Annotated in this window: 58 protein-coding genes, 2 pseudogenes and 1 riboswitch (2 of these 61 only partly in view); of the genes and pseudogenes, 22 read left to right on the top strand and 38 right to left on the bottom strand. The window is 71.2% G+C overall.

Annotated features, from left to right (window positions below):
* From DJ017_RS01655 to rplU, 6 genes and pseudogenes are all read right to left on the bottom strand, one after another.
* A protein-coding gene (locus DJ017_RS01655) for an aldehyde dehydrogenase family protein (protein ID WP_111527075.1) crosses the window boundary here: on the bottom strand, positions 1–602 show its start. It extends 967 nt beyond the left edge of the window; the window shows 602 of its 1569 coding nt (coding positions 1–602); the start codon lies at positions 600–602; the stop codon falls past the left edge of the window.
* A gap of 51 nt (positions 603–653) precedes the next feature.
* Positions 654–1793, bottom strand: coding sequence for a glutamate 5-kinase (gene proB, locus DJ017_RS01650; protein ID WP_111529921.1), 1140 nt, complete (start codon positions 1791–1793; stop codon positions 654–656).
* Positions 1781–2848: a GTPase ObgE gene (obgE, locus tag DJ017_RS01645; protein WP_111527074.1), complete on the bottom strand. Its 1068-nt coding sequence runs from the start codon at positions 2846–2848 to the stop codon at positions 1781–1783. Before obgE ends, proB begins: the two co-directional genes overlap by 13 nt.
* A gap of 70 nt (positions 2849–2918) precedes the next feature.
* Positions 2919–3464 (bottom strand): GNAT family N-acetyltransferase, encoded by a 546-nt coding sequence (locus DJ017_RS01640; protein ID WP_111527073.1) that lies wholly within the window; start codon positions 3462–3464, stop codon positions 2919–2921.
* 138 nt (positions 3465–3602) lie between these two features.
* Positions 3603–3875, bottom strand: coding sequence for a 50S ribosomal protein L27 (rpmA, locus tag DJ017_RS01635; RefSeq protein WP_111527072.1), 273 nt, complete (start codon positions 3873–3875; stop codon positions 3603–3605).
* A 209-nt stretch (positions 3876–4084) separates the two neighbouring features.
* Positions 4085–4558, bottom strand: a pseudogene (gene rplU / locus DJ017_RS01630) (50S ribosomal protein L21); the annotation flags it as partial.
* Positions 4559–4918: 360 nt separating this feature from the next.
* Here rplU and DJ017_RS01620 point away from each other — a divergent pair.
* From DJ017_RS01620 to DJ017_RS01610, 3 genes are all read left to right on the top strand, one after another.
* On the top strand, positions 4919–5284 hold the full coding sequence (locus DJ017_RS01620) for a hypothetical protein (RefSeq protein ID WP_111527069.1): 366 nt from the start codon (positions 4919–4921) through the stop codon (positions 5282–5284).
* Positions 5285–5412: 128 nt separating this feature from the next.
* The gene (locus DJ017_RS01615) at positions 5413–6738 is read left to right on the top strand and encodes a L,D-transpeptidase scaffold domain-containing protein (protein ID WP_111527068.1); all 1326 of its coding nucleotides are present in this window, start codon (positions 5413–5415) and stop codon (positions 6736–6738) included.
* 260 nt (positions 6739–6998) lie between these two features.
* Entirely contained in the window at positions 6999–8372 is a 1374-nt protein-coding gene (locus DJ017_RS01610) for a M28 family metallopeptidase (RefSeq protein WP_111527067.1), read from the top strand.
* A gap of 18 nt (positions 8373–8390) precedes the next feature.
* Here DJ017_RS01610 and DJ017_RS01605 read toward each other — a convergent pair whose 3' ends face one another.
* On the bottom strand, positions 8391–8636 hold the full coding sequence (locus tag DJ017_RS01605; protein WP_133255363.1) for a hypothetical protein: 246 nt from the start codon (positions 8634–8636) through the stop codon (positions 8391–8393).
* Positions 8637–8814: 178 nt separating this feature from the next.
* Between DJ017_RS01605 and DJ017_RS01600 the strand changes: the two genes are divergently transcribed.
* Positions 8815–8988, top strand: a complete 174-nt coding sequence (locus DJ017_RS01600; RefSeq protein ID WP_165830496.1) for a hypothetical protein — start codon at positions 8815–8817, stop codon at positions 8986–8988.
* Positions 8989–9003: 15 nt separating this feature from the next.
* Here the strand turns inward: DJ017_RS01600 and DJ017_RS20215 are convergent, their stop codons facing one another.
* From DJ017_RS20215 to DJ017_RS01590, 3 genes are all read right to left on the bottom strand, one after another.
* On the bottom strand, positions 9004–9174 hold the full coding sequence (locus tag DJ017_RS20215) for a hypothetical protein (RefSeq protein WP_165830495.1): 171 nt from the start codon (positions 9172–9174) through the stop codon (positions 9004–9006).
* 115 nt (positions 9175–9289) lie between these two features.
* A complete protein-coding gene (locus DJ017_RS01595; protein ID WP_111527064.1) occupies positions 9290–10231 on the bottom strand; it encodes a retroviral-like aspartic protease family protein in 942 nt (313 codons plus the stop codon).
* 2 nt (positions 10232–10233) lie between these two features.
* Positions 10234–10464, bottom strand: coding sequence for a hypothetical protein (locus tag DJ017_RS01590; protein ID WP_111527063.1), 231 nt, complete (start codon positions 10462–10464; stop codon positions 10234–10236).
* A gap of 114 nt (positions 10465–10578) precedes the next feature.
* Here DJ017_RS01590 and DJ017_RS01585 point away from each other — a divergent pair, with 114 nt between their 5' ends.
* Positions 10579–10980 (top strand): hypothetical protein, encoded by a 402-nt coding sequence (locus DJ017_RS01585; RefSeq protein WP_111527062.1) that lies wholly within the window; start codon positions 10579–10581, stop codon positions 10978–10980.
* 13 nt (positions 10981–10993) lie between these two features.
* Here DJ017_RS01585 and DJ017_RS01580 read toward each other — a convergent pair whose 3' ends face one another.
* Genes DJ017_RS01580 through dmeF form a run of 3 tightly spaced genes read right to left on the bottom strand, consistent with a single transcriptional unit; the run spans position 10994 to position 14092 of the window.
* On the bottom strand, positions 10994–11941 hold the full coding sequence (locus DJ017_RS01580; protein ID WP_111527061.1) for an exostosin domain-containing protein: 948 nt from the start codon (positions 11939–11941) through the stop codon (positions 10994–10996).
* Between the two features lie 4 nt (positions 11942–11945).
* Positions 11946–13118 carry a class A beta-lactamase gene (gene bla / locus DJ017_RS01575; RefSeq protein ID WP_165830494.1) on the bottom strand — a complete coding sequence of 391 codons (1173 nt, stop codon included), beginning with the start codon at positions 13116–13118 and terminating at the stop codon, positions 11946–11948.
* 20 nt (positions 13119–13138) lie between these two features.
* The gene (dmeF, locus tag DJ017_RS01570; RefSeq protein WP_111527059.1) at positions 13139–14092 is read right to left on the bottom strand and encodes a CDF family Co(II)/Ni(II) efflux transporter DmeF; all 954 of its coding nucleotides are present in this window, start codon (positions 14090–14092) and stop codon (positions 13139–13141) included.
* 100 nt (positions 14093–14192) lie between these two features.
* Here dmeF and DJ017_RS01565 point away from each other — a divergent pair, with 100 nt between their 5' ends.
* From DJ017_RS01565 to DJ017_RS01540, 6 genes are all read left to right on the top strand, one after another.
* Positions 14193–15296 (top strand): CobW family GTP-binding protein, encoded by a 1104-nt coding sequence (locus tag DJ017_RS01565; RefSeq protein WP_111527058.1) that lies wholly within the window; start codon positions 14193–14195, stop codon positions 15294–15296.
* Between the two features lie 80 nt (positions 15297–15376).
* Positions 15377–15763 (top strand): SET domain-containing protein, encoded by a 387-nt coding sequence (locus DJ017_RS20210; protein WP_165830493.1) that lies wholly within the window; start codon positions 15377–15379, stop codon positions 15761–15763.
* Between the two features lie 72 nt (positions 15764–15835).
* Positions 15836–16246 (top strand): hypothetical protein, encoded by a 411-nt coding sequence (locus DJ017_RS01555; protein ID WP_111527056.1) that lies wholly within the window; start codon positions 15836–15838, stop codon positions 16244–16246.
* Positions 16243–16824, top strand: coding sequence for a LemA family protein (locus tag DJ017_RS01550; protein ID WP_193539987.1), 582 nt, complete (start codon positions 16243–16245; stop codon positions 16822–16824). Before DJ017_RS01555 ends, DJ017_RS01550 begins: the two co-directional genes overlap by 4 nt.
* Before the next feature lie 14 nt (positions 16825–16838).
* Positions 16839–18383 (top strand): M48 family metalloprotease, encoded by a 1545-nt coding sequence (locus tag DJ017_RS01545; RefSeq protein WP_111527055.1) that lies wholly within the window; start codon positions 16839–16841, stop codon positions 18381–18383.
* A 57-nt stretch (positions 18384–18440) separates the two neighbouring features.
* Entirely contained in the window at positions 18441–18626 is a 186-nt protein-coding gene (locus tag DJ017_RS01540; protein ID WP_111527054.1) for a hypothetical protein, read from the top strand.
* Between the two features lie 98 nt (positions 18627–18724).
* Here the strand turns inward: DJ017_RS01540 and DJ017_RS01535 are convergent, their stop codons facing one another.
* On the bottom strand, positions 18725–19171 hold the full coding sequence (locus DJ017_RS01535) for a biopolymer transporter ExbD (RefSeq protein WP_111527053.1): 447 nt from the start codon (positions 19169–19171) through the stop codon (positions 18725–18727).
* Positions 19172–19416: 245 nt separating this feature from the next.
* On the opposite strand from DJ017_RS01535, the gene DJ017_RS01530 reads away from it, so the two are divergent.
* Complete coding sequence (locus tag DJ017_RS01530) at positions 19417–20388, top strand: WD40 repeat domain-containing protein (RefSeq protein WP_111527052.1); 972 nt, start codon at positions 19417–19419, stop codon at positions 20386–20388.
* Positions 20389–20398: 10 nt separating this feature from the next.
* On the opposite strand, the gene DJ017_RS01525 is transcribed toward DJ017_RS01530, so the two are convergent.
* The gene (locus tag DJ017_RS01525) at positions 20399–20812 is read right to left on the bottom strand and encodes a globin family protein (RefSeq protein WP_111527051.1); all 414 of its coding nucleotides are present in this window, start codon (positions 20810–20812) and stop codon (positions 20399–20401) included.
* A 226-nt stretch (positions 20813–21038) separates the two neighbouring features.
* On the opposite strand from DJ017_RS01525, the gene DJ017_RS01520 reads away from it, so the two are divergent.
* Entirely contained in the window at positions 21039–21533 is a 495-nt protein-coding gene (locus DJ017_RS01520; RefSeq protein WP_111527050.1) for a VOC family protein, read from the top strand.
* Between the two features lie 4 nt (positions 21534–21537).
* Here the strand turns inward: DJ017_RS01520 and DJ017_RS01515 are convergent, their stop codons facing one another.
* Positions 21538–22200, bottom strand: coding sequence for a nitroreductase (locus DJ017_RS01515; RefSeq protein ID WP_111527049.1), 663 nt, complete (start codon positions 22198–22200; stop codon positions 21538–21540).
* Positions 22201–22338: 138 nt separating this feature from the next.
* Here DJ017_RS01515 and mtgA point away from each other — a divergent pair, with 138 nt between their 5' ends.
* From mtgA to DJ017_RS01500, 3 genes are all read left to right on the top strand, one after another.
* On the top strand, positions 22339–22995 hold the full coding sequence (mtgA, locus tag DJ017_RS01510; protein WP_111529919.1) for a monofunctional biosynthetic peptidoglycan transglycosylase: 657 nt from the start codon (positions 22339–22341) through the stop codon (positions 22993–22995).
* Between the two features lie 316 nt (positions 22996–23311).
* Positions 23312–23578, top strand: coding sequence for a hypothetical protein (locus tag DJ017_RS19995; RefSeq protein ID WP_133255361.1), 267 nt, complete (start codon positions 23312–23314; stop codon positions 23576–23578).
* A 103-nt stretch (positions 23579–23681) separates the two neighbouring features.
* Positions 23682–24011, top strand: a complete 330-nt coding sequence (locus tag DJ017_RS01500) for a hypothetical protein (protein ID WP_111527047.1) — start codon at positions 23682–23684, stop codon at positions 24009–24011.
* Positions 24012–24014: 3 nt separating this feature from the next.
* Here DJ017_RS01500 and DJ017_RS01495 read toward each other — a convergent pair whose 3' ends face one another.
* From DJ017_RS01495 to DJ017_RS01455, 9 genes are all read right to left on the bottom strand, one after another.
* Complete coding sequence (locus DJ017_RS01495; protein WP_111527046.1) at positions 24015–24206, bottom strand: hypothetical protein; 192 nt, start codon at positions 24204–24206, stop codon at positions 24015–24017.
* A gap of 111 nt (positions 24207–24317) precedes the next feature.
* On the bottom strand, positions 24318–25328 hold the full coding sequence (locus tag DJ017_RS01490; RefSeq protein WP_111527045.1) for an aldo/keto reductase: 1011 nt from the start codon (positions 25326–25328) through the stop codon (positions 24318–24320).
* Between the two features lie 92 nt (positions 25329–25420).
* Positions 25421–26521, bottom strand: coding sequence for an NAD(P)-dependent alcohol dehydrogenase (locus DJ017_RS01485; protein WP_111527044.1), 1101 nt, complete (start codon positions 26519–26521; stop codon positions 25421–25423).
* 106 nt (positions 26522–26627) lie between these two features.
* The gene (locus DJ017_RS01480) at positions 26628–26942 is read right to left on the bottom strand and encodes an STAS domain-containing protein (RefSeq protein ID WP_111527043.1); all 315 of its coding nucleotides are present in this window, start codon (positions 26940–26942) and stop codon (positions 26628–26630) included.
* 31 nt (positions 26943–26973) lie between these two features.
* Positions 26974–29127: a hypothetical protein gene (locus tag DJ017_RS01475; RefSeq protein ID WP_133255360.1), complete on the bottom strand. Its 2154-nt coding sequence runs from the start codon at positions 29125–29127 to the stop codon at positions 26974–26976.
* A 55-nt stretch (positions 29128–29182) separates the two neighbouring features.
* Positions 29183–32062, bottom strand: a complete 2880-nt coding sequence (locus DJ017_RS01470; protein WP_111527041.1) for an NHLP bacteriocin export ABC transporter permease/ATPase subunit — start codon at positions 32060–32062, stop codon at positions 29183–29185.
* On the bottom strand, positions 32059–34206 hold the full coding sequence (locus tag DJ017_RS01465; protein WP_226999979.1) for a cysteine peptidase family C39 domain-containing protein: 2148 nt from the start codon (positions 34204–34206) through the stop codon (positions 32059–32061). Before DJ017_RS01465 ends, DJ017_RS01470 begins: the two co-directional genes overlap by 4 nt.
* A 4-nt stretch (positions 34207–34210) precedes the next feature.
* A complete protein-coding gene (locus DJ017_RS01460) occupies positions 34211–35545 on the bottom strand; it encodes an NHLP bacteriocin system secretion protein (RefSeq protein ID WP_165830492.1) in 1335 nt (444 codons plus the stop codon).
* A 42-nt stretch (positions 35546–35587) separates the two neighbouring features.
* On the bottom strand, positions 35588–36454 hold the full coding sequence (locus DJ017_RS01455; protein ID WP_111527038.1) for a winged helix-turn-helix domain-containing protein: 867 nt from the start codon (positions 36452–36454) through the stop codon (positions 35588–35590).
* A gap of 157 nt (positions 36455–36611) precedes the next feature.
* Here DJ017_RS01455 and DJ017_RS01450 point away from each other — a divergent pair, with 157 nt between their 5' ends.
* Positions 36612–37166 carry a GrpB family protein gene (locus DJ017_RS01450; RefSeq protein WP_111527037.1) on the top strand — a complete coding sequence of 185 codons (555 nt, stop codon included), beginning with the start codon at positions 36612–36614 and terminating at the stop codon, positions 37164–37166.
* A 22-nt stretch (positions 37167–37188) separates the two neighbouring features.
* On the opposite strand, the gene DJ017_RS01445 is transcribed toward DJ017_RS01450, so the two are convergent.
* Complete coding sequence (locus tag DJ017_RS01445; RefSeq protein ID WP_226999978.1) at positions 37189–37485, bottom strand: septal ring lytic transglycosylase RlpA family protein; 297 nt, start codon at positions 37483–37485, stop codon at positions 37189–37191.
* Between the two features lie 310 nt (positions 37486–37795).
* Here DJ017_RS01445 and ald point away from each other — a divergent pair, with 310 nt between their 5' ends.
* The 3 genes from ald (at position 37796) to DJ017_RS01430 (ending at position 42142) form a co-directional block, all read left to right on the top strand.
* Positions 37796–38908, top strand: a complete 1113-nt coding sequence (ald, locus tag DJ017_RS01440; RefSeq protein ID WP_111527035.1) for an alanine dehydrogenase — start codon at positions 37796–37798, stop codon at positions 38906–38908.
* Between the two features lie 149 nt (positions 38909–39057).
* Positions 39058–39942: a dienelactone hydrolase family protein gene (locus DJ017_RS01435; protein ID WP_111527034.1), complete on the top strand. Its 885-nt coding sequence runs from the start codon at positions 39058–39060 to the stop codon at positions 39940–39942.
* A 66-nt stretch (positions 39943–40008) separates the two neighbouring features.
* Positions 40009–40218, top strand: a riboswitch (cobalamin riboswitch).
* 94 nt (positions 40219–40312) lie between these two features.
* On the top strand, positions 40313–42142 hold the full coding sequence (locus DJ017_RS01430) for a TonB-dependent receptor plug domain-containing protein (protein WP_165830491.1): 1830 nt from the start codon (positions 40313–40315) through the stop codon (positions 42140–42142).
* On the opposite strand, the gene DJ017_RS01425 is transcribed toward DJ017_RS01430, so the two are convergent.
* Entirely contained in the window at positions 42139–43011 is an 873-nt protein-coding gene (locus DJ017_RS01425; protein ID WP_111527032.1) for a bifunctional regulator KidO, read from the bottom strand. The two genes, DJ017_RS01430 and DJ017_RS01425, sit on opposite strands and share 4 nt — an antisense overlap.
* Positions 43012–43148: 137 nt before the next feature.
* On the opposite strand from DJ017_RS01425, the pseudogene DJ017_RS20685 reads away from it, so the two are divergent.
* Positions 43149–44018: pseudogene (locus DJ017_RS20685) on the top strand (XdhC family protein); the annotation flags it as partial.
* A 23-nt stretch (positions 44019–44041) separates the two neighbouring features.
* Here the strand turns inward: DJ017_RS20685 and DJ017_RS01415 are convergent.
* The 6 genes from DJ017_RS01415 to moaA are packed head-to-tail and all read right to left on the bottom strand — an operon-like array spanning position 44042 to position 47976.
* A complete protein-coding gene (locus DJ017_RS01415) occupies positions 44042–45232 on the bottom strand; it encodes a molybdopterin molybdotransferase MoeA (RefSeq protein WP_133255359.1) in 1191 nt (396 codons plus the stop codon).
* Positions 45229–45696 (bottom strand): cyclic pyranopterin monophosphate synthase MoaC, encoded by a 468-nt coding sequence (moaC, locus tag DJ017_RS01410; protein WP_111527030.1) that lies wholly within the window; start codon positions 45694–45696, stop codon positions 45229–45231. Before moaC ends, DJ017_RS01415 begins: the two co-directional genes overlap by 4 nt.
* Positions 45693–46247, bottom strand: coding sequence for a molybdenum cofactor biosynthesis protein B (moaB, locus tag DJ017_RS01405; RefSeq protein WP_111527029.1), 555 nt, complete (start codon positions 46245–46247; stop codon positions 45693–45695). The genes moaC and moaB overlap by 4 nt, the downstream gene beginning before the upstream one ends.
* Positions 46244–46705, bottom strand: coding sequence for a molybdenum cofactor biosynthesis protein MoaE (locus DJ017_RS01400; RefSeq protein ID WP_111527028.1), 462 nt, complete (start codon positions 46703–46705; stop codon positions 46244–46246). Before DJ017_RS01400 ends, moaB begins: the two co-directional genes overlap by 4 nt.
* Positions 46702–46944 carry a MoaD/ThiS family protein gene (locus DJ017_RS01395; protein ID WP_111527027.1) on the bottom strand — a complete coding sequence of 81 codons (243 nt, stop codon included), beginning with the start codon at positions 46942–46944 and terminating at the stop codon, positions 46702–46704. Before DJ017_RS01395 ends, DJ017_RS01400 begins: the two co-directional genes overlap by 4 nt.
* Positions 46945–46947: 3 nt before the next feature.
* Positions 46948–47976 (bottom strand): GTP 3',8-cyclase MoaA, encoded by a 1029-nt coding sequence (moaA, locus tag DJ017_RS01390; protein WP_111527026.1) that lies wholly within the window; start codon positions 47974–47976, stop codon positions 46948–46950.
* 29 nt (positions 47977–48005) lie between these two features.
* Here moaA and DJ017_RS01385 point away from each other — a divergent pair, with 29 nt between their 5' ends.
* Positions 48006–48644, top strand: a complete 639-nt coding sequence (locus tag DJ017_RS01385) for a nucleotidyltransferase family protein (protein WP_226999977.1) — start codon at positions 48006–48008, stop codon at positions 48642–48644.
* Here the strand turns inward: DJ017_RS01385 and cyoD are convergent.
* From cyoD to DJ017_RS01360, 5 genes are all read right to left on the bottom strand, one after another.
* Entirely contained in the window at positions 48641–49054 is a 414-nt protein-coding gene (gene cyoD / locus DJ017_RS01380) for a cytochrome o ubiquinol oxidase subunit IV (RefSeq protein ID WP_111527025.1), read from the bottom strand. The two genes, DJ017_RS01385 and cyoD, sit on opposite strands and share 4 nt — an antisense overlap.
* Positions 49051–49743 (bottom strand): cytochrome c oxidase subunit 3, encoded by a 693-nt coding sequence (locus DJ017_RS01375; protein WP_111527024.1) that lies wholly within the window; start codon positions 49741–49743, stop codon positions 49051–49053. The genes cyoD and DJ017_RS01375 overlap by 4 nt, the downstream gene beginning before the upstream one ends.
* Entirely contained in the window at positions 49740–51767 is a 2028-nt protein-coding gene (locus DJ017_RS01370) for a cbb3-type cytochrome c oxidase subunit I (RefSeq protein WP_111527023.1), read from the bottom strand. Before DJ017_RS01370 ends, DJ017_RS01375 begins: the two co-directional genes overlap by 4 nt.
* Positions 51767–52684 carry a ubiquinol oxidase subunit II gene (gene cyoA / locus DJ017_RS01365; protein WP_226999976.1) on the bottom strand — a complete coding sequence of 306 codons (918 nt, stop codon included), beginning with the start codon at positions 52682–52684 and terminating at the stop codon, positions 51767–51769. Before cyoA ends, DJ017_RS01370 begins: the two co-directional genes overlap by 1 nt.
* Before the next feature lie 96 nt (positions 52685–52780).
* Positions 52781–53835, bottom strand: the 3' end of a protein-coding gene (locus DJ017_RS01360) for a xanthine dehydrogenase family protein molybdopterin-binding subunit (protein WP_111527022.1). 1147 nt of this gene lie beyond the right edge of the window; only the last 1055 of its 2202 coding nucleotides appear in the window; its start codon lies off the right edge, out of view; the stop codon is at positions 52781–52783.

Here is a 53835-nt window from a genome sequence, read left to right as displayed (position 1 = left end):
CGGATCACCCCGGTGGCGTCGGCGAAGACGTTGGGCCGGCCCTCGAAGACGAAGCCGACGACGCCCAGGGGCGCCACGACCTGCTCGACGCTCCAGCCGGGGTGCTCGATGCGCTCCAGCACCCGGCCGCGCGAGGCCGCTGCGTCGCGCCAGGCGCGCAGGCCGGCCACCATGTCGTCGCGCATGGCCTGGCTGACCTGCAGCCGGGTGGTCGAGCGGCCGCGGGCCCGGGCGCTCTCGACGTCGCGTGCGTTGGCCGCCTCGATATCCGACCACTTGGCGTTGTTGGCCAGGTTCGCGGCGAAAGCGTCGAAGAAGAAGCTGATCTGGTCGTCGCGGACGGCGGCCATCTGGGCGAAGGCCTCGCGCGCCCGGGTCACCGCCGCCGCGGCGATCACCTGCTCGGCGGCCGGCACGTACAGCAGGGCGCCGGTCTCGGAATCCACCACCAGCTGGTCGCCGGCCTTGAACGCCTGGGCGAGCTCGGGGGTCACATAGGCCACCCGGTCGCCGCCGTAGGGGATCGCCTGGCCGGGCGCGAGCGCTTCCAGCCGCCCCGTGGGCGGCGTCTCCGCCTTCAGCCGGGCCCCGCCGTCGTCCATCGCTCCCACCATATGCTCAACTTGAGCCTTAGCACCCGTAGTGCGCCGCAGTCACTCAGCCGCGTGCAGTTGTCCCAGGGCCAGATCGTCGGCGTGGATCATCGGCCCGGCCGTGTAGCCCAGCGCCGGCTCGATGGCGTCGGACTTCAGCCCGCAGATCCGCGCCGCGTCCTCGGCTTCGTAGCGGACGAGGCCGCGGGCGATCTCGCGCCCCTGCTCGTCGACCACCACCACGGCATCGCCCTTGTCGAAGCGGCCCTCGATGCGCTTCACCCCGGCCGCCAGGAGGCTCTTGCCCTTGCCCACCGCGGTTGCCGCGCCGGCGTCCACCACCAGGGTCCCGGCCGGGGCCAGCGATCCGGCGATCCACGCCTTGTAGGCCGCCGCCGGCGTCGTCGAGGGTTCGATCACCGTCGCCCGCTCGCCCGCCTCCAGCGCCGCCAACGGCGAGGGCCGGTGGCCGATGGTGATGACGGTGGCGCAGCCCGCCGCGCTGGCGATCCGCGCAGCCGCGAGCTTGGTGGCCATGCCGCCCGTGCCGACGCCCGCGCCGGCGTTGGCTCCGCCCGCCATGGCTTCGATCTCGGGAGTCAGCCGGGCGACCCGCGGGATGTGCTGCGCCTCGGGGTCGTTGCGCGGGTCGGCGGTGTAGAGCCCGTCCACGTCGGACAGCAGGACCAGCACGTCGGCGCCGATCATCTGGGCCACCCGCGCCGCCAGGCGGTCGTTGTCGCCGTAGCGGATCTCTTCGGTCACCACCGTGTCGTTCTCGTTGATCACCGGGATGACGCCGAGGTCGAGGAGGGTGTCCACCGTCGCCCGCGCGTTCAGCCAGCGCCGCCGGGTCTCGGTGTCGTCGCGGGTCAGCAGCACCTGGGCGCAGGCCGCGCCGTGCGGCTCGAAGGCCTCTTCCCAGGCGCGCATCAGGCCCGACTGCCCGGCCGCCGCGGCGGCCTGTTTCTCAGGCATGGTCAGGGTCCGCTTGGGCAGCGACAGTCGCCGGCGGCCCAGCGCCACCGCGCCGGAGGAGACCACCAGCACCTGCTGGCCCCGGGCGCGCAGCCGCGCCACGTCGGCGGCGAAGGCGTGCAGCCAGTGCGCGTCGGCCTGGCCGCCCTGGCCGACCAGCAGGGCCGAGCCGACCTTGACGACGATGCGCCTGGCCTTGGCGAGACCGCTCACGGCGTCCAGCCCCCGGGCGTCGTCTGGATCTCGTCCTCGTCCTCGTCGATGACCTCGCCGGCCTCGGCCGCGCGGCGGCGGCGCACCTCGGCGAAGGCGGCGCGCAGCAGCTCGGTCACGCCCTCGCCGGAGACGCCCGAGACCAGCCGGGGCTCGGTCTTGGCGACCTTCTTCAGGGCCTTGGCCTTCTCCTTGCGCGTCGCCGGATCGAGGGCGTCGATCTTGTTCAGCGCCAGGAGCTCCGGCTTGTCGGTGATGCCTTCGCCATAGGCCGCCAGCTCCTGGCGGACGGTCTTGTAGGCGCCGACGACGTCGTCCTGGGTGGCGTCGACCAGATGGATCAGCACGGCGGTGCGCTCCACGTGGCCGAGGAAGCGGGTGCCGAGGCCCGCGCCTTCGCTGGCTCCTTCGATCAGCCCGGGGATGTCGGCCAGCACGAAGCGCTCGCCGGAGGACAGGTCCACCACCCCGAGGTTCGGGGCCAGGGTCGTGAACGGATAGTCGGCGATCTTCGGCTTGGCGGCGCTGGCCGCCGCCAGGAAGGTCGACTTGCCCGCGTTGGGCAGGCCCACGAGGCCGACGTCGGCGATCAGCTTCAGGCGCAGCCAGATCCACTGCTCCTCGCCCTCCTGACCGGGCAGGGCGAAGCGCGGGGCCTGATTCACCGGCCCCTTGAAGTGGGTGTTGCCGAAGCCGCCGTTGCCGCCCTTCAGCAGGCGCAGCCGCTTGCCCGCCTCGTCCATGTCGGCGAGCAGGGTCTCCTTGTCCTCGCTGAGCACCTGGGTGCCCACCGGCACGCGCAGCACCACGTCCGCACCGCCCGCGCCGTGGCGGTTGCGGCCCATGCCGTGCTCGCCGGTGCCGGCCTTGAAGTGCTGCTGGTAACGGTAGTCGATCAGGGTGTTCAGCCCGTCGACCGCCTCGATCCAGACGTCGCCGCCCTTGCCGCCGTCGCCGCCGTCCGGGCCGCCGTACTCGATGTACTTCTCCCGCCGGAACGAGACGGCTCCCGCGCCGCCGTTGCCGGAGCGGATATAGATCTTCGCCTGGTCGAGGAACTTCATCGCTACGCCGTTATCACAATCTTCCTCTCCCCGCGCGCCGGGACAGGCGCTCGGGGAGAGGAATTGGGGCCTACGCCAGCCACACCATCATGCGGGTGGGGACCTCGCGGCCGCGGGCCGGCGCCGGCTTCATCTCCACGTCGCCCGTGTAGAGGAAGCCCGCCTTGCACAGCACCTGGCCGGAGGCCGGGTTGTCGGCGAAGTGGCCGGCGACCACCAGGCGGCGGCGCCAGTCGCGCTTGACCCACTTCAGCGCCCCGCGCACCGCCTCGGTGGCGTAGCCGCGGTTCCAATAGGGCCGGCCGATCCAGCAGTTGAGCTCCGCCCGGCCGAGCTTGCTGGGTTTGAAGCCGAGCATGCCCACCAGGCCGAAGTTGCGGTGCTCGATGGCGAACTCCGCCTCCTCGCCCCAGTCGAGGGCGAACGAGCGTTCGATCGCGGCCTCGGCGTCGGCGTCGGAGAAGGGGTGAGGCATGCTGGCGGTCTGGTTGGCCACGGAGGGATCGCCGGCGAGCCGGGCGATGGCGGTCTCGTCGCCCCGCACGGGGCCGCGCAGGATCAGCCGCTCCGTCGCGATAACGGGGGTGACTTGGGACATCACTTCGATGGCGCACATGTTCTCAACCCTCCCGGACCCCCTTGGCGGAGGCCCAAAAACAAAAGCGGGGAGCCCGGCGTTCCGGACTCCCCGCTTGAAGTCTTGTGTCCGGATCCGCCTGTTTGTCTGGGGCGGAACCGGAGATGGAGGTTCCGCTTAGCTAGCGTTCGTCTCCATGGCCGGGACCACCGTCACGTAGGTTCGGTCGTCATGCTTGGTCACGAACTTCACCGCGCCGTTGCAGAGCGCGAAGAGGGTGTGGTCCTTGCCCACGCCCACGTTGTCGCCCGCACGCCACTTGGTGCCGCGCTGACGCACGATGATGTTGCCGGCGAGCACCGCTTCGCCGCCGAACTTCTTCACGCCAAGTCGCTGACCAGCGGAATCGCGCCCGTTGCGCGAGGAGCCGCCCGATTTCTTGTGAGCCATGGTGCTCTCCTAATCCTGCAGAAGACGGGCCCTTACTCGGCCGCGCCTTCGTCCTTCTTCTTGGCGGCGGCCTTCTTCGGCGCAGCCTTGGTCTCGCCTTCGGCCTTCGGAGCCGCGGCCTTCTTGGCGGCGGGCTTCTTGGCCTCTTCGACCGGGGCGTTCACTTCCGCAGCGGCGGCGGCGACGGCGGTCTCCTCGGAAGCCAGGACTTCCTCGGCGGTCTTGGTCTTCTTCGGGGCGGCGGCCTTCTTCGGCGCGGCGGCCGGAGCGGCTTCCACGGTCGGGGCCACGAACTCGAGGCCGCGGGCGCGGGCGTCGAGCTCGGCCTTGGTGGTCAGCTTCACTTCGCCGTCCCACTTGGCTTCCTTGCCGGCGCCGGCGATCGCGGTCACGCGCAGAACGCTCTGCAGCTGGCGGTGGCCACGGGTGCGGCGATAGCCCTGGCGACGGATCTTCTTGAAGATCTTCACCTTCTCACCCTTGCGGGTCTCGATCAGGGTCGCGGAGACCTTGGCGCCCTCGACGAGCGGAGCGCCGACCGTCACGGCCTCGCCTTCGCCCAGCATGAGCACGTCGGCGAACGCCACGTTCGCGCCGGGCTCGCCGTCCAGCTTTTCGACCACGAGCAGGTCGCCGGGCTGAACCCGATATTGCTTCCCGCCGGTCCTGATCACCGCGTACATCTTCGCGCGCCTTCGAAACTAGAGCTCTCGAGAATTGGAGCTTTGGTGCAAAACGGAATGCGCCCGCAGGAAGGGCCCGCGGGCGAGAGCGGCGGACTTATACGGAAAGGCCGTCGCGAGTCAACGAAGCCGCGGCCGTTTTTCGACGCTGCGCGCGCCGGTGTGTCCGCCCAGTACCGCACCTAGTACCGCACCCAGTACCGCACCCAGTACCGCACCCGCACCACAGTCGTAACATACTCGGACCACACTGGGAGCCGACGCTCCTCGCGGGAGCCCAATTCACATATCGCAACAGCGGGAACATCGCCGTCCCGCTCCGGTTGGACCTGGGCCTACCGCAACACGGAGTATCTCCTGATGAAGATCGCCACCCTCGCGGGCGTGGCCGGCGCCCTGGCGCTGGGCGCCGTCGCCGTCGCCCAGACCACCTCCGGCTCGGGCTCCAGCTCCACGAGCACGGGCGCCACGGGCGCCGGGACGGACACCTCCTCGTCCTCGACCATGCCGCAGAACTCGACGACCGGCGCCACCTCGGCCGGCAGCTACGGCTCGAACACCGCCGGCACGGCGCCGGACAACACCGGCACGGCGGCGTCGACGTCGAGCAACATGTCGACCGGCTCCACGACCGGCGCGGCGACGGGCACGTCCTCCAACACCGGTTATACGGGCGGGACCTCCGACCAGGCGACCTCCACCGGTTCGGCCGGGGAGCGCGGCTGAGCCGGCCGGCCTCAACTTCCAGCGCCAAGGACCGCCTCAAAGCTCTGGGGCGGTCCTTTCGTGCTGCCATCGAACGGCCGGCGCCGGGCTGGACGATCGGCCTGATCGCGCTCGCCTTCGGCTGCGCCATGCCGCTGTCGGCGCGGGTCGCGCCCCTGCCGGGCGGCGCCGCGCAGGCCGAGCGGCTGGGACCGGTGGGCGGGGCCCTGCGCGCCCAGCTCGCCCAGGCCGAGCCTGAGCTCCAGGCCTTCTACCGCGCCCGCGGCTGGCGTCCGCTGTGGATCCGCGGCTGGGGCTTGCGCGACGACGCCCAGGCGGTGGTCCAGGCCGTCTCCGGCGCGGCGGCCGATGGGCTCGACCCTGACCGATATGGCGCCCCAGGTCTCGGCGAGGTGCTCGCCCAGGCCTCCAGCCAGCAGCCCTCGGACCTGGCGCGGGCGGAGATCGCCCTTTCCCGGGCCGCCGCCGGCTACCTTTCGGATCTCCATGCGCCGGCGCCGGGCGCGACGATGATCTACGCCGACCCGGCCCTGGCGCCGCCGACGCCGGATCGTCTCGGCGTGCTCAAGGCCCTCGCCACCTGGCCCCATCCGGCCGACGGGGTGGCGCGCCTGTCGCGGATGAACCCTATCTACCGCCAATTGCGCGACGCCCTGGCCGCCTGGAAGGCCAAGGAGGCCGGCGAGGAGGCCGCTGCTGCCGAGCGCCTGATCCGCACCAATCTCGAACGCGCCCGCCTGCTGCCGCCGGATCTTGGCCAGCGCTACATCCTCGTGGACGCCGCCGCCCAGACGCTCTGGCTCTACCAGGACGGCCAGGCGGTCGACTCCATGAAGGTGGTGGTCGGCAAGCCCTCCGAGCCGACGCCGATGATGGCCGGCCTCGTCCGCTACGCCGTCGCCCGGCCCTACTGGAACGTGCCGCCGGACCTGGTGGCCAACTCCATCGCGCCGAAGGTCCTGCGCCTCGGCCCCGCCTGGCTCGAAGCCCAGGACATGGAGATCCTCTCCGACTGGACGCCGAACGCCCGCCTTCTCACCCCGCAGGAGGTCGACTGGCGCGCCGTCGCCGGCGGCCGCACGGTGCTGCGCGTGCGCCAGCGGCCGGGACCGCACAACATGATGGGGCAGGTGAAGTTCATCTTCCCCAACAGCGTCGGGGTCTATCTCCACGACAGCCCGCTCCGGCAGTACTTCGCCCAGAGCCGCCGCACCGAGAGCGCCGGCTGCGTGCGCCTCTCCGACGCCCCGCGCCTGGCGCGCTGGCTGCTGTCCGAGCGGGCCGGCGAGCTTTCCCAGCCGGGCGCGCCGGAGACCCGCATCGACCTGGCGGCCCCCGTGCCGGTCTACATCGTCTATTTCACCGCCCTTCCCAACGGCGACGATCTCGACCGGCGGCCCGACATCTATCGCCGCGATCCGCCGCTGGAGGCGCGGCTCGCCCGCCGCGCCTAACCGCCTGCGTCGCTGGAAGGGAACCTTCACGTCCGGCTCGTCTTCTTGAGCGTCGGACCTGAGAGGAGAAGCCCTTGAGTTCGGACGACAGCTTCATGCCGGCGATGGCCATGTTCAGCGTCATGGCCCTGGCCAGCTTCGCCGCCGGCTGGTTCAGCCAGGCCCTTTTCGGGGCGTTCTAGGCACCGCGGGCGCTTGCGGCGATTGCCATTCAACACGCAGGGCGCGAAGGTCGCCGGCCGCTGTACCGGAGCTTCGCCGTGCGCCCCCTCCTGACCGTCTCCGTCGTCGTTCTCGCCGCCGCCCTCGCCTTGCCCGCCACCGCCCAGCCCATTGGCGGCGAGCAGCCGCTGCTGCGCGAGCTGGCGGCTCAGGTCTCGCCCGAGCGCGAGCGGGCGACGGACGCCCGGCTCGTCGGCTTCGGCACCCGCCACACCCTCTCCGACACCGCCTCGTCCACCCGCGGCATCGGTGCGGCCCGCCGCTGGGTCGCCGCCGAGTTCGCGGCCATCTCCAAGGACTGCGGCGGCTGCCTTGCGGTGGAGACGCCGTCGCAGGTCTTCACCGGGGCGCGCATCCCCAAACCCACCGAGGTCATGGACGTGCTCGCCATCCAGCGCGGGACCACCGATCCGGACCGGGTAATCGTCATCTCCGGCCACATCGACAGCAGGGTCAGCGACCCGCTCAACGCCACCTCCGACGCGCCGGGCGCCAATGACGACGGCTCGGGGACGACGGCGGTCATCGAGGCGGCCCGGGTGCTCTCGAAGCACAGGTTCCCCGCCACCCTGGTGTTCGCGGTCCTCTCCGGCGAGGAGCAGGGCCTGAACGGCGGCCATGTGCTCGCCGAGTACGCCGCCGCGCACGGCTGGCAGGTCGAGGCCGACCTAAACAACGACATCGTCGGCAACACCGAGGGCATGTCCGGCGTGCGCGACAACAGCCACGTCCGCGTCTTCTCCGAGGGCACGCGCACCACCGAGACGCAAGGCGAGGCCGACAAGCGCCGCTATAACGGCGGCGAGGTCGACAGCCCCTCGCGCAACCTCGCCCGCTTCATGGACCGGCTGGCCGACCAGTACCTGACCAACCTCGACGTGGTGATGGTCTATCGCACCGACCGCTACGGCCGCGGCGGGGATCAGGTGGAGATGCTGAAGGCCGGCTATCCCGCCGTGCGCGTCACCGAGGCGGTGGAGAACTACACCCGCCAGCACCAGGACCTGCGGGTCGAGAACGGCGTCCGCTACGGCGACGTCATCGAGGGCGTCGACTTCCCGTACCTGGCGCAGGTGACCCGGCTGAACGTCCTGACCATGGCGGCTCTGGCCATGGCGCCGGTCCCGCCGCGCGGCGTCGCCATCGAAGGCGCGGTGACGCCGGACACCACCCTGAAGTGGGCGCCATCGCCGGGCGCTGCGGCCTATCGCGTCTGGTGGCGGCCGACCACCGAGGCGCAGTGGCGCTACAGCCGGCTGGCCGGGCCGGCGACCAGCCTGACCCTGAAGGGCGTCAACATCGACGACTTCTTCTTCGGCGTCTCGGCGATCTCGGCCGAGGGTTTCGAGAGCCCGGTGGTCTTCCCCGGTCCGCCGGGAACCTTCGAGCGCGCCCCGCCGCAAAAGCCCTGATCGGCGGGACTCTCCGCCTCACACCCCGTCGAGCGGCGTCGCTTCGTCGTGGCTGTCGGCCCGTGCGAGGGCCTCCTCCCGGTCGGTGGCCAGCTCCTGCCAGGCCGCCGCCATCCGCAGCAACTGGTCGCGGTGCTCGCCACGCTGCATCTGGGCGGCCAGCGCGCGGCACTCTGCGGCGTGCTCGCGGTACTGCTCGGCCTTCTTCATGGCCTGGACCTTTCGACGTGCTGAAGAGGACGCCAGCGTGGCCCCCCTGGCCATCGAACGTCCGCCGGACGTCCATTCATCCGCTCCGACGAGGTCTTACGTAGAATCCCTAGGGTGTTGGCGGCTGGCCGGATTGGTAGATGCGCGCCGTCGTCGGCCAATTCCTCGTGGGCGCCCGGCGGCGGAAGTCACACGCCCTAGGTCCGAGTTACGTCGTCTTATGCCCACGCACATGACCTACGAGCTCTATCTCGAGGGCGACGAGGGGCCGCCCGTGTTCGAGGCGATCACCTGTCCCAACGAGATCGAGCTGCTGGCCAGCGTCCAGGACATGCTGGCGCGTCGCGGCTTGACGTCCATCGAGGTCCGCCGCTTCGGCGTCCACCTCTACACCGTCACGGCCTGACGGCCGGGGATCCGCTCAGGGATTTCCCTCGGAAGACGGATCGCGGTGACGGATCGGGTCGCCGCTCTCATGATCGGCGAGCAGCGCCTGCAGCATCTTGCGCTTCTCGGGATCGCGCTCGGCGGCGATCTGCTTCTTCAGCCGCTCGATGTTCTGTTTTCTGACAAACTCGTACATGGCGGCCACCCAACACGCCAAGAGAGCGCAGCGTCCATTCGCCTGGACACCGCAGCAATCCCACTCGCCGAACGCCAGACCGGTCGATCTGACCGCTCAATTCTCGCCCCAGCCGGCCGCAGCGTCAACTCGGCGGCGCGAGCCACAGGACGCCGGCTTCCAGGTCCATGGCCGCCCGATACTGTCTGAGGATGCCCACGCCCAATAGTCCCGCAGGCAGCGGCCCCTGCACCGCGGGGGTGAAGATCTGCACTTCCACGTCGGTCAGCCGCCGTCCCGCGAACACCACCTCGGCGGCGCGTACGACGCGGTCCTCCGACAGCCCGCCCAGGCTCACCGAGCGGCCCGTCGTCACCGGGCGGCCGTTCAGCAGGCCCAGCGCCTGGGCCGTCTTCTCCGCCAGGGCGACCGCGGCCGTCGCGCCGGTGTCGACCATCACCTCGATCGGACTGCGGCCCTCGACGGCGATCGGCACCATCAGGGCGCCGCCCTGGCTGCGGGCCCGCGCCACGCTCGCCCCGGCGGGGGGCTGGAAGGCGCCCGGCTTGACGAAGCGGATGCGGCGCCCGGGCCAGTCGATGTCGGCGGTCAGCGCCCGCAGCACGTCGCGCCCGATGAGCATGGCGAACGGCCGGCGGATCGCCCCGGACAGGGTGACGAGGTCGAGGGTCGCGGCCCGCACCCCCTGCACCTGCATGCCGCCCAGCGTCAGGTCCAGGGAGACGGTGTGGGTCAGGGCCGGTTCGCCGCTCACCCCGAACGCCACCAGCGGGATTGGCGCGGCCTTGAGGCGCAGGGCGTCCGCCAGCCGGTGGTCGATGGCCGAGAACTGGGCCCCCGAATCGACCACCACCCGGATCGGGATGTTGCGCACCCGTGCGGTCAGCTCGATCAGGCCGCCGCGCTCGGGGATCGCCAGCCAGTCGGTCGCCTCGCCCCTGGCGAAGGTCACGGTCGGGGTCGGATAGAGGTAGCGCTCCCGCAGCCACCAGGCCGCGCCGAGGCCCGCACCCAGCAGCGTCAGGCGCGTCAGCAGGGCCCGGCGGGTGAATCCCCCGAACGCCACGCTCAGTCCCTGAGGCTGCGCGCCAGGATCTCCAGGGTCAGGCGGGCGGCCGCCTTGGTCTCGTCGGGCTCGCCACGCTCGAACACCGACATTCCGGCGTCGAACAGCTGGTCCAGTTCCTGCGGGCTCAGCACCCCCTTGCGCTTCAGGGTGGACAGCGTGCCCACGACGATCGCGTGCAGGGCCGCCAGCATGCCCGCCCGCTCGGCTTCGGGGCTGATCTCGTTGTCCATGCGCTTGCCTTTCAGTTCGATTGTCAGGATCAGTTCACGTCGCGTGAGCCAAACCTAGCGGCGGGGCACGATCCCCGCATATTCGCGTTCTAGCCCGTCATGCAAAAGGCACGCATGTTGATCCGCACCGCCCTCGCCGCCGCCGTCAGCCTCGCAGCGCTCAACGCGCAGGCGTCCGAATTGAGCCGCGTCGCGGCCGCCTTCGGCAATACGGTGATGTCGATCTATCCCGACGGGCGGACCCAGAAGATCTGGCTGCACCCGGATGGCGTCTGGGAAGGCGTCGGCCGCAACGGCCAGGCTCTGGCCGGCAAGTGGACAATGAAGAACGAGAAGGTCTGCCTGCGCCAGACCAAGCCGCCGACCCTGCCGTTCTCCTATTGCACCGGCTTTCCGGACGATCCGCACATCGGCGTCACCTGGACCTCCAAGGATTTCTCCGGGACGCCCATCCGCCTGACGGTGCTGAAGGGCATGCCCCAGCCTCAGTCGCCGGCCCCGACGACGGCGCGCTGACCCTCCAGCCGCCTCAACTCAGCGCGGCGGCCTCCCTGAGGGTCGCCTCGAGGATCCGGTCGAGGTCGGCGAAGCTCGCGACATAGACCTCGGCGAGCCTTGCCTGCATGCGCGCGATGTCGGCGGGCGAGAACAGCCGCAGGATCTGCGGCAGGATGCCGATCGCCTCGGCGTGGACGCTGACCGAGAAGGCCGGCCAGTCGAGGGTCCGGTCGAAGGGCAGGACCCAGCCGTCCGACAGGATCACCGGGATCGAGCCCCGCGCCATCACCTCCAGCAGCCGATACGAGAAGAGCGAGTCGCCGCGCGGCACGAAGGAGAAGGTCGAGGCGTCGATCAGTCCCTCGTAGTCGGCGTCGGTGCGGCCGGCCTCGGCGTCGATCCGGCCGCTGTGACGACCCGGCTCGATCAGGCGCACCACCATGTCCCGCCCGTTGTGCAGTTCCGCCAGCCGCCGACGCAGGGGATGGCTGTCGACGCCCTGAAAGGAGGCGAGGATCGGCCGCGGGCCTTCCGCCGGGCGCGCCGCCACCATCGGCAGCGAGGGGAAGGAGATGGTCCGCGGGTTCAGGCTGCGCTCGAAGGCGGCGAGCGAGCCGTCGGCCAGCACGATGTTCGGGAAGTCGCGCAGGCCCGCCGCCAGCCGAAGGCTCGGGTGCTTGCTGAACACCAGGAGGCGCGCATCGGGATGGGCGAGCGCCCAGGCGCACAGCTTGCCCACGTAGCGGCCGAGCGCCGTCTCCGGCGTCAGCGCCTGCAGCTCCCCGCGCAGGAAACACGAGCCGCCGTCGCCGTAGCGCGGCCAGTTGGTCTCCAGCGCGGTGTCCTCGGCAGGTATCGCGATCGCCAGAGGGCCGTCGGCCTGCGCCCAGGGATGGCGCGCGGCGGCCGCCAGCAGCCGGTCGTAGAAGACGGTGCGCGGGACCTCGCCGTCCGCAAGGACCAGCTCCAGCCGCGCCATAAGACTAGCGCGCGGTCTCCGGAGCCGAGCCGAGGCTGGCCACCCGCCGGTCGGGAACGCTCAGGCCCTTGGGCGTCGTGCGCCAGTAATCGACCACGGCGCGGGCCACCGCCTGCATCAGCGCCTGCCGGGCCCCCACCGGGTGGCGCGTCTGGCGCAGCATGACCGCGACGGCGTAGGTGCGGCCGTCCGGCGCGGTGATCAGGCCGACGTCGTTGATCCCTACCGAGGCGCCGCGCCAGTCGGGGCCGGTGCCGGTCTTGTGGGCGATCGACCAGCCCGACGGCAGGCCGGCGCGCAGGCGCGAACTGCCCGTGCGGCATTGAGCCATCAGGTCCAGCATCGCCTCGGTCGACTGCGGCGACAGGAGCTCGCCCCGGTGCAGGGCCGCCAGGGCGTTGGTGATGGCGGCCGGCTTGGCGCCGTCGCCCGGGTTGGCCAGGTAAGCCTCCAGCGCCTGGTCGCGGACCGTCTCCGGCAGCTCCTCGCGGGCCGCCTTCCACACCCAGGTCAGGCCGTACTCGGGCTTCCAGGTCAGGCCCGCCGCGCGGGTCTGCAGGTCGCGCTCGGTCTCGCCGCGGCCGAGGCCCTCCAGGCCCTTCTCGGCCATCACCCGGCTGACCGCCTCGCCGCCGCCGACTTCGGCGATCAGCTTGTCGTTGGCGGCGTTGTCGCTCTCGGTGAGCTGGTACTTGAGGAGTTCGTAGACGCTGGTGGCGTAGCCGTTCGGCCCGCGGATCTTGGCGGTGATCGGCTGGTAGAAGACCGAGCGGTCTTCCTTGGTGAGGGTCACCGGCTGGTCGAGGCGCAGCTGCCCGCGGTCCACAGCGTGCATCACCGCCAGGGCGACCCACAGCTTGGAGACGCTCTGCTGGGGGAACACCTCATCCCCCGCCACCTGGGCGGTCCAGCGGGCGGAGACGTCGGTGATGGCGATGCCCACCGGCTCGCGGTAGCGCTCGGCGAGTTGCTCGATCTTCTCCTGCAGGGCCGGCGGCGCCGGCGGCGCGGGCAGGGAGACCTTGGTGATCTTCGGCGTGGAGGTCAGCTCGGCGTGCTCGGGGCCGGCCTGCCGGTCGTGCGCCGCCCAGCCGCCCACGCCGATGACCCCCGCCAGGGCGGCCAGCCCGGCGATGGCGGCAGCCTTCGGCGCGCGGGAGCGGCGGGGCCGTCTCATGCGGTATCGAACGCGTGAAATCATGAGACGTGGCCGTGGCCTGTTTCGTCGGTGCCGCGCAATTCAATTGTCACGTGACTGAGCGATGCCAGACCCTTCAACCGCGCGCGCAGCCGCTCGGTGGTGCGGTCTTTCGGCGCGGCGACGGCGGCGATCATCGCGAAGTGGCCAGGCCCGAGCCGCCACAGGTGCAGGTCGATGACCCGCTCGCCCTCGGCCTCCAGCCGCCCGCGGATCTCCGCCGCCAGCTCCGGCGAGGGATTGGTGTCCAGGAGGGCGCCGGCGCCGCGGCGGATCAGGGTGACGGCGAACTGGCCGACCAGGACCGCGCCGGCCAAGCCCGCCGCCGGGTCGGCCCAGGCCCAGCCCAGGCTGCGACCGGCCAGCAGGCCGCCGATCGCCAGCACCGAGACCGCGGCGTCGGCCGACAGGTGCAGGTGCGCCGCCGAGATGTTGAGGTCGCCCTCGCGGTCGTGGCCGTGCGCCCCCTCGACCGGCCGCAGCAGGACGACGCAGACCAGGGTGACGAGAAGGCCCGCCGCCGCCAGCGGCAGGGCGGAATCGTAGTCCACGGCCTCCGGCGTAATCAGCCGGCCGACGCTCTCGACCGCCATCAGCACGGCGACGATGGCCAGGACCACGGCGTTGGCGAAACCGGCCAGATAGCCCAGCTTGCCGGTGCCGAAGGCGAAGCGCGGCTCGCCGGCCCAGCGGCGGGCCAACGCATAGGCCGCCGCCGCGGTGAGCAGGGCCGCCACGTGGGCCGCCATGTGCAGGCCGCTGGCGGTCAGGGCCATGGAATGGAACAACACCCCGCCGGCCACCTGGGCCACGAGGGTCACCGCGCAGATCGCCGTGACGATCCAGGTGCGCCGCTCGTTGCGGGCGTGGTCCGCGCCCAGATAGACGCGGTCCTTCCGGAACCCGTCGAGGGGCTCGGGCGCGAGGCGCGGCGGGCGTTCGGCCGAGATCATCGAAATGTTATTGTATAACACTCGGCCTGGGGTCAAGGCGGGCCTGACTTCCTGCGCCCGCCTGTTCCATCCGGCGCGTCCAGGTCTTACATGACGGGCCATGAGCGACACCGCCACCTCCGCCCCGTCCGCCTCGACCGCCGCCGCGGCCGGCAAGACCCCCGTCACCGTGCTCACCGGCTATCTCGGCGCCGGCAAGACGACCCTCCTGAACCGCATCCTCACCGAGGACCACGGCAAGAAGTACGCCGTGATCATCAATGAGTTCGGCGAGATCGGCATCGACAACGACCTGGTGGTCGGGGCCGACGAAGAGGTCTTCGAGATGTCGAACGGCTGCGTCTGCTGCACCGTCCGCGGCGACCTGATCCGGGTGCTCTCGGGCCTGATGAAGCGGAAGGGCAAGTTCGACGCCATCATCGTCGAGACCACCGGCCTCGCCGATCCCGCTCCCGTCGCCCAGACCTTCTTCGTCGACGACGACGTGAAGGCCAAGACCCAGCTCGACAGCGTCACCACCGTGGTCGACGCCAAGCACCTGCCGTTGCGGCTCAAGGATTCCCACGAGGCGGCCGAGCAGATCGCCTTCGCCGACCAGATCATCCTCAACAAGACCGACCTCGTCTCCGAGGCCGAGCTGGCCGAGGTGGAGAGCGCGATCCGCACGCTCAATCCGCTGGCTCCGATCCACCGCACCACCCGCAGCCAGGTGCCGCTCGCCGCCATTCTCGGCCGCCGCTCCTTCGATCTCGCGCGCATCACCGACCTGCAGCCCGAGTTCCTGAACCCCGCCCACGGCGAGCCGGGCCACGTCCACGACGAGCACTGCGACCACGATCATGATCACCACGACCACGGGCACGACCATCACCACGGCCATGGCCACATCCACGACCACGTGGCCGAGAGCGGCATCCGCGGGATCTCGCTCAGCTCCGACAAGCCGTTGGACGCCAACCGCCTGACCACCTGGCTCAACAACCTGCTGCAGAGCCAGGGGCCGGACATCCTCCGCGCCAAGGGCATCCTCGACATCAAGGGCGATGACCGCCGCCTCGTCTTCCAGGCGGTCCACATGATCCTCGAGGGCGATTTCCAGGGCGAGTGGAAGCCCGATGAGAGGCGCTACTCGCGCATGGTCTTCATCGGCCGCAACCTCGACGAGGCGGCGCTGAAGAAGGGCTTCGAGGCCTGCGTGGCCTAGGACCGGGAACTCCCGCGCCGCTCGCGCGTCACCGCGTCAGTCGGGGGCGATCCCCGCCCGGCCGAAGATCGAGCGGCGCCATGATGATGGTGGAGACCGAGCTGCGTCCGAGCCCGATCCATGGGCTCGGCGTCTTCCTGTTGAGGCCTGTGCGCCGGGGCGATCTCGTCTGGCGCTTCGACGCTCGCATCGACCGCGTCTACACCCCCGAAGAGGTCGCCACCCTGCCCGGGCACGTCCAGGCCTGGCTCGAGACCTACTGCACCTGGCACGAGGGGGCCGGGGTCTATGTGCTCTGCGGCGACAACGGTCGCTACTTCAATCACGCCGAGGACCCGAGCACCGTCTCGGACGGCATCTCCTTCGGCGAGGACCGCGCCGCCCGCGACCTCGCCGTCGGCGACGAGCTGACCAGCGATTACCGCACCATCTGCGACCGCGTGCGCCGCAACGGCAACGGCTTCTGATCCCGCCGCCGGCGTCTAAGCCATTGATCTGGCGCAAGGCGCGCCTGTTCGCCACGGGCTATCCAGGCGAGCATGTTCCCGGTCCTCCTCGCCGCGACCTTCCTCGCCTCGCTGCTGGTCTGCGCCATGACCGTGGTGCTGTTCCTGCCGCCGATCCGGCGCATCCTCGAGGGCCGGCTCTCGCCGCAGGCGACCATGCTCTGGACCCGCTCGCTGCTGTTCGCCGTCTGCGTGGTCGGGGTGGCCGTCGGCGCTCGCATCTGGGACCTGCAGCGCTATCTCTCTGCGCCCGAGATCACCACCGACCAGCTCTCGCTGGAGGTCTACAAGACCGTCATCGCCACGGGCGAAGCCAATGTCGCGGTCATTCTGCTCGTTTCGCTCGGCGTCGCCGTCGTCGCCTTGATGAAGCGCCGGGACTCGCCCGAGGGCTGCGAGCAAGAGCCGGCCAAGGATGTCGGCGGCAAGGAAGCCCGGGCATGAGCGGGCCGCTGCTCCTGGGCGTCATCCTCGGCGTCATAGTCCTCGCCACCCTCTGGGCCGTGTTCGCCTACAACGGCCTGATCCGGGCCTCGCTCCAGGCCGACGAGGCCTGGTCCACCGTCGCCATCCAGCTCAAGCGCCGCGCCGCCCTCGTACCCAACCTGGTCGAGACGGTCGCCGGCTACGCCGCGCACGAGCGCGACACCCTGGCCGAGGTCGCCCGCGCCCGCGCCGGCCTGCAGGACGCCGCCGAGCCCGCCGCCGTCGCCGCCGCCAACACCGAGCTGGTGCGCGCCCTCGGCCGGCTGATGGCCGTCGCCGAGGCCTATCCGGACCTCAAGGCCTCGGGCCAGTTCCAGAGCCTGCAGGGCGGCCTTGCCGACCTCGAGGCCAAGATCGCCTTCGCCCGCCAGTTCTACAATCGCGCCGTCCTCGACCTGAACAGCCGCGTCGCCACCCTGCCGTCGTCGATCGTCGCCACGGCCCTGCGCATGAAGGAGCGGCCGTTCTTCGAGCTGGACGAGGGCGGCGAGACGCCCAGGGTCGCCTTCCCGCGGCCGCCCGCGCGGGCGGCCTGAGCGGTTCGATCGCGGTGGGCCCGCGGCTCGTCTCCGCTCCCATCTCTCCCCACGGCCGCATCGCCGCCAACCGGCGCGAGACCACCTGGCTGCTGGCCGCCTTCGCGGTCCTGCTCGTCCCGATCCTCGCCTTCCTCACCTCCTACCTCGGCTTCTGGCTGGCGCTGTACGTGGCGCCGGTCGGCTGGATCAGCGCCCAGGTGCTGGCGGTGGTCATCCTGGCGGGTCTGCTGATCGGCCGGGTGGTCCACGTCCGCCGCGCCCTGCCTCAGGTCCTCGGGGCGGTCCCGCTCGACGGGGCCGACGCCGCGCCGGTGCGGCTGCGCCTGGCCAACCTTGCGCTCGGGGTGGGCCTGCCGGCGCCCGACCTGATGATCCTCGACGACCCGTCGGCCAACGCCTTCGCCTGCGGTCCGGATGCGGAGCGCGCGGTCCTGGTGGTGACCCGCGGGCTCCTGGAACGGCTGGACGCGCGCGAGCTCGACGGGGTCTTCGCCCATGAGCTCGCCCACATCCGCAACGGTGACGTGCGGCTCAACTCAACCCTGGCGGCGATCCTCTCCACGGCTCGCCTGCCGCCGCCGATCTATTGGGTGCTGATGGTGGCCCTGGTCCTCGGCCTCACGAGCGGCCTTCCGTTGGCGATCGAGGCCTATGGCGACCTGATCGCCGCCGCCCGCAGCAGCCTCGGCCTCGCCGCCCTCCTGGGCATTGGCCTCGTCATGCTCGGCTTTCCCCTGGCTATGCTGTGGCCGGCCCTCGGCGCATTCCTGCAGGCTGGCGTCGCGCGCCGGCGGGAGTTCCTGGCAGACGCCGAGGCGGCCACCCTGACCCGCGACCCGCAGGGGCTGGCCCTCGCCCTCCTGCGCATCGGCTCAGGCCTGCCCGCGCCGACCGCGCCGGCCCTGAAGCGCCGGGGCGGCGCCATCGCCCACCTGTGCATCGCGCCCGTGCGCACCGGCCTGCTTGGCGCGCTCCTGCGCACCCACCCCGATCCGGCCCGCCGCATCGCCGCGCTCCAGGCCATGGCCCCGCCGGAGGAAACCGCGCCGCCGCAGCCCGCCCCCTACGCCGAGATGGCCCGCGAGGCGGTCGCCGCCCGGGCCGGCGAGGGCCGTGCCGCCCCGCGTGCCGGCCGGCCGCTGCTCGTCGGCCTGCTGGTCGGGGTCGTGGTCCAGACCGTGCTGTTCGATCTCGGGCTCCTGCGCCTGGCGCTGGAGCCGGCGGCCGCTTCCGCCGGCGCCGCAGCGCTTCTGTTCAGCGTCCCGTTCGGCTTCGCCGGGGCGGCTGCGGCCCTCGCGGCCCAGCGCTCGGCCGGGCGTCCCTACTGGTGGCCGGCGGCCCTGATGTTCTTCTTCGGGCGCTGGGCGCCCTTGACCCTCGTCCTCGGCGCCCCCGACCTCCAGGCGCGCAGCCTTGGGGCGCTCGTCACCGTCTATCTGGCCGCGCTCACCGAACCGGTGCTGGGCGCGATCCTCGGCGCGGCGGCGCGAGGGGGGGTCCTGCAGGTCCTGGCCGTCCTGTTCCGCGCTGCAGCGCGTCCGCCCAGGGAACTTTGATCACATTTGATCGTTGTTATCAGGACCGCTCCATACCGGGGCTTCGAAGGTGGCGGCATGGGTGACGAGGAAGAGCTGCGCCGGCGCGCCGAGACGTTGCTGCGGCAGGCCGCCTCGACCGCCAACATGAACGAACGCGGCCGGCTGATCGACGAGGCCATCCGCCTGCGCGGTGCGGCGGACGACTCCGCCATGCCCAACCTCGAGGACGGCCTCGATCTCGACATCGAAGGCCACGCCTGACCCTCGCCCTCGGGCGCCCCTCGAGGATCCCGAGCCGCCAAACGAAAAGAGCCCGCCGAGGGGCGGGCTCTTCCGAAGTCTCTTGGCGAAGAGAGGTCCTAGGACAGCTCTTCGTTGATCAGGGCCACCTGGTAGAAGCCGTTGCCCTGCAGGGTGTTCATCACCGCCATGAAGTCGCCGTAGCGGACCGACTTGTCGGCGCGGATGTAGACCCGCTGCTGCGGCGGCGGCGTGGCCGGATCGTCCTGCGCCAGGCGGGCAGACAGATCCGTGATCAGGCCGTCCAGGCTGGTCCCGCGGTCGCCGATGTAGATCGCGCCGCCGGCCTGGATGTTGATCAGGGTGGGCTCCTTCACCTTGGTGCCCGGGGGCGGCGGAATCGCCGGCGGCAGGTCGAGCTTGATCGACACCGTCGCGGCGGGGATCGCCACCATGAAGATGATGAGGAGCACCAGCATCACGTCCACGAACGGCGTGACGTTGATGTCGCTGTTCTGGCCGAGGTTGAAGCGTCCGCCGCCCCCGCCGCCCAGCTTTGCACCCATATTGCAGTTCCTTCCCTTGGGCAGCGTTCTCCGCGCCCTCGCTTGCAGTCGGCAGACCATTGGCAAGCCGTTTTGGGAATGTAAAGCCCGAAGCATGCGGAATCCCGGCCCTTGCCCTCGCCGCCCTGCGCAAGGCCCGGATTCACACCCCCGTCCGAGAACTGCGTGATCCCATCCTCGGTCGCCGCCCTGCGCGCCCATCGCGGGGATGACGCCGCCCGGCCTTGGGCTTAGAGGACGGCCCCATGACCTACGCCTTCGACGCCTACGTCACCGCCGCCCTGTTCGATTCGTCCCGCCGCGCGATCTTCGCGCTCGGCGACGGCACGGTCCGCTTCGAGAGCGGCGAGTCGGTGGAGGCCCACGACGGCGCGGTGCTCTGCGCCTGCGTCCACCCCTCGGGGGAGGGGATCCTGACCGGCGGCGACGACGGGCGCCTCGTCTGGTCGCGCGCCTCGGGGGCGCAGGAGATCGCCAAGGTCCCCGGCCGCTGGATCGAGTCGGTGGCCGCCAGCCCCGAGTCGAAGCTGATCGCCTTCGCCGCCGGCCGCGACCTGCACGTCCGCGACGCCGCGGATCCGGCCTTCTCGCGCACCTTCACCCACGAGAAGTCGGTGGCCGACGTCACCTTCGACCCCAAGGGCCGGCGGATCGCCGCGGCCACCTATGGCGGGGTCGCCCTCTGGTATGCGCGGATCGAGTCGCAGAAGCCGCTCTATCTGAAGTGGGCCGGCTCGCACGTGGTCTCGGCCTTCTCGCCGGACGGCAAGTTCCTGGTCTCGGCCATGCAGGACAATCAGCTCCACGGCTGGCGCGTGGCCGACGAGAAGAACATGCGGATGGGCGGCTACCCGGCCAAGGTGAAGAGCCTCACCTTCCTGGCCAAGGGCCAGCTGATGGCCACCTCGGGCTCCAATGGCGTGGTCGTCTGGCCGTTCGCCGGCTCCACCGGCCCGATGGGCAAGCAGGCCGCCGAGGTGGGCTACGACGAGGCCGCCATGGTCGTGCGGGTGGCCGCCACGCCGGCGCTCTCGTGGGTCGCCGCCGGCCTCGACGACGGCCGGGTCTGGGCCTGCGACGTCACCGGCCAGCGGGTCGCGCCGCTGAAATCGGAGAAGGGCGCCGCCATCTCCAGCGTCGCCATGACCCCCGACGCCGCCCGCGTCGCCTGGGGCGACGAGGACGGGAACGCCGGGGTGGCCGAGGTCAATCCCTAGGCCGCTTTCTTCAGGCCGCCTCTCTGGCCGCCGAGATCATCGCCCCGGCGAGGGTGGTGTAGGCCTTGGTCCAGGCGGCTTCGACCTCGGGGGTGAAGTCATCCCCCAGGCCCTGACCGAGCGTCCAAAGAAGGCAGTCGCCGACCACCTCGTAGTGGCCTTCCTGGGCGCCGTAGCTGACGTGCCGGCGAGCCATGGTCTCCACGGCCGGCAGGATTTCGCCGAGGTTGTCGAGGCTGCCGACCACCATGGCCAGGGCGGCCATCAGCTTCTTGCCCTGCTCGCTGACGTCGGCCTTGAACATCGGTCGCACCGCGGGCGCCACTTCGAACAGCCGGCCATAGAAGAGGTCGGCGGCCTGCGCCTTGATGGGCACGACCTTGGCGAAGGAATCGCGGACGAGCTGGATCTGTTCAGGGGTCATGTAAGGGTCCGTGTCGGTGAAGTGGCGGGCCCTCTACAGTGAAGCTTGTGACAGTGTCACGCTCAAAGAACGACGATGTCCGAAGTTTAATCCCCGGGCGTAAGAATTGGTCTCCGCTCGCCCCGGTTGTTCTGCAGATACGCAGAGCCGGTCCGCGGCAACGGCGTTTGCCCGCCGCGCCCCACAGAGGCTAGGTCGCCTGCAGGTTCCCCCTTGCGAGGCTCCGATGACCAACCGCCTGCACCATATGGCCTTCCGCTGCCGCGACACCGAGGCGACGCGCGCCTTCTACGAGGAGGTGATCGGCCTGCCGCTCGCCGCCGCCCTGCCGATCGGCGCGACCGCCACCGGCCGCGAGGTCCGCGTCCTGCACAGCTTCTTCGCCCTGCGCGACGGCTCCTACGTGGCCTTCTTCGAGGCGCCGGACGCCCCGTTCGACTTCGTCGACCGTCACGACTTCGACCTGCACCTGGCGCTCGAGGCGGAGCCGGAAGACGTCGAGCGCGCCACGGCCGAGGCGCGGCGGCGGGGGCTGGAGGTGCGCGGCCCCTCCGACCACGGCATGATCGCCTCCACCTACTTCCGCGACCCCGACGGCTATGTGGTCGAACTGGCCGTGAAGACGGCCGCCCACGCCGAGTTCGACCGCGACGAGCCGGCCCGCGCCCGCGAGGTTCTCGCCGCCTGGGTGGAGCGCAGGAAGGCGCCCGCGCCGGTCTGAAGCCTCAGTCGAAACCGACCAGCTCGCCCCAGGTCTCGAAGGGGTCGCGGGCGGCCACCAGGCCGTTGATCGGGGCTTGCGGGTCGCGATAGCCGAGGGCCATGCCGGCGAACAGCATGTGGTCCTCCGGGACCTTGAGGAACTTGGTCACCGTCTGCGGATAGCGGGCCCAGTATTCCTGGGCGCAGGTGTCGAGGCCGCGCTCTGCGGCGAGCAGCATGACGTTTTCCATGTACATGCCGAGGTCCGCCCACTGCGGCGGGCCGAGCTTGCGGTCGAGGCAGAAGAACAGGCCCACCGGCGCCCCGAACAGCTCGCCGTTGCGCGCCAGCTGGCGCAGCCGCGCCGGCTTGTCCTCGCGGGGGATGCCGATCGTCGCGTAGAGGTCCTCGCCGTTCTGGAAGCGCCGCGTGCGGAACGGGTCCCAGAGGTTGGGCGGATAGACGTCGTACTCGGGCGTCTCGCCGAAGGGATTGGCCGCCACCAGCGCCTTGAACTCGGCCAGGGGCGCGCCCGACAGCGCATAGACCCGCCAGGGCTGCAGGTTGCCGCCGGACGGCGCCTTGGCGGCGCGCACCAGGATGTCCTTCACCACCTCGCCGGCCACCGGCCTGTCGAGGAAGGCGCGGATCGACACCCGGCGCTCGATCGCCTCGCTGACGTTCATTCCCTGCTCCCCCGCTTGACGATATGGAACCACCCGCCGTCACCTAGTGGCCTGTCCCGGGGGAAAGCAAACGTGAGTCGGAAGAAGTCCCAGCCGGGCGGCGTGCGCGGCCTGTTCGGGCGCCTCGTGCGCTGGACCATGCTGGGCCTGCTGATCTTCCTGCTGGTGGGTCCGGTCGCGGTGGTCGCGCTCTACCGCATCGTGCCGCCGCCGATCACCTGGCTGATGGTCCAGCGGCTGGTGGAGGGCAGGGGCTTCGACCGGCGTTGGGTCGCGCTGTCCGACATCTCGCCCCAGCTCGTGCGGGCGGTGATCGCCTCGGAGGACTCAGGCTTCTGCCAGCACCATGGCTTCGACATCGACGCCATCGAGAAGGCGCTGCACCACAACGCCGTCTCCGAGCGCATCCGCGGCGGCTCGACGATCAGCCAGCAGACCGCCAAGAACATCTTCCTGTGGCCGCACCGGGACTGGGTGCGCAAGGGACTCGAGGCCTGGTTCACGGTCCTCATCGAGGGGATCTGGGGCAAGCCCAGGATCATGGAGGTCTATCTGAACTCCATCGAATGGGGCCCCGGCGTCTATGGGGCCGAGGCCGCCGCCCAGCACAACTTCCACCTCTCCGCCGGCCGGCTCAGCCCGGCCCAGGCGGCGCGCCTGGCGGCGATCATCCCCAAGCCCCTGAGCTGGAAGGCCGCGCGGCCAGGGCCTTACATCCAGCGCCGGTCGGGGACCATCGTGGCGCGCGCCGGCGTGGTCCGCCGGGACGACCTCGACGCCTGCGTCTATCCGTAAGGTCTAGCGTCGGCGGCCCATCAGCTCGAAGATCTTCGGCAGGGCAAGGGCGGCGAAGGCGCAGATCAGCGCGATCACGAACAGGAAGTTCATCGGGCCATGGACGGTCATGGGTCCAGGAGCGGTCCAAATGAGGCTCCGGTTCCAGGCTTGACCGGATCACGGCTCCGTCAGCGGCGGCAAAGCGCGACTTTCCTGTGGGTTCCGATCACATTTTCGGAACCGACCCCGAGGCCTTGCTGTTCCCCCCTTCGGACCCGCCCTCCGGGAGGAGGCGCGCGGCCGTTATCGATCACAAAAGGAAGGCGAAGCTCAGATGAAAAGCGGAGCTTGGGGGCTGGCCCTCGCCGCCAGCGCGGCTGCGGCGATGGCGCTGGCGGGCTGCAGCAAGAAGGCCGACAACACCGCCGACACGGCGACGGCCACCGACACCAACACGACCACCTCCACCACGACGACGACGACCGCGCCCGACACCAACGCCATGGCCGGCAACACCACCGAGTCCGGCGGCAACATGATGGCGGGCAACAGCACCACCACTACGACCAACAGCACGAGCACCAACTCGACGCCGAAATAACTGAAGGGTCCTGGAGGACCTTTGCGGAGCCGGCCTTACGCAGGGGCCGGCTCCTCCTTTTTTTGGACTCGGCTAGAACAAAGAGTGAACTTATGATCCGGCCATGCCCACCCGCAAGACCCGCCACCCTTACGAGCCGGTCCCGGACGACGGCCGGCTGACGCTCGGCGACCATCGCCGCTACCCGGGCTCGGTGGTGCTGCTCACCTGCGCCATGTGCGGCTGGGCGAAGCCCTATTCGCCCGAGCGCCTGCTCGATCGCCTGCGCGAGCTGAAGGCCGGCGGCCATCCGACGCCCGTGGGCGCGCTGGCCCGGCGCGTCGCCTGGCCGTGCCCGATGTGCCAGCGGGTGCGCTGGCGCATGGAGCTCGCCCGTCCGCGCGGCCTCGACCCGCGCGAGGCCCGCCGCCTCGCCGGCCTCTACCGCAACTGAGGGTCAGTCCTCGTAGGAGAGCACGATGCTCCAGCGCCCGGCCTCACGCGGCGGCGGCGTGTTGCCGTTCGCCGCCTCGCGGACGCCCAGGGCGTGCATCTGGACGTTCTTCAGCTGCGGATGCTCCGCCAGCCAGGCGTCGGCCTTGTCGTCGACGTCCTCGAGCGACTGGCCGTGGAATGTCTTCGTCCCCATCCCTCACCTCTCTTCGATGAGCTTTGAGGCGAAGGCTAAACCAGGCGTGGTGAAGGAATCGTACCGTAGCTTCAAGTTGAGAACGGGTCGCGGAAGGACCCCGCCAGGCCGTCAGGCCGCGACCGTCTCGTTCGGCAGCAACTCCGTGTCGATCGAGGCCTGCAGCGCCGGGCTGTAGCGGTTGCCCGCCACCGTCTGCGCGTTCACCAGCGCCTCGGCCTTCGCGAGAACCTCCGGCGACAGCCGGACCGCCTCGGCCGCCGCGTCCTCCCGCATGTGCTCGGGATTGGCGGTACCCGGGATCGGCACGATGATCGGGTCCTTGGCCAGCAGCCAGGCGAGGCAGAGCTGGGCCGGGGTGCAGCCGGCCTCGGCCGCCAGGGATTTGAAGCCGTCGAAGAGCTTGAGGTTGTGCTGGAAGGCCTCGCCCTGGAACCTCGGCATCGCCCGCCGCAGATCGCCCTCGACCAGGCTGGCGACGTCCGTCACCCCGCCGGCCAGGAAGCCCCGCGCCACCGGCGAGAAGGCGACGAACGCCACGCCGAGCTCGCGACAGGCGTCCAGCACCGCCACCTCGGGATTGCGCGTCCACAGCGAATACTCGGTCTGCAGGGCCGCGATCGGGTGCACGGCGTGGGCGCGTCGCAGGGTCTCGGCCGAGACTTCCGACAGCCCGATCGCCCGGATCTTGCCCTCGCGGACCAGCTCGGCCAGCGCCCCGACGCTCTCCTCGATCGGCACCTTCCGGTCCAGCCGGTGCAGGTAATAGAGGTCGATGACGTCGGTCTTCAGCCGCTTCAGGCTGCCCTCGCAGGTGCCCTTGATGGTCTCCGGCCGCCCATCGATGCCGCGCTCGGTGGCCGCCGCATTGGTCAGGCCGCACTTCGAGGCGAGGGTGAACTTCGCCCGGTCCGGCCCCAGCACCTCGCCCACCAGGCTCTCGTTGTGGCCCAGGCCATAGACGGCGGCGGTGTCGAAGAAGGTGTAGCCCGCCTCCAGCGCCCCGCGCAGCACCTGCTCGGCCGTCTCCCGCGAGGGCGGCGTCCCATAGGCGTGGGAAAGGCTCATGCACCCCAGGCCGATGGCCGAGACGTCGAACGGACCGACTTTGCGGGTGTGCATGGGCAGCTCCTTGATCTCACCGAGCCGCCGACAAACCCCCGCGCGCCAGACCCGTCAACCCCGGCGCCCTCTCCCGCGCGCGGGAGAGCAGTTCAGAGCGTCAGCACCACCTTCACGCAGTCGCCGTGATGCTGGGCGGCGATGGCCTGGTTGATCTCGGCGAAGGGATAGGTCTTCACGAGCTTCTCCAGCGGCAGCCGGCCGGCCCGCCAGTGCTCGATGAGGACGGGAAGGAATTCGTCCGGGTCGCTGTCGCCCTCGATGATGCCGCGCACGGTCTGGCCGAAGGTCAGCACGGTTCCGAGGTCGCCGGGCAGGGGCGTTCCGGCCGGCGGGATGCCGACGATCCCCAGAACGCCCTTGGGCGCCAGCGCCCCCATGACGCCGGAGAGCACCTCGGGCCGCCCGGTGGTGTCGAAGGCGTAGTCCACGCCCGTGGCCACGATCGCCCGCACCGCCGCCGCCAGGTCGCTGGCCTGCGCGGGGTCGAGCACGTGGGTCGCCCCCAGCGCGCTCGCCAGGGCCCGACGCTCCGCATGCGGCTCCAGCACGATGATCGTCGAACAGCCCTGGATCTTCGCCCCCATCACGGCCGAGAGGCCGACCGCCCCGCCGCCGGTGATCAGGATGCCCGAGCCCGCCTTGGCCCCCAGCGCCAGCATCACCCCGCCGGCCCCTGTCTGCACCCCGCAGCCCAGCGGCGCGGCCAGCTCGAAGGGGATGTCGTCGGGCAGCCGGATGAGGTTCGTCTCGTAGGCCAGGGCATAGGTCGCGAAGGAGCTCTGGCCGAAGAAATTGGACGAGACGTCCACCTGGCCTTCGTGCAGAGCCTTCGACCCGTCCGGCCGCATGCCGATGTAGTTGAGCGCCGGCATCATGTAGCAGTAGGCCGGATCCCCGCTCTGGCAGCGCGCGCACTGCCCGCAGGAGCGGAAGGTGATCGCCACCCGATCGCCGACCTTCACCTTGGTCACCGCCGCGCCCACCGCATCGACCACGCCCGCGCCCTCGTGCCCCAGCACCGCCGGCATGGCGAAGGGCATGCCGCCCTCCCGCGCCACCAGGTCGGTGTGGCAGACGCCGACGGCGGCGATCCGCACCCGCACCTCGTCGGCGCGGGGCTCGTCCAGCTCCACGCTGGCCAGCTCGAACGCGGCGCCCGGCGCCCGCGTGACGGCGGCTGTGACCTGCATGGCGTCTTCCTCCCTATGCTCCGTCCCACGGAGCCGCCCCGCCCCAGCGCCCGTCAAGCCGGACGTAGCGGAAGCCACCGGGGCCGGATGGAGCGGCCCGGCGCAGTCACACGGCCGGCAGCACGCCCTCCAGCCGCTCGCCCAGGCCGCTCAAGGCGAGGGCCTGGATGAGCGGCTGCGGCGGCGCGGCGATGCTCAAGGCGGCGCCGCAGGCCCGGGCGCGGGCCGCCAGCATGATCAGCACGCGAAGGCCCGCGCCGCCGACATAGCCGACCTCGGCCATGTCGAGGATCAGCGCCGGACGCCCGTCGCCGGCGAGCGGAACGAGCCGCGCCGCGCAGAGCTCGGCGGCCCGGCTGTCCAGCCGTCCCTTCAGGGCGACGATCGGAACGCCGTCGCGCAGGGTCTGGTCGATCTGCATCCCGCTTCAGCCTCGCTCAGGAAGGGCCGCCTCAGAACAGGCCCTTGAAGAAGCTCGATACGCTGTCCCAGGCCGACTTGGCGTAGTCGATGCCGCTGTCGGCGACGCCCTTCAGAACCTTGCCGGCGTACTCCGCATGCCCGGACAGGCCCTTGAGGGCGTCGATCGCCTGGTTGGCGTAGGCCGAGCCGGACTTGGCCACGCTGCCCAGGGTGTCGATGGCCTTGCTGGCGCACTGCGCCCCGGATTCGCCGAGGCTCTTCAGGCCGTCGACCGCCAGGCTCGCCTGGCGGACACCCGACTTGGCCACGTCGCCCAGTGCGTTGACCGCAAGCTCGGCCTGCTTGCCGCTGGCCTTGCCGAGGTCGACCAGGCCGTTGACCGCGGCGGTGGCCTGCTGGGCGCCCGACTTGGCCACGTCGGCGATGCCGTTCACCGCCTGGACGGCGGTGGCCGCGCCGGACCTGGAGACGTCCATCAGGGTGAAGACCGCATCCTGGGCGAACTTGGCGCCGGACTTGGCGATGTCGGTCAGCCCCTCGACGGCGATGGCCGCCTGACGCGTGCCGCTGCGGGCCAGGCCGTTCAGCTCGCCCATGGCGTGCTGGGCGAAGGGCCCCGCCGCGCGCGACAGGTCGACGAGGGCGTAGGCGGCGTACCGCGCCTGGCCGGCGCTGGACTCGGCGATGTCGCCCAGCGCGCCCACGGCCTTCACGGCCGACGCCCCCGGCGAGCGCGAGACGTCGATCAACGCGTTCACCGCCCCTTCCGCGTACTTGGCTCCCGACCGCGCGGCGGTTCCCAGGGCGTCGACGGCGGTGTCGGCGGCGGCCCCGGCCGTCTTGGCCACCCCGCGCAGCTCGTCGACGGCGCGGACCCCGGCGCCGGCGACGTCGTTCTTGGCGAAATCGGCGATCGCGTTGGCCGCCGCCACCGAGCCGTTCTTGGCCATGTTGCCGAACTCGGTCATTGCCTTGCCCGCCTCGCGCACCGCCACCTCGGCGTAGGGCGTCGCGCCCAGGCCGTTCAGCAGGCCCATGGTGATGTCCTTGGTATAGTCGAAGGCCTTGGCGGCGCCCTGCACATAGGCGCGGTTCAGGCCGTCCTTCATGTCGTTGAAGGCGTCGGTCACTAGGGCCTGGGCGGCGCGCTGCATGGCGCCCGTGTCGCCGGAGACGAGGGCCTTGCCGAGCTGGGCGGCGTTCAGGCCGATGTCGACGATACCCTTGATCCCCAGGCCGAAGGTCATGCCCTCGACGAACGACTTGCTGTGAAGGTCGACGACCGCCCGTTCGACATTCTCCAGGGTCGTCACCAGGGCCTTCGCGGTCTGCTTCACCTGTGGCGGGAAGTCACCGAGCCCGATGGCCTTGGCCACCGCCTGGGAGGTCATGCCCTCGAGCAGGAACTTCACCGCGGTCGCCTGCTTCGGCAGTCCTTTGCTGACGGCGATCTCCGAGACCACCTTCGACCAGGCGTCGGTGTTCTTCGGATCGTCCAGAGCGGCCATGACCGCCTTGCCCACCGGGTGCTTCTTGGCGAGCTCAAGGCCGGTCTCGAAGGCGATCTTGCCCTTTTCGGTGATCTCGCGCTCGGCGGCGGGGCCCGCCTTGGCGATGGCGTCCGCCATGGCGTCGCTGGCCCGGCTGAGGCTGGTCTTCAGCGCGCCGCCATAGGAGATCTCGTTGGCGAGGCCCTTGCAGACGTCGCCCACGTGGGCCCGCAGGTCGTTCTTCATGGCCTCGAGCGCCGCGCTGCCGGCGCGGGCCGCCGAGCCCGTCTCGAACACCGCCTTGTAGGCCGCCGACCAGGCCAGGGTGTCGGCCACCGCCTGCGACACGCCCAGCGAGCTGGCGATGGTCTTGGCCGAGCCGCGGATCACGTCCTCCATGGCGTTGGCGGCCGCGGCCCCGCTCTTGCCGGAAGTCGCCCGGACGATGTCCTCGCTGATCGAGGCGGTCGCGTTGGCGTACTTCAGGCCCTCGCTGACCGCCGTCCTGGTCTCCTCGACCGCCTGGACGACCTTCGTGGGGGTCTGCTCGATCGCGGTCGTCAGGGTGTCCAACAGCCCGCCGAACAGGCTCGGCGGCTTGGTGTCGGCGCCGCCGACCACTTGATCGAGCGCGTCCAGATCGAGGGCTTCGCCCGGCGCGTCGCCGTGGCCGCCCTTGGTGTTCTTCGCCATGTCCATGTCCCTTTCTGGAGACGGTCGGATTGCCCCCCGGCCGCCATTGGGTCGTTCAAGCAGCAGCCGACTGACGGGCGGCCATCCGTGAAAAGAGTCCGCCGGCCGCCATCAGCTCGGCGTAGGTTCCGGTCTCGGCGACCTGGCCCTGGTCGAGGACCACGATGCGGTCGGCGTCGATGATCGTGCTCAGGCGGTGGGCGATGACGATCCGCGTGCAGGCGAGGCCCGCGAGGTTCTGCATCACCTCGCCCTGGGTGACGTTGTCGAGGGCGCTGGTGGCCTCATCCAGGATCAGCACCGCCGGCTTGCGGACCAGGGCGCGCGCCAGCGCCAGCCGCTGCCGCTGGCCGCCTGAGATGGTCTGCGAGCCTTCGGCGATCAGGGTGTGCATGCCCATCGGCAGGGCGCGGATGTCCTCGTCGACCCCGGCCAGGCGCGCGGCCTCCCAGGCCTCCTCGAGGCCGATGTCGCTGGCGCCGCGCAGGTTGTCGAAGATGCTGGCGCCCATCAGCTGGGTGCGCTGGAGCACGACGCCAACCTGCTGACGCAGGGCGTCGACGTCGAGGCTGGCGAGATCGCTCTGGTCGTAGAGCACCGCGCCCGCCGCCGGCGGCTCCAGGCCGAGCAGCAGCTTGACAAGGGTGGACTTGCCGCAGCCGCTCGGCCCGACGATGGCGACGAACTCGCCGGGGGCCGATTCGAAGCTGACGCCGCCGAGCACGAGCGGGCCGTCGAGCGTGTAGCGGAAGGCGACGTTCGAGACCTCGACTGCGCCGCTCAGCCGTCCGGGCGGCGACTTCTTGCGGTCCGGCGGCGGAACCGCGTCCAGCAACGGCTGGACGTAAGGGACCGAGGCGAGCTGGAAGGCGAGCTGCAGGGCCACGCGCCCCAGGCTCGCGAGCGAGGCGAGCGCCACGCCGAAGGCGGTGACGAAGCCGATGAAGGCCCCGGCGCTGACCGGGGAGGTCTTCAGCTGGGCGACGACGGCGAAGATCGCAGCCAGGGCCGCCAGGTTGAAGGCCGCCAGGAACACCGAATAGCCGACGCCGACCTTGCGGACGTTGATCAGCTTGAGGCGCGAGCGGGTGAAGCGGTCGCCCCATTTGACGAAGGCGCGCTCCTCGGCGGCGGCGAGTCGCAGCTTGCGCACCCCGTTGGTGAGGGCATGGACGAAGGTCGAGACCGAGCCTTCCGCCTGCTCGCCCTGGGTGAAAGCGCGCTTCTGCGCCACCGCGGCGATGAAGGTCCCCCCGGCGAGCAGCGCCAGGAGGCCGATGGCCACGGCCGCGGCGGGCAGCGACAGCCAGACCATGGTGGCCACGTTGGCGATCAGGAAGCCGAGGGTCGTCGCCGACTGCTGTCCCATCTGATGGAAGGCGCCGACGATGTTCTCGGCCGCGGCGATGCGCAGGGTCAGGTCCGGGGCCGAGTAGCGCGTCAGGAACGACATCGGCTGGCGCAGCACCCGGTCCCACAGGGCGGCCTTGAGGCGCGTGGAGGCGCGCGCCCGCAGCCGCGCCATGGCGATGCCGCCGCTGAAGACGAAGACCGCGCTGATGAGCGCGAGGGCGGCGAGGGCCGCGCCGGCCTGCAGCAGGAGCCCAGTCTGCTGCTGGGGGATCAGGGTCTCGAAGATGGTCTTCGAGACCATCGCCGGGACCGAGCCGAGGGTCGCGCCGATGAGCGCCGCGACGGCGAGCACGGCGAGGTCGGCCTTGCCGTCGCGCAGGCCGAACATCAGCAGGTCGCGCAGCTTCAGCGCCCGCTCGGGCAAGGGCTCGTGGAGCACGAAGGCGTCGGGCGAAAGGACGCCGGCGCTGCGCTCGTCCACCGGCCGCGAGCCGCCCGTGACCGGGTCGTGGATGCGATAGCCCCGGCGGGCGCGCAGCAGGGCCACGGGCCGGTGCTCCGCCCCCTCGAATGCGACCATGTCGTCGACGCCGCCACGCCACCAGCCTTGCGTCAGCCGGACGGGGCGCGAGCGCAGTCCCGAGGCGCGCAGGAGCTCCTGCAGGGAGGGTTCGCTCTCCGCGTCGGCCTGGCGCACCGCGGCCGGCCCCTGCGCCCGCACGCCGAGCCGCGTGGCGACCAGGCGCAGGGCGCCGAACAGCGCCTGGTTGGCGGCGGGGTCGACGCCGTAGGGCGCCTTGGCGCCGACCATGCGGCCGAGGTCCGCGACCACCCGACGGGTGTCGGACCGGATCCGCGCGGCGCGCCGCTCGCGGCGCAGGGCCTCGTCGACGCGGGCCAGGCCGAGCGCCGCCGTCACAACCTCCACCGCCGCGCCATGGAAGCCGTCCAGCGACTCGGCGAGTTCGCCATGGGCGAGGAGCTGGGGCGTGCTCTCTAGGAGCAGGGTGAGCGGCTCGAAGGTCCGCACCCAGGCGCCGGAGGCGAGCGGGAAGCACCCGAGCCCTCCCACGCCCACCGGGGCAAGGTCGAACAGGGCGCCGCAGCCCGCGGTCGCACGGCACCAGGCGACCTCATGGGTCCCGTCGAGCACCCGGCCGGCGTCGATGCCCAGGGCGGCGCTGAGCGCCAGGTCGCGTTCGGGACGGTTCGGAAGATAACGGTTGCAGGCGGCGAACCAGCCGCCGAGCCAGGCGTCCACGCATGCGGCCCCGCCTTGCTCCTCGGCGAGCTCAGCCCAGTCGAGCCGCGCGAGACGGCTGTCCGGCTCGACCGCCGCCTCGATCCGCAGGCGGCCGTCGTAGGGCAGTCCGAAGATCAGCCCGGGCGCCTCGACGGTGAACAGGAAGCGCCGGTTGGACGCCGGCGCGCCATCCCGGAGCGGGATCGCAAAGATCTGCGCCCGGCCAGCCTCCAGCCGCCAGACGGCGGCCTGCTGGCCCGTCAGGTCGACGACGAACGCCACCGGGTCCTCGCCCGGGTTCCCGGCCTCGGGCGTCAGCGGATGGGCCTGGATGTTCATGCGGTGCGCGCCAGGCTGGCGTAGAGCCCGTCCCTGGCCAGCAGTTCGGCATGACGCCCCTGCTCCACGACACGTCCCGCCTCGAGCGCGATGATGCGGTCGGCCGCCTTGATGGCGCTCAGGCGATGGGCGATCAGGACGCAGCCGCAGCCGAGCGTCCTGAGGTTGGTCATCACCCGGTGCTCGATTTCCGGGTCGAGGGCCGCCGTCGCCTCGTCGAGCACCAGCATGGCGGGCTGCTGGGCGATCGCCCGGGCGATGTCGATGAGCGCCCTCTGGCCGCCGCTCAGGTTCGCGCCGTCCTCGCTGAGCTTGGCGTCGTAGCCGCCCGGGCGCGAGACGATGAAGTCGTGGACGCAGGCCAGCTTGCAGGCGGTGACGATCGCCTCCTCGCTGAGCGTCGGGTCCCACATGGCGACGTTGTCGCGGACGCTGCCCTCGAAGATCACCACGTCCTGGTCGACCACGGCGACCGCGGCGCGCAGCACCGAGCGCGGCGTCGCGGCCACCGGCGTCCCGTCGAACAGGACCTCGCCGGACCAGGGCGTCTCGAGGCCCGAGAGCAGTTTGCCGACCGTCGACTTGCCGCTGCCGGAGCGGCCGACGACCGCCACCCACTCGCCGGGCTGTATGTCGATGCTCAGGGCGTCGAGCAGCGGCGCCTCGAGGCGGCTGTAGCCGAAGGTCACGTCCCGGAACGCCGCCGCCCCGAGCGGCTGGGCCGCCCAGCTCCGGCCGGCGGCGGCCGGCTCGGCGAACTCGGGCGCCTCGGGCTGGGCCATCAGGTCGTCGATCTGGGTGAGGTGGGCGCGGCCGTTCTGGATCTGCTGGCCCATGCCGACCAGCTGCGCCACCGGGCCGAGGAAGCCGGCCATCAGGCCCTGGAAGGCGACCAGCACGCCGACGGTCAGGTCGCCGGAGACGATCCGCAGACCCCCGACGGTCAGCAGGGCGGCGACGGCGAGGCCGTTCACCGCCCCCGGCGCGGCCTGCAGCGCCACGCGGGTCGGCTGCAGCGCCGCGTTGAGGTTCTCCTGCCGGGCCTTCAGGCCGACGATGCGCTGGAACAGCATGTCCTCGGCGCCGGCGGCCTTGTACTCGCTGATCATCCGCAGGCCTGAGGCGGCCGCGCCGGTGATCTTCGTCTGCTGGATCATCACCGCCTGGTTGCGCTCGGCGAGCGTCCGGGCGGTGAGGACGAGGAGGCCGATGTCGAGGAGGGCGAACAGCGCCACCAGCAGGCCCATGTAGCGGTCGAAGCCCAGCATCACGAGGGCGAAGATCAGGGCTGCCGGCAGGCTGAGCAGCGCCGTGCCCATCGCCCCGGTGGCGAGCTGGGCGAGGGCCTCGGTCTGGGTGCTGCGGACGGCCAGCTCGCTCGGGCTGCGCTGGCTGAAGAAGCCGATCGGCAGGCGCACCAGGCGGTCGAGAAAGGCGCTGGTCCAGGAGACCGAGGCCCGGGTCTCCAGGCGCAGCAGATAGGTCTGCTGGATGAAGGTCAGGGCCGTCTGAAGGATCGCCGCAGCGACGATCGCCGCCAGCAGCGGCGGCAGCCAGTCGGCGAAGCTGCGGATCAGGAAGTAGTCGACGAACAGCCGGCTGAAGTTCGGGCTGAGCACGCCCGGAACCACCATGATCAGGCTGATGGCGGCGACGAGCAGGACCGCGTTGCGGGACTCTTCGTAGCGGCTCCTGAGGCCCGCCAGGATCGAGGGCCGCCGCCCGCCGGTGCGGAACTCCGGGCCCTTCTCGAAGGTGATCGCCACGCCGGCGTAGTTGCAGTCGAACTCTTCCCGCGTGAGGCGCCGGCGCCCGACCGCCGGATCGTTGACCGCCACGCGCCGCGGGCCGACGTGCTCGACCACGACGAAGTGGTTGAAGGCCCAGAAGGCGACGAACGGCGTCCGCAGCCGGCCGACATCCTCAAGCCCGACCTTGCGGCCCTCGGCGAGGAGTCCGTAGACGCGGGCGGCCCTGACCACATTGCTGGCGCGGCTGCCGTCGCGCGAGACGCCGCAGTCGACCCGCAGCTGTTCGAGCGGGATCCAGCGTCCGAAGTAGCCGAGGATCGCCCCGAGGCAGGCGGCGCCGCACTCCGAACGCTCCATCTGCTGGAGAACGGGGGTCCGAGGCCTGGCGAGCACGGCGCTACTTCGCGAAGAACCGCGCGAGCGGCGGGATCACGAGCCCGAGCAGCCGCTGGTGACGGGTGATGAACTGCGCCTCCACAGGGGCGCCGCTGTCGATGTGGCTCTTGGGCCCGTTGGACGAGGTCCAGCGGTAGCCGCTGTAGGTCGGGGCGCGCTCGAGGTGGACGGCCACCTTGAACATCGGGCCCTGCTGCGACAGCTGGCGGACCACCTGGTCGTTCTTCAGCACGCCCATCATGCCGCCGGTGCTCGCCGGCACGTCCGCCACGTCGATGACCTTGCCGACGATGAAGCCGTATTCGTTGGCCTTCACGCCGGCCGGCGCCAGGTCCACGCGCATGCCCCGCCGGATGTCCTTGCCCTGGTCGGCGGGGACGAAGGCGATGGCCCGCAGCTCGCCCTCGTGGTGTTCGTCGAGCCAGACGCTGCGCGCCATGGAGATCAGAGAGGCGCCGGCCTCGACGAATTCCCCCGCGCCCTGCGTCACCTCGGTGACCCTGCCCGAATAGGGGCTGCGCAGCTCGCGGTCCTTCGCGGCCTTGCGCTCCAGCTCGGTCAGTTCGGCCTGCAGTCGAGCGATGTCCGAGCGGGTCGTGGCGACATCGCGCTGCCGCTGCACCGTCTGGACCTTGCCTTCGGCGCCCGCGCCGACGACGTCGCTGCGCAGGGCTGCCAGCTGTTCGCGCACCGCCGACAGCTCCGCCTCGTTGCGCAGCACGAACTCCTTCGAGACATAGCCGGTCGCGGCCAGCCCCCTCAGGCTGCGCTCGCGATCGCTGAGCGCATGCTCTCGCTCCTCCAGCAGCCGCAGCCGCTCGCGGTCGGCCGCGATGCGCGAGGCGACGGCCGCGCCCTGGGCCTTGCCGAGTTCGCCGTTGAAGCCGGTGAGGGCGCGCTCGTGGGCGCGGGCCTCCTCGAGCTGGGCGCGGCGGATCTCCAGCTGGGAGGCGAGTTCGGGCTCGTCGAGGATGGCCAGCAGATCGCCCTGGCGCACGATGTCGCCCGGCTTGACGTCCATCTCCAGGATCCGGCCACGGGTGGCGCTCGCCACCTCGACGAGGCCCTTCTCGTTGAGCAGGACGCCCTTTGCCTTGACCTTGAGCGGCACGTCGGTGAGCGCGCTCCAGACCAGGGCGCCGAAGACGAGCGCGGCCAGCGCCACTACCTGGATCCATGCCGAGGAGCCGGCCACCGCCATGGGCTCGTCCACGGGCTCGGGCCCGAGCACCCGCGCCACGGCGTTTTCCGTGAACATGGCCGTCCAGCTTCCCCGTGCGCCGCCCCCCAGGGCCGTGCGGATTGGCGCCACGGCGAAGCCTTCGATCAACTGCACATAAAAAACGGGCCCGCCTGCAACCCGTCGGAGGAAGACGGGCTAGTCGGTCGCCAGGGCGCTGAGCACCGCCGCCCGCGCGAGGGCGAACATCGCCGCGTAGTGCCGCTCGACGTCCTCGGACAGCGCACGCGAGGCCGTCAGACGGCGGCCGTCCAACTGCACCAGCCCTTCCTGCTCGAGCTCGCTGACCAGCCGGCAGACGTGGACGCGCGAGCTGAAGCTCGCCCGCGCCAGGCCGGAGCGGGAGATGTCGCAGGACTGCAGGAGCTGGTCGCGGTCGGGGGCCTGGAGGCAGATGAGGTGCTCGAGCATCCGCGTGCCGCCGTCGCGCGACTGGAAGAGGTGGACCGGGCGGTCCGTCGGGAAGAGCTCCCGCTGCATCTCCATCTGGAAGCCGACGGCGGTCGAGACGCGGCCGAAGAAGCGGAGCTCGTCGAGCCGGCCGAGCGCGGGCTCGACCTCGGGCGCCAGCATCGCCACCGATGTCAGCGTCGCCCGCATGCCGGCCCGCATCACGTCCCGGAAGCCGGGCAGGAGCTGAATCCGGGTGCGGTGGGAGAGCGGTTCGCCGGGCGCGTCCGTGGCCATGAGGCCGTTGGCGATGGCCCGCTCCACATAGAGCCGCACGCGCGCGCGACTGCAGACCTGGTTGTGCAGGGCGGAGTCCACCAGGAGGCCGAAGGTCATGCCCTCGCCCTGCGAGAAGCCATCCAGCACGATCGCTGCGCCGGACAGGGCCGTGCGGCCAAGGTCGCGGGTCATCCAGCGCCCGATCAGCGGCAGGGCGGCCAGCTTGCGGCCGTTGGCGAGCGCCAGGGCTTCGACGGCGTCCCGGAAGTCTGGATGGGCGCAAAGCGCCGCCACGTCCTCCGGGAGCACCACCTGGGGCGGAACCAGACTGAACATCCGCGCAGGCTCAACGAGCGTCACCCTAATGTCCAGCCGGCCCGACGTAGGGTAACCTTGGCCGTCGTCTGCAAGGTCCGGACATGAGCGACGCCGTCTCCGCCGCCTCCGTACCTCGACCGACAGGGCGCAGCCGTGCCGTGGTGAGGCTCCGCCCGTGAGCGGAGACCGCGCTCAGCTGGGCGGCGTCCGCATCGCCGCGCCGGACGCCCGCTGGGCCGGGCTGTTCGATGCCGAGCGCCGCCGCCTCACCGTGCTCGGCGTCTTCCTCGAGCTCGAGCACTTCGGCAGCACGGCTGTCCCGGGGCTCGCCGCCAAGCCGGTGATCGACATCCTGGCCTGCGCGCCGCGCCTCGCCGACCTCGACGCGGTCGAGCCGGCCCTGGCGGCGCTCGGCTACCGACGCCTGGACGTCGGTTTCCAGAGGCGCCGCTTCTATAGAAATGACGACGTCGGCGGCGGCGCGGCGGCGAACCTCCACGTCGTGACCGCCGACCGCTGGGCGGACAAGTCCGAGCGGCTGTTCCGCGACTGGCTCATCGCCCACCCTGGCGCGGCCCGCGAATATGCCGATCTCAAGGACTCCCTCGCGCGCCGCCATGCCGAGGACATGGAGGCCTACACCGCCGCCAAGAGCGCGTTCATCCAGGGCATCGTCAACCAGGCCCGCGCCGCCCAAGGCTGGCCGCCGCAGACCGACTGGAGCGAGTAGGCGACCTCTCCGGCCAGGCCTGTCAGCGATGCCCGCGCGGCGGCTCCGCCAGAGGCTTCACCTTCACCGGCGCCACTCCGTCGTCCTTCATCCCGAGCTTGTCGGCCGCCTTGGGCGAGACATCGACGATCCGTCCCTTCACGTGCGGCCCGCGATCGGTCACCGTCACCTTCACCGACTTGCCGGTCTCCAGGTTGGTCACCTTGGCCTTGGCTCCCAGCGGCAGGGTCTTGCTGGCCGCCGTCAGCCCGCCGGGCTTCGCCTTCCTGCCGTTGGCCATCTTCGAGCCCAGCCGCGCGGGCCGGTAATAGGACGCCATCCCCCGCTGCGGCCTGACCGACACGTGCGCGCGTTGATGCGCCGCCGCTGCCGCGTCCCCGGCCGAGCCCCACAGCAGCCCAGCCGCCACACAGCCGGCGAGCGCTCCGCGCCCGCGCCAACCCACGAGAGACATCGCGCGCCTCGCCGTAGCTCCAACCCGGCCCCCTAACGCCGAAATTCGAGCTGTGATCCAAATGGAGCGAAGCCACCTGCACCGGGACCAGGGTCCCACATCCCCCTTGACCCGCGCGACGTTCTGCCCTCAAACCTCCCGCGCCTAGCAATAACATTGCCCACGGGAGGGCCTCATGCGCGTCGGCGTGCCTCGCGAGATCAAGCCGGACGAATATCGTGTCGGGCTCACCCCCACCGCGGTCCGGGAATATGTCACCCACGGCCACGAGGTGGTGGTGGAGATGGGCGCGGGGGCCGGGGCCGGTTATCCGGACGAGGCCTATGTCCGGGCCGGGGCCAAGATCCTGCCGACCGCCGAGGACGTCTTCGCCGGCGCCGAGCTGATCGTGAAGGTCAAGGAGCCCCAGGCCGTCGAGTGGGCGCGCCTGACCAAGAAGCACATCCTCTTCACCTACCTGCACCTGGCGCCCGACCCCGCCCAGACCGAGGGGCTCCTGAAGTCCGGCTGCGCGGCCATCGCCTATGAGACGGTGACCGACGACAATGGCGGCCTGCCGCTCTTGGCGCCGATGTCCGAGGTGGCCGGCCGGATCGCGGTGTTCTCCGCCGGCGAGACCCTGCTCAAGCACAACGGCGGCATGGGTCTCTTGATCTCCGGCGTGCCGGGCGTGCCGCCGGCCCGCGTGGCGGTGCTGGGCGGCGGGGTCGTGGGCGCCAACGCGGCGCGCATGGCCGCCGGGCTCGGCGCGGAGGTGGTGATCCTCGAGCGCTCGATCCCGCGCATGCGGTACCTCGACGACATCTTCGCCGGCCGCTGCATCACCCGCTATTCGACCCTCGACGCGGTGGAGGAGGAGATCCTCAAGGCCGACGTGGTGATCGGGGCCGTGCTCACCGCCGGGGCTGCGGCGCCCAAGCTGGTCCGCAAGGAGCACCTCAAGCAGATGAAGCCCGGCTCGGTGCTGGTCGACGTCTCGATCGACCAGGGCGGCTGCTTCGAGACCAGCCGGCCCACCACCCACAAGGACCCGACCTACACCGTCGACGGCGTCGTCCACTACTGCGTGGCCAACATGCCGGGCGCGGCGCCCCGCACCTCCTCGGAGGCCCTGGTCCACGCCACCCTGCCGTTCGGCCTGCTGCTCGCCGACAAGGGCCTCGAGGCCCTGAAGAAGAACCGCCACCTCGCCAAGGGTCTCAACGTCCTGGGCGGCGAGCTGACCCACCCGGCCGTCGCCGACGCCCTCGGCAAGCCCTTCGCCGACCCCTACAAGGTCTGGGCGTAGGGCGCCGCCCGGAACCCACGAAAGGGCGGCTTCGGCCGCCCTTTTTTGTTGGTTCGTGGACCGCGCGCAGCGCGCCGGCCCCGCCGCACTGAAATACCGCTGCAATCTCCGCCCGGCCCTCTTCCCCTCCACGAAAAGGGAGGCCCGCCATGTGCGATGACGAGATCCACCAGAGCCAGCAACTGGACCAGAATCTGACTCACGACCCGCGGCTCTCCCGGCGCGGCTTCGGCCTCGCCGCCGCCGCCCTCGCCGGCTACGCCACCACCGCCGAGGCCCAGGCCGCCGCCGTCGTCGTGGAGACCGACGTGTCGGTGAAGACCCCCGACGGGGTGGCCGATGCGGTGCTCTTCACCCCGCCCGGCAAGGGCCCTTATCCCGGCGTTCTGATCTGGACCGACATCGGCGGCCTTCGCCCGGTGTTCCGCGACATGGGCCGCAGGCTTGCGGCGGCCGGCTATGTGGTCCTCGTGCCCAACCCCTTCTACCGCTCGCAGAAGGCGCCGGTGATCGAGGGGCCGCTGAACTTCGGCGACCCCGCCGTGCGCCAGCGGCTGTTCGCCATGCGCGGCGCCATGACCAACGAGGGCATCGACAAGGACGCCACCGCCTATGTCGGCTTCCTCGACGCCCAGGCCAAGGTGAACCGCAAGGCGAAGATCGGCGTCCAGGGCTACTGCATGGGCGGGCCGCTGACCCTGCGCACCGGCGCGGCCAGCGCGCGGATCGGCGCCGGCGCCACCTTCCACGGCGGAACGCTCGTGACGAAGACCGCCGACAGTCCGCACCTGCTCGCCCCGAAGCTGCACGGCGAGTACCTGGTCTGCGAGGCGGACAACGACGACAAGTCCGACCCGGCCGCCAAGGACACCGTCCGCGCCGCCTTCGCCGCGGCCAAGGTGCCGCTGAAGCTCGAGGTCTACGAGGGCGCCATGCACGGCTGGTGCGTCCCGGGCGCGGCCGTCTACAACGCGGCCGCCGCCGAGAAGGCCTGGTCCGAACTCCTCGCCCTCTACAAGCGCGCGCTCGGCTGAGCATCCTCCCCTCTGTGGGGGCATCTTTCCCAGCGTGAGCTTGCGGGCCAGGCCGCATGGGGGCATGAACCGCCCCGCGAAGGCGGTCTTCCCCTCACCGGGAGGCCAAGAGGGAACGGGGTGTGACGCCCCGGCTGTGCCCGCAACTGTAAGCGGCGAGACCTTCGTCCGTCCGTCCCCCTCGCGGGGGCGGCGCCACTGGCCTCGGGCCGGGAAGGCGAGGGCGAGGGCCGGTGACCCGTGAGCCAGGAGACCTGCCGTCTTCCGTCGCTCGTCCGTGCGCCCGGGACCAGGCGATCGGCGCGGCAGGAGGCGGATGGTCCGCCCGTCCACCGTCGCAGCGACTCCGAACCCGGAGGCTGTACGACCCATGCGTTGCTCTATCCGATCGCTGCTCTTCTCCACCGCCGCCCTCGCCGGGGCGCTTCCCGCCGCCGCCTTTGCCGACGAGCCGTCGCCGCTCGGCGAGGTGGTGGTCACCGCCACCCGCCTGCCCAGCCGCCTCGACCTCGTCACCGGCGCCCACGTGGTCGATCGGGCCGAGCTGGAGGCGCGTCAGACGCCGTTCCTGGAGGACGTGCTGTCGACCGTTCCCGGGGTCGGCGTAACCCGCAACGGCGCCTTTGGCGGCGCGGCGGCGATCCGCATCCGCGGCGCCTCGCCCGACAAGACCCTGGTGCTGATCGACGGCGTGCCGGTGAACGACGCCGCCGACCCGAACGGGACCTTCGATCCCTCCTCGCTGCAGACCGCGGACGTCGAGCGCATCGAGGTGCTGAACGGGCCGCAGGGCTCGCTTTGGGGTTCGGACGCCATCGGCGGGGTGGTCTCGATCACCACCCGCGAGCTGACCGGCCTCACCGCCTCGGCCGAGGGCGGCAGCTTCGGCACGGCCCGCGGCTTCGTCGGGACCGGCGTCGCCGAGGACCGCTACGCAGTCTCCGCCTCCCTCGCCGGCCTGCGCACCGACGGGATCTCGCGCGCCGATACGGGCAGCGAGAAGGACCCCTACCGCACCGCCACGGCCAACCTCGCCGGGCGGGTGCGCCTGACCGACTGGCTGCAGCTCGACGCGCGGCTGCGCACCACCTACGCCAACATCGCCATCGACGGCTATCCGCCGCCCGACTACGCCCTGGCCGACACGCCGGACCGCAACAAGGCGCGGAGCTGGCAGGGCGATGTCCGCGCCGTCGTCGACGCCTTCGGCCTTCGCCAGACCGCCAGCTACGGCGACTACCACCTGTGGCGGCGCAACATCTCCGACTTCCCGGAGGTCTACACCGCGACGCGCCGGGTGTTCCGCTGGACCGCCGAGAAGGGCGGGCCGGCCGATGCCTGGGCGGCCGTCGTCGGCGCCGAGCGCATCGAGAGCAAGGCCGACCTTTCCGGCCGCACCTCCACGAACCTCTCGGTGACCTCGGTCTTCGCCGTCGCCCGAGCCCGGCCCTGGACCCCGCTGAACCTCACCGCCAGCCTGCGTTTCGACGACCCGGACCGCTTCCGTTCGCGCTCCACCGGCCGTCTCTCCGCCGCGGTGGACGTCGGGGCGGGCTTCACCCTCACCGCCTCGGCCGGCCAGGGCTTCAAGATCCCGTCCATCTCCGAGGTGGTCTGCGACTACTGCTTCGCCCCGCCGGTCCCGCTGCGGCCCGAGCGCGCCGAGGGCTACGACATGCGCCTGGGCTGGCTCTCACCGGACAAGCGCATCGAGGCGGCGGTCACCGGCTACCGGCTCGCGGTGCGCGACCAGATCGCCTACCAGGACCTGCGCTACGTCAACATCGCCCGCACCCGCTCCACGGGCCTGGAGGCCGAGGCCGACGCGCAGCTGACGGACGCCCTGCGCCTGAAGCTCGCCTACGCCCACACCAAGGCGATCGACGCCACGACGGGCGCGGAATTGTTGCGCATCCCGCACAACTCCGGCTCGGCGGCCCTGTTCTACAATTCTGGCAAGTGGGGCGGCGCCCTTACGGTGCGTGGCGAGTCGAGCCAGCTCGATCTCGCCCGCGACGGCTTCTCCCGCGAGCGGCGCAAGGGCTTTCTCGTCGCCGACCTCGCCGGCTCCTATCGGCTGACCGATCAGGTGTCGCTGACCGCCCGCGTCGAGAACCTGGCCGACCGCCGCTACGAGGAGACTCTGGGCTTCAGCGAAGCCGGCCGCGCCGTCTACCTCGGGGTCCGCTTCCGGCCCTAGGCCGCGGCCCAGGCGCGGGGGTCGAGCGCCGCCGGATCGTCGAGGGCCATCTCGTCCCAGTCGAGGTCCGGCGGCGGGCTCATGGCCGCCGCGATCACCGCGCTCATCTCCGAGGCCGAGGCCACGTCCACCAGCACGGCCGACGCCTCGGGACGCGAGAGGGCGAAGCCCAACGCCGCCTGCAGCGGGTCGGAGCGGCCCTCGGCGATCAACCGGCGCGCCCGGCTGATCCGCCCGGCCGCCGCCTTGAGGTGCGAGGGGGCGCGGTCCGGCGGCAGGAACAGCACGCCGTTGAGGAAGATCGAGCGCAGCTGCACCTCGACGCCCATGGCCGCGAGCTCGGAGAGGGTGCCGTCGACGATGAGCCGCTGGTCCAGCAGCGAGGCCGGCGCCTGCACCACGTCCGGCTTGAACCGGCGGGAAAGGCCGCAGGGATCGTCCGAGGCGTAGACCGAGACGCCGACTTTCCGGCACAGCCCCTCGTCCTTCAGCTTCTTCAGCCGGTCCCAGAGCGCCGGGCCGCCGGGGCTCAGCATGTCGGTCGCCGACGGCGCGAAGATCGACTCCACCCGGTCGACGCCCAGGCGGGCGATCTGGGCGCGCACTTCAGCCTCGGCGAAGTCGGGGCCGCGGTCCGGGCGAACGGTCGTGACGGTCAGGCGGAAGGGGTTCGGCTTGGGCATCACCTGGCCGAGCGTCAGCTCCACGGCCTGGGAATGACGGCCGACTTCCATCACCGACAGGCCGGCGCGGGCCGCGATGGCGAGGATGTCGCGCGCCTCGGCCTCGCGCGGACGACCGCGGGTCGCCGGCTGGTCGAGGCTGAACTGCCCGGACCCTAGTCCGAGCTTCGCAATCGGTGACGTCATGACGGGCTTGAGCTTGGTAAGCTTCCTATGAGCCGCCATCTTGCGCCGCAGATGCCTAAGAACCGGTATCTAGGACCTTATCCGAGGGTTAAATCGTGAGCGTGCGTGAGCCCCTACCCGAATGGCCGGTTTTCGGCATGGCCGAGGACGTCCGGCCCGCCCTGCGAGGGGCCCGCCAGGCGGGGGAGGCCTGCGCCCTGGCCACCCTGATCAGCGTCGAGGGCGGGGGGCCGCGGCCGCCGGGAACCCAGATGGTCTTCGCGCCGGGAGTCGTCGCCGGCTATTTTTCCGGCGGTTGCGTCGAGAGCGACATCGCCGACCACGCCTTCGCCTGCCTGGCGGACGGCGAGCCGCGCACCCTCGTCTATGGCGAGGGCAGCCCCTGGCCGGACATCCGCCTGCTGTGCGGCGCGCGCATCGAGATCTTCGTGGAGCGGGTGGCCGCGGACGATCCGGCGCTGGCGGAGCTGCTGAGCGCCGAAGACGAGCGCCGGCCGGTGGTGTGGGTGAGCGACGGCTACACCCGGCGCTGCGGCCCGGACGTCTCGCCCTGGGCCGAGGCCGCGGTCTGGCGGCCCTATGACCCGGCGCAGCGCCTGGTGGTGGTCGGCGGCGATCCGACGGCGCTGGCGATCGCCCAGCTCGGTGCCCAGGCCGGGTTCGAGACCACCCTTCTGCGGCCCAAGGGCCCCGCGGCCCCGCCGCCGATCCCCGGCGTCGCCTATCGGCGGGACGAGCCGGCCCCGGCGCTCGCCGCCCTGGACCTCGATCCCTGGACCGCGGTGGCCATCGCCACCCACGACATCGAGACCGACCACGCCGCGCTCAAGGCCGCCCTGCCGTCGCAGGCCGGCTATGTGGGGCTGCTCGGCGCCCGGCGCCGGCTGATGGGGCGGCTGGCGGAGCTGAAGGCCGACGGCATCGCCGAGAGCGCCATCGCGCGGCTGCACGCGCCCATCGGCCTCGACATTGGCGGCAAGGCGCCCTGGGAAGTGGCGGTGTCGGTGATCGGCGAGATAACCGCCCTGCGCTACGCCCGCGACAGCGGCAGCGCCTCGACCACCTCGCCGGCCGCGACCGCCGGCGCGCCCGGCGCCCGGCGCAGCAGCGCGTCCGAGACCGCGAAGACGCTGACCAGCGACGAATCCTGATCCCGGTAGGGACGGATCCGCACCTCGCCGGCCTCATAGGTCAGCTTGGCGCGCATCCAGTGCTCGCGCGGGCCGTTGGCCGGCAGGTCTTCGTCGAGCGTCGCCGGAACGGTGGCGGGCTGGGGCTCGGCTCCCTGATAGGCGTTGACGATCGGACGCAGGAACATCTCGGCGCAGACGAAGGCCGAGGCGGGATTGCCGGGCAGGCCCAGCATCCGCCGCCCATCGCCGAGCACGCCGAAGAAGGTCGGTTTGCCGGGCCGCACCGCCACGCTCTGCACCCGGTAGTCGAGGCCCAGCGCCTCGCCGGCCGTGCGCACCAGGTCGTGGTCGCCCACCGAGGCGCCGCCCACGGTCACTACAAGGTCGGCCTCCGCCGTGCGCAGGGCCTCGATCACCGCCTCCAGTTGGTCGCGCACGGGCTTGGCGCGGGTCACCTCGGCGCCCCAGCCGGCGACCATGGCCGCCAGGGCCGGAGCCCCGGAGTCGTAGATCTGAAACGGCCCGGGGTTCGCCGGCGCCTCGACGATCTCCTCGCCGGTCGAGATCAGGGCGACGCGCGGGCGGCGCCGGACCTTCACCTGGGCCCGTCCGGCCGAGGCGGCCAGCGACAGCCGCCACGGATCGATGCGCACGCCGGGCTGCAGCAGGACCTGGCCCTTCCTGAAATCGCCGCCGGCGGGACGGACGTGGCGGCCGGCCGCGGCCTGCGGCACGCGCACCTGTTCGCCCTCGCGGCTGGCGTCCTCCTGGATCACCACAGCGTCGCAGCCGGCCGGCAGGGCCGCGCCGGTGAAGATGCGCACGGCCTGGCCGGCCGTGACCTCGCCCTCGTAGCCGTGGCCGGCCGCGCTCTCGCCGACGATGGCGCGAAGGCCCTCGCCGTCGGCGCTGCGCACCGCCCAGCCGTCCATGGCGGAGGCGGCGAACGGCGGCTGGTCGCGGACGGCGGCGACCTCCTCGGCCAGCACTCGGCCGATGCTGGCCGCGAGCGGAACCGGCTCCACGGGCAGGGCGGCGATCTCCGCCAGCATCCGCGCCCGCGCCTCGTCCACGGGAAGAAGCTTCATGCGGTCCAGTCGCCCGACTTGCCGCCGGATTTGGCGACCAGGCGCACCGCCTCGATGACCATGCCCTTCTCGGCGGCCTTCAGCATGTCGTAGAGCGTGAGGCAGGCCACCGACACGGCGGTCAGCGCCTCCATCTCCACCCCCGTTTGACCGCTGGTCTTGACCCGTGCCGTGACGGCGAGGCCGCCCTCCGCCGGCTCGACCCGGACCTCGGCCTTGGTGATCGCCAGCGGGTGGCACATGGGGATCAGGTCGGAGGTCTTCTTGGCGGCCATGACGCCGGCGATCTCGGCGACCGCGCGCACGTCGCCCTTCCGGCCCTCGCCGGACAGCGCCAGCCTCAGGGTCTCGGGGCTCATGCGGACGAACCCCTCGGCAACCGCTTCGCGCGCGGTGACCGCCTTGTCCGAGACGTCGACCATGCGGGCGCGGCCGGTCTCGTCGATGTGGGTGAGCTTGCTCACTGCTCCATCAGCCGCGGCATCAGCTCGACCATGTTGCAGGGGCCGTGGCGGCTGTCGAGCTGGGCGGAGATCACCTTGTCCCAGCCGTCCTTCACCGCCCCGTTGGAGCCGGGCAGGCAGAAGACGAAGACCCCCTTCACGATGCCAGCCAGGGCCCGGGACTGAAGGGTGGAAAGGCCCACCGACTGGTAGCTGACCAGGTGGAAGATCACCGAGAAGCCGTCGAGCTCCTTGTCGAACAGCGGCCGGATGGCCTCGGGTGTCACGTCCCGGCCGGTGATGCCGGTGCCGCCGGTGGTGACGATGGCCTCGACCTCGCCCGACGCGACCCAGGCGCTCACCTGGCCGCGGATCGCCTCGATGTCGTCGCGCACGATGGCCCGACCGGCCAGCTCGTGGCCCGCGCCGGTGACGCGTTCGGCCAGGATGTTGCCGGAGGTGTCGCTCTCCTCGTCGCGCGTGTCGGAGATCGTCAGGACGGCGATCTTCACCGCCTTGACCGGCTTGTTGGTGTCGATCTTGCCGCCGGGCGCGAATGCGGGGGCGTTCATGACTGGCTCTCCTTCTCGTCCCAGCGGGCGGCGTCGGAATAGTCCTCGGCCCGCGGCTCGATCCAGCGCGCGCCGGCCGGGCCGTGCTCCTTCTTCCAGAAGGGGGCGCGCGACTTCAAGTAATCCATCAGGAAGTCACAGGCCTCGAACGCGGCCCGCCGGTGCCGGGCGGCCGTGGCCACGAAGACGATCGGCTCGCCGGGGGCGATGCGGCCGACCCGATGGCGGATCATCAGGTCGTCGATGCCGAAGCGGCTCAGCGCCTCCTCGGCGATCTTGCCGATCTCCGCCTCGGTGAAGCCCGGATAACCCTCGAGCTCAAGGATCTTGGCCTCCCCGCCCTCGGCGCGGGCCAGGCCGGTGAAGCTCGCCACGGCGCCCACCTCGCTGCGACCGGCGCTGAACTGGCTCAGCAGGGCGCCCGGGTCGAAGGGCTGTTCGGTCAGCGCGATGCTCATCCGCCGCTCATCGGAGGCAGGAAGGCGACCTCGGTCGCCGGCCCGAGCGGCCGGTCGCCGCGGACGATCGCCTGGTCGAGAGCGACCTGAATGCCGGGGGCGGACAGCGCCTCGCCGAGCCGCTCGTCCTCCTCGGCGAGGATCGCCTTCAGCGCGGCGATCGATGCCGCCTCGGTGATCTCGCGCTCGCGCCAGCCGGCGACATCGCGCAAGGGACCGAACAGGAGGACCCGCGCCAAGGCTCAGCCTCCCGTCGTCGACATGTGGCGCGCCACGGCGGGGGCAGCGTCGCGGGCGATCCGGAAGTCGTGGCCCTTCGGCTTGGCGTCGACGCCATGGCGGATGGCCTCGATCAGCTCGGCGTCCGAGGCGCCGGCGCGGAGGACCGCGCGCAGGTCGGTGGCGTCCTCCTGGCCGAGGCAGGTGTGCAGCGTGCCCGTGCAGGTCAGGCGCACCCGGTTGCAGGCCTCGCAGAAATTGTGGCTGAGCGGGGTGATGAAGCCGAGCCGCCCGCCGGTCTCCGCCACCTCGACGTAGCGGGCCGGCCCGCCGGTGGAGAGCGGGATGTCCTTGAGCGTCCAGAAGCTTTCCAGCTCGCGGCGCAGGTCGCTGAGCGAGAGGTACTGGTCCGTGCGGTCGGTCTCCACCTCGCCCATCGGCATGGTCTCGATGAGGGTGACGTCGAGGCCGCGGCCATGGGCCCACCTGATCAGCTCGGGGATCTCGCCGGCGTTGTCGTCCTTCAGGGCCACGGCGTTGACCTTGACCTGCAGGCCGGCCGCCTGGGCGGCCTCGATCCCGGCCAGCACCTTGGTGAGGTCCCCGCCGCGGGTGAGACGCCGGAACAGGCCGGGCTTCAGGGTGTCCAGCGAGACGTTGATCCGCCGCACGCCCAGGCCGGCCAGCTCGCCGGCGAACTCGGCCAGCCGCGTGCCGTTGGTGGTCAGGGTCAGCTCGTCCAGCGCGCCGCTCTTCAGATGGCGCGAGAGGCTCTCGAAGAGCCCCATCACGCCCTTGCGGACGAGTGGCTCGCCGCCGGTCAGCCGCAGCTTCCTCACGCCGAGCGAGACGAAGGCCGAGGCGATGCGGTCCAGCTCTTCCAGCGTCAGCACCTCCCGCTTGGGCAGGAAGGTCATGTGCTCGGCCATGCAGTAGACACAGCGCAGGTCGCAGCGGTCGGTGACCGAGACCCGCAGATAGGTCACGGTGCGGCCGAAGCCGTCGACCAGCCTGGACTGGCCTTGCGCGGAGCTGGCGTCATAGGGCGTCATGCGCCCTGAAACATAGAGAGGAACGGGCCGTGGCGACAGGGGGCCTGGCGACAGGGGGCGTGGCCAAAGGCGCGGAGACGACGCAGCGGCTGGAAGCCATCGTGCTCGCCGCCGGCGCCGGCGTCCGCTTCGGCGGGGGCAAGCTCACCGCGCCGCATGGCGAGGGGGTGCTGCTGGAAAGCGCCCTGCGCGCCGCCCTCGCCGCGCCCGTGCGGGCGGTGACCGTCGTCACCGGCGCGGACGCCGAGGCGGTGGCCGCCGTGGCGCGCGCCTTCGATCCGCGCCTGCGGATCCGCCATGCGCCAGAGCACGCCGAGGGCATGGGCGCGTCGCTGCGCGCCGGGGTCGCCGCCTTGCCGCCGGACACCGACGGCGTCTTCGTCTTCCTCGGCGACATGCCGCGCGTGCCGACGGCCGTGCTGCGGCCGATGGCCGAGGCGCTGGCGCGGGGCGCGGCCGCCGCGGCGCCGGTGTTCGAGGGTCGGCGCGGCAATCCGGTGCTGCTCGGCCGCGCCCTCTTCCCGCAGCTCCTGGATCTGAAGGGGGACACCGGCGCCCGGGCGGTTCTGCAGGCGCTCGGCGATGAGCTCGCCCTGGTGGAGGCGCCCGACGACGGAGTGCTGTTCGACGTCGACCGTCCGGCCGACCTGCCGACGGCGCGCGGCTAGCGCTGCATCTCCACCATCTGCGGCATCGGCATCATGTTCTGGTGCAGGTTGTTCATGATCCAGATGGAGCCCGCCACCACCAGGAAGACCACCAGCAGGCCGAAGGCCAGGGCGAGCACGTTGTTGGTGTTGTCCGGGCCGGTGGTGATGTGCAGGAAGAAGACCAGGTGGACGCCCATCTGGGCGATCGCCAGGACGATCAGCGCCACCGGGATCGCCGGGGCCCAGATCAGGTGCGTCGAGGCCGCCCAGAACGAGGCGATGGTCAGGATCGTCGCGAAGCCCAGGCCGACCAGGTAGTTGCGCACCCAATGGCCGGCGCTCTCCTCGGGCTCGTCGCCCGGCGCGTGATCTTCGCGGACGACCTCGTCGTCGGCGTACTGGTGAGGGTCGAACTCGAGGTCGCTCATGAGATGGATCCCATCAGGTAGACGACCGAGAAGATCGCCACCCAGACGATGTCGAGCGCGTGCCAGAACAGGTTGAAGCAGATCAGCCGGTGCATGATCTCGTGGCGGAAGCCCTTCACCTGCAGCTGCGCCATCATGGTGGCGAGCCACAGCCCGCCGACGCTGACGTGCAGGCCGTGGCAGCCGACGAGCGAGTAGAAGGCGGTCAGGAAGGCGCTGCGCTGGGGCGTCGCGCCGGCGGCGGCGAGCTCCAGGAATTCCTGCAGCTCCAACCCCACGAAGCCCAGTCCCAAGAGCCCGGTCAGCGCCAGGAAGACCTGGGTCCAGAGCAGGTTCTTGGCGTTGGTCGCGGCGAACGACAGGCCGCAGGTGAAGCTGGAGGCCAGCAGGAAGGTGGTCTCCCAGGCGACGCGCGTGGTGTCGACGATCTGCCGCGCCGTCGGCCCGCCGGCCGTCTGGCCCTGCAGCACGGCATAGGCCGCGAAAAAGCAGGAGAAGATGACGATGTCGCTGAGCAGGAAGATCCAGAAGCCGTAGCCGACGATGATCCGCTTGCTGGCCGGACCGGTCTGGCCGTGACCGGCGCCGGGAACCGGCTCGCGGCCATGGCCCCGGTGGCCCAGGCGATGCGGGTCCTCGCGCTGGCGGCGGATCGCCTCGGCGCTGGCGGGGAAGGGGATGTCGCTCATGCGCCCGCTCCTTCCGGGGTCCCCTCGGCCGCCGCCATCCGCGCCAGGGCGGCTTCGCGAGACGCGCGGCGGGCCCGGTCGGCCTGCGCCACCTCCTCGGCCGGCACCTCGAACTCGTGGACGTCACGCCAGGCGAAGACCACGAAGCCGGCGAACGCCGCCACGAGCGCCAGAATCGCCAGCCACCAGATGTGCCAGATCATGGCGAAGCCGAAGACGCTGGCGAAGAAGGCGGTGTAGATCCCGACCGGGCTGTTGATCGGCATCTCGATCGGCCGGTAGCGCGGTTCGGGGCTCATCTGCTGGGTTTCGATGGCCCGCTGCTTGATGCCCCAGTAGGCCTCCTCGCCCTCGACGTTCGGCAGGACGGCGAAGTTGAAGAACGGCGGCGGGGAGGGCGTGGCCCATTCCAGCGAGCGGCCGTCCCAGGGGTCGCCGGTGACGTCGCGCAGCTTCTCGCGGTCGCGGATACTGACCACCAGCTGCGCGACCTGGGCGACCACGCCGACGATCAGGATGGCCACCCCGACCACCGAGACGTAGAGCATCGGCCGCCACTCCTCGATGTTGATGTGCTGCAGGCGGCGGGTCATGCCCTCCAGCCCGAGCACGTAGAGCGGCGCGAAGGTTACCCAGAAGCCGACGAAGGCGAACCAGAAGGCGGCCTTGCCAAGGCCTTCGTGCAGCCGGAAGCCGAACGCCTTGGGGAACCAGAACTCGAGCCCCGCGAAGATCGCGAACACCACCCCGCCGACGATGACGTTGTGGAAGTGGGCGACCAGGAACATCGAGTTGTGGGTCAGGAAGTCGGCCGGCGGGATGGCCAGCAGCACGCCGGTCAGGCCGCCGATGACGAAGGTGAAGATGAAGCCCAGCGACCACAGCATGGGGACCTCCATCCGCACGCGGCCGCCGTACATGGTGAAGATCCAGTTGTAGATCTTCACGCCGGTGCCGACGGCGATGACGCTGGAGGCGATGCCGAAGAAGGTGTTCACCGCGGGCCCGGCGCCCATGGTGAAGAAGTGGTGCAGCCAGACCATCATCGAGACGATGCAGATGAACAGGGTCGCCGCGACCATCGAGCGATAGCCGAACAGCGGCTTGCCCGAGAAGGTGGGGAAGATCTCCGAGTAGATCCCGAAGGCCGGCAGCACCAGGATGTAGACCTCCGGGTGGCCCCAGGCCCAGATCAGGTTCATGAACATCATCGGGCTGCCGCCCGCGTCGTTCGTGAAGAAGTGGAAGCCGAGGTAGCGGTCAAGGGTGAGCATCGCCAGGGTGGCGGTGAGGATCGGGAACACCGCGATGATCAGCAGGCAGGAGGCGAGCGCCGTCCAGGTGAACACCGGCATGCGCAGGTAGCTCATGCCGGGACATCGCATCTTCAGCACCGTCGTGACGATGTTGATGCCGGTGATCAGGGTGCCGACCCCGGAGATCTGCACGGCCCACAGGTAGTAGTCGACGCCGACCCCGGGCGAGTAGCCGACCTCGCTGAGCGGCGGATAGGGCAGCCAGCCGGTGCGCGCGAACTCGCCGACGAACAGCGACACATTGACCAGGAAGGCGCCCGAGGCGGTCAGCCAGAAGCCCACCGAGTTGAAGGTCGGGAACGCCACGTCGCGGACCCCGAGTTGCAGCGGCACCAGGAAGTTCATGAACCCCAGCACCAGCGGCATGGCGCCGAACAGGATCATGATCGTCCCGTGGGCGGAGAAGATCTGGTTGTAGTGCTCGGGCGGCAGGTAGCCCTGGGCGCCGATCGCCATCGCCTGCTGGGTGCGCATCATGATCGCGTCGGCGAAGCCGCGGATCAGCATCACGACCCCGAGGAGGACGTACATCACGCCGATCCGCTTGTGGTCGACCGAGGTGATCCATTCCTTCCAGAGGTAGGGCCACCAGCCCTTGACGGTGACCAGCACCAGCACGCCGATCAGGATCGCCATCACCGCCAGCGAGGTGATCAGCGGGATGGGCTGGCTGAGGGGGATGGCCGAGAGGCTGAGCTTGCCGAACATCAGTGGTGTCCCCCGGTCGAGACTTCACGTCCGGCGTGCGCGGGGTTCTCCGGTTCGGGCCCCGGCGCCGGCGGGATCTTCTGCGTCGCCACGGCCTGGAAGAGCTGCGGGTCGATCGCCGAGTAGGTCGACGGCGGCACGTTCTGGCTTTGCCGCGCGAGGACCGCGTAGGCCGCCTGGTCGAGCACCGGGCCGCCGCCCCTGGCCGCCTGGGCCCAGGCGGCGAACTGGTCGGCGGGCACGCTCCGGACCTGGAACTGCATGTCCGAGAAGCCGTCGCCCGAGAAATGCGCCGAGACGCCGAACAGGTTGGCCGGATGATCCGCCTGCAGGTGCAGCTGCGAGACCATCCCGGGCATGGCGTAGATCATCGAGCCCAGCCGGGGCACGAAGAAGACGTTGAACACGCTCGCCGAGGTGATCGAGAAGTGGACCGGCGTGCCCGCCGGCACCACCAGCTGGTTGACCGTCGCCACCCCCTGCTGCGGGTAGATGAACAGCCACTTCCAGTCGAGCGAGACGACCTGCACCTCGAGCGGCGGCGTCTTCGAGGGCAGCGGCCGGAACGGGTCAAGCTTGTAGGAGCCGATCCAGATCACCCCGCCGATGAACATGATGGTGAGGATCGGGATCGACCAGACCACCGCCTCGATCCGACCGGAGTAGGACCAGTTCGGCAGGTACTCGGCCTTGGTGTTGGAGGCGCGGTAGCGCCAGGCCATCCAGAACGCGAGCAGGATCGTCGGGATGATGATCGCCAGCATGATGATCGTGGCGACGATCAGGATGTTGGCGTCGTCGCGGCCGACAGGCCCGACGGGATCGAGCACGCCGGAGCAGGCTGCGGCCGGCAGGGCGCCGCCGACGGCTGCGGCGACGGTGCGCCAGGTCCTGCGGTGAGCCGATCGCAGCCGCACGCCGTCTCTCCAGTCCCAAGGGCTGGAGGGTCAACAGCGGCGCTGGACGCAAGTTCCCCGGGCGCAGCAATTGGCGCCCGGGTTGCAGCCGGTCGGTCAGGCCTTCACGAAGGGCAGGGCGGTGGTCGGAGCTTGGCCCATGGCGAGCAGGGCGTTGGCCACGGCCGGGGCGATCACGGGCGTGCCGGGCTCGCCGACGCCGCTCGGCGGATTGGCCGAGGGAACGATGTAGGTCTCCACGGTCGGCGCCTCGGAGTTCCGCAGCACCCGGTAGCCGTCGAAGTTGGACTGCTCCACCTCGCCGTCCTTCATGGTGATCTTGCCGAACAGGGCCGCAGAGAGGCCAAGGCAGGTGCCGCCCTCCATCTGTGCCGCGATCTGATCTGGCGAGATCGCCGTGCCGCAGTCGATGGCCGTGACCACCCGGCCGATCTTGGGCTGGCCGTTCTCCAGCTTCACCTCGGCGATCTGGGCGACCACGGAGCCGAAGCTCTCGTGGACCGCGACGCCGCGGGTCCATCCGGCGGGCGGCGGGGTCGTCCAGCCGGCCTTCTCGGCCGCCAGGTTGAGCACCGCCAGGTGCCGGGCCGCGCCGGCCTTGGCGTAGAGGGTGCGGCGATACTCCACCGGATCCTTGCCGGCCTTCTTCGCCAGCTGGTCGATGGTGTGCTCCATGACGAAGGCGGTGTGGGTCGCCCCCACCGATCGCCACCACAGCACCGGCACGCCGACGTCGGGCGACAGCAGCTGGGCGTCGACCACGGGCGTGGCCTTCAGACAGGGCGAATCCGAGGCGCCTTCGACCGACGTCGGGTCCACCTTGGGCGTGCCCATGGGCGAGCCCTTCATGATCGACTGTGTGACCACGCGATGACGCCAGGTGGCCGGCAGACCGTCCTTGTCCAGGGTCACGCGCACCGCGTGGTGGACCATGGGCCGGTAGTAGCCGGCGCGCATGTCGTCCTCGCGCGTCCAGACCAGCTTCACCGGCCGGCCGCCGCCGACCTTCTTGGCGACCTGCACCGCCTCGGCCACGTAGTCGGACTGGAAGTTGGTCCGCCGGCCGAACGAGCCGCCGGCGAACAGGGTCTGTACCTCGACGTTGCCCGGCAGATTGCCGACGATCTTGGCGGCGTTGAGCTGGTCCAACG

The sequence above is a fragment of the Phenylobacterium soli genome (genome assembly GCF_003254475.1).
GTDB classification, from domain to species: domain Bacteria; phylum Pseudomonadota; class Alphaproteobacteria; order Caulobacterales; family Caulobacteraceae; genus Phenylobacterium; species Phenylobacterium soli.
This window is presented reverse-complemented; position numbering and strand designations above follow the sequence as displayed.

What these genes read in the sequence shown, in the direction of transcription:
- obgE (WP_111527074.1), bottom strand. Translation starts at nt 2,848, where the DNA reads ATGAAGTTCCTCGACCAGGCGAAGATCTATATCCGCTCCGGCAACGGC.
- DJ017_RS01640 (WP_111527073.1), bottom strand. Translation starts at nt 3,464, where the DNA reads ATGTGCGCCATCGAAGTGATGTCCCAAGTCACCCCCGTTATCGCGACG.
- rpmA (WP_111527072.1), bottom strand. Translation starts at nt 3,875, where the DNA reads ATGGCTCACAAGAAATCGGGCGGCTCCTCGCGCAACGGGCGCGATTCC.
- DJ017_RS01620 (WP_111527069.1), top strand. Translation starts at nt 4,919, where the DNA reads ATGAAGATCGCCACCCTCGCGGGCGTGGCCGGCGCCCTGGCGCTGGGC.
- DJ017_RS01615 (WP_111527068.1), top strand. Translation starts at nt 5,413, where the DNA reads ATGCCGCTGTCGGCGCGGGTCGCGCCCCTGCCGGGCGGCGCCGCGCAG.
- DJ017_RS01605 (WP_133255363.1), bottom strand. Translation starts at nt 8,636, where the DNA reads ATGGCCAGGGGGGCCACGCTGGCGTCCTCTTCAGCACGTCGAAAGGTC.
- DJ017_RS01600 (WP_165830496.1), top strand. Translation starts at nt 8,815, where the DNA reads ATGACCTACGAGCTCTATCTCGAGGGCGACGAGGGGCCGCCCGTGTTC.
- DJ017_RS01590 (WP_111527063.1), bottom strand. Translation starts at nt 10,464, where the DNA reads ATGGACAACGAGATCAGCCCCGAAGCCGAGCGGGCGGGCATGCTGGCG.
- DJ017_RS01585 (WP_111527062.1), top strand. Translation starts at nt 10,579, where the DNA reads ATGTTGATCCGCACCGCCCTCGCCGCCGCCGTCAGCCTCGCAGCGCTC.
- DJ017_RS01580 (WP_111527061.1), bottom strand. Translation starts at nt 11,941, where the DNA reads ATGGCGCGGCTGGAGCTGGTCCTTGCGGACGGCGAGGTCCCGCGCACC.
- bla (WP_165830494.1), bottom strand. Translation starts at nt 13,118, where the DNA reads ATGAGACGGCCCCGCCGCTCCCGCGCGCCGAAGGCTGCCGCCATCGCC.
- dmeF (WP_111527059.1), bottom strand. Translation starts at nt 14,092, where the DNA reads ATGATCTCGGCCGAACGCCCGCCGCGCCTCGCGCCCGAGCCCCTCGAC.
- DJ017_RS01565 (WP_111527058.1), top strand. Translation starts at nt 14,193, where the DNA reads ATGAGCGACACCGCCACCTCCGCCCCGTCCGCCTCGACCGCCGCCGCG.
- DJ017_RS20210 (WP_165830493.1), top strand. Translation starts at nt 15,377, where the DNA reads ATGATGATGGTGGAGACCGAGCTGCGTCCGAGCCCGATCCATGGGCTC.
- DJ017_RS01555 (WP_111527056.1), top strand. Translation starts at nt 15,836, where the DNA reads ATGTTCCCGGTCCTCCTCGCCGCGACCTTCCTCGCCTCGCTGCTGGTC.
- DJ017_RS01550 (WP_193539987.1), top strand. Translation starts at nt 16,243, where the DNA reads ATGAGCGGGCCGCTGCTCCTGGGCGTCATCCTCGGCGTCATAGTCCTC.
- DJ017_RS01540 (WP_111527054.1), top strand. Translation starts at nt 18,441, where the DNA reads ATGGGTGACGAGGAAGAGCTGCGCCGGCGCGCCGAGACGTTGCTGCGG.
- DJ017_RS01535 (WP_111527053.1), bottom strand. Translation starts at nt 19,171, where the DNA reads ATGGGTGCAAAGCTGGGCGGCGGGGGCGGCGGACGCTTCAACCTCGGC.
- DJ017_RS01530 (WP_111527052.1), top strand. Translation starts at nt 19,417, where the DNA reads ATGACCTACGCCTTCGACGCCTACGTCACCGCCGCCCTGTTCGATTCG.
- DJ017_RS01525 (WP_111527051.1), bottom strand. Translation starts at nt 20,812, where the DNA reads ATGACCCCTGAACAGATCCAGCTCGTCCGCGATTCCTTCGCCAAGGTC.
- DJ017_RS01520 (WP_111527050.1), top strand. Translation starts at nt 21,039, where the DNA reads ATGACCAACCGCCTGCACCATATGGCCTTCCGCTGCCGCGACACCGAG.
- DJ017_RS01515 (WP_111527049.1), bottom strand. Translation starts at nt 22,200, where the DNA reads ATGAACGTCAGCGAGGCGATCGAGCGCCGGGTGTCGATCCGCGCCTTC.
- mtgA (WP_111529919.1), top strand. Translation starts at nt 22,339, where the DNA reads ATGCTGGGCCTGCTGATCTTCCTGCTGGTGGGTCCGGTCGCGGTGGTC.
- DJ017_RS19995 (WP_133255361.1), top strand. Translation starts at nt 23,312, where the DNA reads ATGAAAAGCGGAGCTTGGGGGCTGGCCCTCGCCGCCAGCGCGGCTGCG.
- DJ017_RS01500 (WP_111527047.1), top strand. Translation starts at nt 23,682, where the DNA reads ATGCCCACCCGCAAGACCCGCCACCCTTACGAGCCGGTCCCGGACGAC.
- DJ017_RS01495 (WP_111527046.1), bottom strand. Translation starts at nt 24,206, where the DNA reads ATGGGGACGAAGACATTCCACGGCCAGTCGCTCGAGGACGTCGACGAC.
- DJ017_RS01490 (WP_111527045.1), bottom strand. Translation starts at nt 25,328, where the DNA reads ATGCACACCCGCAAAGTCGGTCCGTTCGACGTCTCGGCCATCGGCCTG.
- DJ017_RS01485 (WP_111527044.1), bottom strand. Translation starts at nt 26,521, where the DNA reads ATGCAGGTCACAGCCGCCGTCACGCGGGCGCCGGGCGCCGCGTTCGAG.
- DJ017_RS01480 (WP_111527043.1), bottom strand. Translation starts at nt 26,942, where the DNA reads ATGCAGATCGACCAGACCCTGCGCGACGGCGTTCCGATCGTCGCCCTG.
- DJ017_RS01475 (WP_133255360.1), bottom strand. Translation starts at nt 29,127, where the DNA reads ATGGCGAAGAACACCAAGGGCGGCCACGGCGACGCGCCGGGCGAAGCC.
- DJ017_RS01470 (WP_111527041.1), bottom strand. Translation starts at nt 32,062, where the DNA reads ATGAACATCCAGGCCCATCCGCTGACGCCCGAGGCCGGGAACCCGGGC.
- DJ017_RS01455 (WP_111527038.1), bottom strand. Translation starts at nt 36,454, where the DNA reads ATGTTCAGTCTGGTTCCGCCCCAGGTGGTGCTCCCGGAGGACGTGGCG.
- DJ017_RS01445 (WP_226999978.1), bottom strand. Translation starts at nt 37,485, where the DNA reads ATGGCGTCCTATTACCGGCCCGCGCGGCTGGGCTCGAAGATGGCCAAC.
- ald (WP_111527035.1), top strand. Translation starts at nt 37,796, where the DNA reads ATGCGCGTCGGCGTGCCTCGCGAGATCAAGCCGGACGAATATCGTGTC.
- DJ017_RS01435 (WP_111527034.1), top strand. Translation starts at nt 39,058, where the DNA reads ATGTGCGATGACGAGATCCACCAGAGCCAGCAACTGGACCAGAATCTG.
- DJ017_RS01430 (WP_165830491.1), top strand. Translation starts at nt 40,313, where the DNA reads ATGCGTTGCTCTATCCGATCGCTGCTCTTCTCCACCGCCGCCCTCGCC.
- DJ017_RS01425 (WP_111527032.1), bottom strand. Translation starts at nt 43,011, where the DNA reads ATGACGTCACCGATTGCGAAGCTCGGACTAGGGTCCGGGCAGTTCAGC.
- DJ017_RS01415 (WP_133255359.1), bottom strand. Translation starts at nt 45,232, where the DNA reads ATGAAGCTTCTTCCCGTGGACGAGGCGCGGGCGCGGATGCTGGCGGAG.
- moaB (WP_111527029.1), bottom strand. Translation starts at nt 46,247, where the DNA reads ATGAACGCCCCCGCATTCGCGCCCGGCGGCAAGATCGACACCAACAAG.
- DJ017_RS01400 (WP_111527028.1), bottom strand. Translation starts at nt 46,705, where the DNA reads ATGAGCATCGCGCTGACCGAACAGCCCTTCGACCCGGGCGCCCTGCTG.
- moaA (WP_111527026.1), bottom strand. Translation starts at nt 47,976, where the DNA reads ATGACGCCCTATGACGCCAGCTCCGCGCAAGGCCAGTCCAGGCTGGTC.
- cyoD (WP_111527025.1), bottom strand. Translation starts at nt 49,054, where the DNA reads ATGAGCGACCTCGAGTTCGACCCTCACCAGTACGCCGACGACGAGGTC.
- DJ017_RS01375 (WP_111527024.1), bottom strand. Translation starts at nt 49,743, where the DNA reads ATGAGCGACATCCCCTTCCCCGCCAGCGCCGAGGCGATCCGCCGCCAG.
- DJ017_RS01370 (WP_111527023.1), bottom strand. Translation starts at nt 51,767, where the DNA reads ATGTTCGGCAAGCTCAGCCTCTCGGCCATCCCCCTCAGCCAGCCCATC.